Source organism: Aeribacillus pallidus, assembly GCF_050478865.1.
In the GTDB taxonomy this organism is placed as follows: domain Bacteria; phylum Bacillota; class Bacilli; order Bacillales; family JACDOC01; genus JACDOC01.
The window spans coordinates 1-53231 of the sequence record NZ_JBCNBW010000052.1; the positions used below are offsets into that span (position 1 = coordinate 1).

The following is a 53231-nucleotide window of genomic DNA, read 5'->3' on the forward strand; positions in this document are numbered from 1 at the left end:
CCACATTTAGTATAGAGCCAGTTTTTTAGAAAAAGTACACTTAGTGAATAAAATAAAAAACTACGAACGTATTTGTTCGTAGTTATAAAATCCACCAAACTTTTATTTTTTATAATTTTTCGCGTTATAAATAGCCGCTGCATAATCTGCACGTGTAGCTCGATCGGTTGCACGGAATAATTCTGTTTGATAAACAGTCGTTTGGTCAATTAATTTCAACAGCATAATATCTTTGTACGCCCAATAAGAAGAGGCAACATCTTTATAAGAAGAGCTAACGGCAATCGCATCTTCATTTAATTTAATTTTAAATGCACGTGAGACAATTGCTGCCATCTGTGCTCTAGTCATTTGTTCATTTGGTCGGAACGTACCATCTGGAAACCCATTAATAATTCCAGCATATTTTATGGCAGCGATGTCTTTTGCAAAAGTAGAGGAAGGGGATACGTCTTTAAAGCTTGTCGTCGTAGTTGTTGAGAACTTAAAAATTCGATTGATAATCGCGGCAGCTTGTCCTCTAGTCACTGGACTATCCGGGCGGAACTCATTGTTATTAAAGCCTAAAATAATTTCTTCTTTTGCTAACGAAATAATTGCCTTAAACGCAGGATGATCACTAGATACATCGATAAATGTTTGAAGTTCAGGAATTCTTTTACCCGTCACAAATTTTGGACCCCAGTACGAGTTATCAAGAGAAGCAATAGCAATCCCCTTACTAGAAGTTGCGCTAATAAACTTATTATCTCCTATGTATATTCCTGAATGAGAAATACCTGACTTGTATGTATTCTCAAAAAACACTAAATCTCCTGGAATTAATTCTTCTTTCTTAACAGGAATGCCTACCTTATATTGGTCAGCTGACGTGCGTGGTAGCTCGATATCAAACTGTTTATAAACAAAGTATAAAAAGCCCGAACAATCAAAACCTAATGGAGTACTTCCACCAAACAAATAAGGAACACCTATATACTTCTTTGCAAACTCAACTAGTTCTTCGTTTTTTTCCGCTGCTTGGGAAACATTTGTGAACGGGATGCATACGAACAAGAAACAAAATACGACACTTTTCCATAAAACTTTCATCTTGATCACCTCGTAGTACCATTTCCCGACAAAATCTACTTAAATTCTATCAAATTTATCGACGAGTTTACGTTACGTTTCTATTACAGAAACATTAAAAAAGGAGCGGGAATCCCACTCCTATCGTTTTAAAAAGAAATGATTTTCGGCTCGAGATAAAAATACGGAAAAGGCGTATCGAGTCATTGATTCATGAGGATGAAACGTACCATCCGGATACCCTCTCGTATATCCTGCTGTCGCAACTTTTAAAATCTGCTCATATCCTGTCACATTTTCTGTTACATCTGAGAAAGCTATATCCGAATGAATATCTTCTAGTAAATACGCATTTGCTAATAATATAGCCATTTCAGCTCGTGTAACTGGAGAGTCAGGACGAAACGTACCATCTGGGAAACCACTAATAATTCCATGATCAAAGGCAGATTGAATATATCCTGAAGCGAAGTAATTCCCTCCAACATCTTTGAAAACAGTTGGTCGCTTCTCTCCATTCAAGCCCAGTGCTCTTCCTAAAAGGGCTACGGCTTCCCCTCGTGTAATATAACTTCTAGGTTTTATGTAGTTACCTGGATAACCAGTTAAAATATTTCGTTGGTATAAATAAACTAGATTCGGGCTATACCAATCTTCTGGCTTTATATCCTTAAAGGCAGGAGAAGAAACTTGAACGGTTACTTGTTCGACACGTACTCCTCCATCTCGATCTGTGAAGGTAAATGTATAGTTATAAGTTCCTTTGACGGCATAATCTATGTAGTTTAACATGAACGCTCCTTGATAAATTATTTGTCCGTCTCGCTCTATTTTGAACGTATCATCGTTAGCTTCTTTGATAAACCGGAACGTAATCTTTCCATCACTGCTCACTTCCGGATAAACTTTTTGTCCTTCTATATTTTCTGGACGCTCATAAGTCCCTAATCCATACCCAAAAAACGAATCTCTACCAGGTTCTCCAAGATCTTGGGCCGTTTGCTGAATGATTGTGCGCAACTCTACATGGCTTAAATAAGGATAAGTTTCTTTATATAACGCAAGTAATCCGGTAATATACGGAGTAGCCATTGACGTGCCGGACATATATGTATACCCGTCAGGAGTTCCATCAGGATCCAACTCGGAAGGATATGTGCTATATATTCCGCCACCGAATGCTACCATTTCCATTTCAGGACCTGTAGCCGATTGTGGGATTTTTTTTAACGTATGATCAATCGCTCCTACGGCAATCACACTATCGTATTTAGCTGGATAGAGCACATTGTTACTATCGACGTCGACTCCTTTTCCTTCATTCCCCGCTGCTGCAACAATTAACACTCCTTGTGAATAAGCTTTATCAATGATCGCGTGTAGAGCGGGGTCATTAGATTTTGCTGATACACTTAAATTGATTATATCTATCCCATTTTCGATAGACCATTCAATCCCTTTCATTATACTAACAGTAGAACCATAGCCGGATGCATCGAGAGCTTTAACTGCGTATAGTTCTACACCTGGTGCCACTCCAAGGATACCAATATTGTTATCTTGAGCACTTATGATTCCTGCCACATGTGTACCGTGCCCATTATCATCTTCAAATCCGTTTGTACAATCAAAGCTTTCTAATACACACACACCACCTGCAATTCGTAGATCAGGGTGGTCGGTATCAACACCAGTATCAATAACGGCGACTTTTACTCCTTTTCCTGTAACACCTGTTTCCCTAGCCGTATTAATTTTCATCTCGTTATACCCTACTAATTTTACTTGGGTTAATTCAGCAGGTTTATCCTTTGTAATGGAAACGATGTCATCTCCTGTTTTTAATACTTGCAGTTGCTGTTCGGTAGCCGTAACCGTTACTGCTGGAATCAAAGAAAATGTATGATTAACTTCTACTTCAGCTTTTTGTAAAAGGGAATGGTCTACTTCCTTACTAAATAAAATAATATACGATTCGGATGACTGAGCTTTTCCGTAGATAGGAAAAAAAATAAGAGAAACAATGAAACTAGAAATGATAAGTATTAACTTGTTCATCATAACACCTTCCAAAAAAAGCAAGGAATCTAGAGACTCCTTGCTTTAATGTAATTTAGGAGACGGCTTTTCTTTTAATATATCATATAAATTTTGGACATCTAGTTTTTCATAATGATAATAATAATCTAAAATCCCTAAATAGATTGCTTTAGCTGCAATTTGACGCATTTCTGGGGACTTCAACTTTTCATTATCTTTTTTATTGTCAATAAACCCCAATTCTACTAACGCTGCAGGCATCGTGTTTTCACGTAGTACATGGAAGTTTCCTTTTTTCACTCCACGATCAGCTAGTTGCCAAGCATCCACCATTCGCTTTTGAATATATGTAGCTAATGCTTTACTTGCTTCTACATGAGGATTCGTTGCTGCAGCACTATAATAATAGGTCTCCGTTCCATTAGCCGATCCATTAAAGGCATTGGCGTGAATACTAACAAAAATATCTCCATTTTGTTCTTTTGCAAAAGCCACTCGATCACTAAGAGCTACTCTTTTATCCGTTTCGCGAGTATATTTAACTTGAAAAGGAGTTTGTTTAAAATAATCTTTCATTCTTAAAGCCACATCTAATACGACATCTTTTTCATATAGTCCAAACCCAATCGCACCTGGATCTGACCCCCCATGACCTGGGTCGATAATGATCGTTCGTTGATAAAGTTCGTCTGTTGAAATAGAAGTATCTTTTAAGAAATCAGTATGTACAAACCCTCGAGTATTATCTACTTTAATATACGCCCATTGACCGATATAGTAACCCACTTGAACCGGTTTTGACATTGGAATCGTGAGTATAACAGGAAAATTGGTCGAAGGTCCAGTACGTAAGTTTAGACCTGTAGCATGAACATAGAATGTTGTATCGAATGATACTTCTTCCCCTGGTAAGCGCAATTGCTCGTTTACCGCACGTGCTAAAAATACAGCAAAATCAGATCGCTTAATAGATTGCAACTCTCCAAAACTACCATCAGCAAATCCTTGGGCAATCCCTTTATCGATTAATAGCTTTGTAGCAGCTCGAATGGTTTCGGCATTCCATTGAAATGCACGACTTAATAATAAAGCCATTTCTCCCCTCGAGACAGGTTGCTCTGGCTTAAATGAACCATCGCTGTATCCGGTCACAATATTTAAATTGGCAGCCGCTTGTATGTAACCAGAGGCAAAATTATTTATTCCTACATCTTTAAATTCAGTTTCTTTTTGTGTGCCATCTAATGAAAGAACGCGACCAATCATGGCAGTGGCCTCTGCTCGTGTTACCGCTCGATCTGGTTGAAAATACCCTTTCGAATCCCCGTTTATAATTTTACCTTCAGCTAAATAGTAGATTTCTTTTTTTGCACGGTGAGAATCACCTACATCTTTAAACGTTAATCCATAAGTTAATGGGATATGGACACTTAAAGCTAAAAAACATGCCGCAAGTACAACTACGACCCTTTTCACCAAAAATCTCCTCTCGTCATTTTTTTACAATTTTATCATAAAGGAATGATGAAAAATATCGTGCGAACTATCTATTTTTGTAGAGATTTGTAGATGATAAAGGAAGTAATTTTCAACATTCGACGTTAAATTCATTGATAAGAGATTTCTATAATGGTATGTTATTGGCAGGATCTACTAAATGATAGGAGGACTATATGAAATACCAACTAAATGTTTGGAAGGCTCTTATACATCCACGAACTCATTTATATCAATTAGCCCAATCAGAAGTTATAGGCTCATTAAAAAGAAACACCTTCATTTTGTTGCTTTTATCACTCTCTGTTTTCTTTGTAAAAGGTATGCTTGGAATTGAACAGCATCCTATATCTAGGGAGTTAGTAACCCTGTCTATGGATGAATTTATAGAAAGAAAAACATATTTTTTTGTGGGACAAATACTTAACGGTGGATTATATCCTTTGCTATTTATTGTTCTACCGGCAATCTATTATTGGTCGCTAACCGATATAGAGTTTAAAAAGCTAATAGCCGTTCATATGATCGTATTTCCTATTTATTTGTTGCAATCAATTATCCAAGCTTTGTTATATGTGTTACCTGGATTACCTTGGTATTCTTCTCCTTTATCACTTGGAATTTTAGCACAAATACTGACAAACAACGAATTTTTCATCTATTTCTTTGGTTCGATTACTTGGTTCCAAGTTTGGATTTTCTACATACAATTCAAAGCATTAAAAGAGCTCACATCTATTAATAACAGTAAAAAGATTTTATTCATAACGGTATTTCATATAATTATCATCTTGATTCACTCGTTACTATCCTATATTGATTTTTATCAACTTGTTAAAGGATTGTGATCATGATGGCATTGAAGTTAAAGATTGTCACCATACTTATTGGTTTAACGATTGTTATTAACACAATGCTTCTTTTATGGAAAGAGGAACAAATAGAACGAATCAATTACATTTCATCCTGGACAACCGTTGAAACAAAAAACATAAAAACCACGATGCCAACTGATGGAGTTGTCGTTCCGGAAAAATTTCATCAAATTTATTTTAACGATCAATGGGGATCTTTTCATGAATTTTTAGTAAAAAAAGAGGATCAAATTCAAGTGGGGACGCCACTATTTGATTATACGGTCATCGACTACCATTCAAAAATCGATCAAGTAGAAGAAGCAATCAATCAATTAACATCTAAAAAAGAAAGCCTAGAAGAACAATTACTGAAACTAAAAGGTCTTGAAGTCTTGGACACTGAAGAAGAAGAATCGCCCAACGATGAATGGTTAAATCTACAAAAAGAAATTATACAAGTTGAACACCAAATTTCACTTGTCGAAAACGAACTAGCCATAAAAGAAGAAGAATTGCGTCAACTCGAGGCACAGAACAACATCGTTACTTTTTCAAGTCCGATAGAAGGAAAAATTGTAGACATCCAATACAACTTGGAAAACCCTATTATCACGATTGCATCTGATAATCGGTTAATAGAGGGCGTTGTTACGGAAGATCAAGTTTTAGATATCGAAGAAGGGATGAAAGTGGAAATCACCCACTCCTCTACTCGATGGGAAGGCACCATTCTTTCGGTGTCAGAATACCCAATCGATACGCCTTCTTCCAACCAGTCAAGTCAATATACCATCAAAGTCCAACCGGAAGAAGAAATTTCGCTTCCATATGGTGTTCATATGACATTACACATCATAAACCGAGAAGTCCCTGATGCGTTAGTACTTCCGAAGGCATATGTGTTAGAGAAAAACAATTCAACATATGTTTACCAACTATTATCAAATGGTACGTTGACAAAACAAACCATTCAAACGGGACTTGTGCAAGGTGACCTAGTGGAGACAATAGAAGGTGTACAACAAAGCAGTATTGTAGCAGCACCACCTAAAAAGGTGTTCCCAAATCATCCGTTTACGGTCCCACTTTCTCATGTAAAATGGAAAGCATTGAACTGGAAACAAGCAAAAGATCATTGGAATTATATATTACTAGGCCTACTTGAACATGAATAAAGAGAGTCGGTGAAACGACTCTCTTTATTCATTCCATTTTTTAAATGAATGGAAGTGCTTGGACTAATTAATTATGTCTTTTCTCCCAATGGAATAATATTCTAAAGGAAAGGTCTCTATTTCTTTTAATGAGTAACAGTTTCGACCATCAAAAATAACAGGATATTTCATAGCTTGAATGAAGGTATTAGGAGATAATTGCTTAAACTGATCCCAATCGGTTAATATAAACACCATTTCCGAATCTTTTAGAGCATCTTCAATAGAGTTAGCGTAATTAATCCGTTCTTTCCATACCGCTTTTGCCCGATTCATCGCTTTCGGGTCAAAAACGCGGATAACCGCTCCCTCTTGTAAAAGTCTATTAATCATAGTAATACTTGGGGCTTGACGTAAATCGTCCGTGTTTGGTTTAAAAGATAAGCCAAGTATGGTCACTTGTTTTCCTTGTAATGAACCAAATCGTTTTTTAGCCATTGTAATCATTTGATTACGTTGATATTGATTAATTTCTTCTACCGCTTCGAGTAATTTAGGTTGATAACCTTGGATATTTGCTTGATGGATCAGTGCCTGAATATCTTTTGGCAAACAGGATCCACCATAGCCAATACCTGCTTTTAAAAAATGAAGACCAATCCGATGATCGAGCCCCATACCATATGCTACCTCTTCCACATCTGCGCCTACCATTTGACAGATGTTGGCCATCTCGTTAATAAAACTAATTTTTGTAGCTAAAAATGCGTTAGACGCATATTTGATCATTTCAGCCGTTTCTAAATTCGTAATAACAAACTCGGTTTGTAGAGATTCATACAATTCCTTAACCCGTTTGGCTGCTTCTGGACTTTCTGAGCCGATGACAACCCGATCGGTATGGAACATATCGTATAATGCCTGTCCTTCCCGTAAAAATTCTGGATTAGAAACAACAGAAAAATCCTTTGGTTCACTCATGGCTTCTTGAATCCATTGGATCATTTTTCGGTTGGTTCCCACAGGTACCGTACTTTTTGTCACGACAATAAAATCGTTCGTTTGACAGTATTGACCAATTGCATAGGAAACTTGTTGAATATAAGACAAATCAGCGGCTCCTTCTGGAGTGGGAGGTGTGCCAACCCCTATAAAAAGAAATTCAGCCTTTCGATAGGCTTCTTTCTCGTCTGTCGTAAAAGACATCCGTTCTTCCTTCAGATGTTTCTCAATGGACTCTTGCATTCCTTTTTCATAAATATCGACAATTCCTTGTTTTAATTGCTGAATTTTATTTTGATCTATATCAACGACCTTTACTTGGTGTCCAAGGTCTGCCAAAAACACTCCTGTTGAAAGTCCAACATATCCCGCACCAACAACGGTTATCTTCTTCATCCTTTCCCCTCCCTCAAACAGGCAACTAATATTATTTTACCCCTGACTCCTAACTAGAAAGAACAGGAATTACCAAAAATTAATACAGCTTTTACAAATAAAAAACTTGTCCCAAACGGAACAAGTTTTTTATCGAATGGATGAACTAGGTTCATCTACTAAACTTTGTAACTCATTTTTTAACCATTCCATCAGTTTATCAATGGTCATGTCTTGTTCATGAGAAGCAGAATAAGCTTCTTTTAAAATATCTTCGAAAGCTTTTGATTCCTGTTCAATCTTCCATCCCATTACCCTTAGCACCTCAATTAGACGGATATTTGTCATATTATTTCTAATAATAACGTCAGACATCAAACGACTCAATGTTAATATTTAACAATCAACACGCTTAATAAATTGCAATGATCGTTATCTTATTCTTAATTCTTCAAATTGACCGCCTTAATTTCAAAAAAATGGTAGGTCCCTAAGATAAGGACTTTTATCCTACTTTATTCTAATTATTACCTGTATACATTATCTTAATTAACTGATATATTCTGATTTGGAAATATATATAATTGGGGGTCAATTCTATGAAAAAAGTAATTTCTTTCCTTTTTTCGTGTTTGCTGCTATTTGCTGCATTCGGTCAACCAGCAAATGCGACAACGTTTAGTGATATCCAAAATACATTTGCAAAAAATTATATTGAAACCCTTGGACAACAAGGAGTCATTTCCGGATTTCCTGATGGTACATATCGTCCGAACAATCCGATTAAACGCTCTGAATTTGCTAAAATGTTAGCACTAGCATTGGATCTTCCGTTAAATGAAGAAAGTGCTTCTTCTTTTACGGATGTACCTAACTGGGCAAAACCTTACGTTGGAGCACTTGTTGATGCAGAAATTACAAACGGTAAAAAGCCAGGTCAATTTGGATCTGATCTCCCTATTACTCGCCAAGAAATGATTATTATGTTCGTGCGCGCCATGGGATTTGAAGAGTTCGCTCATTTCTTATACTTACCATCTGAATTTGCAGATGAGGGCGAAATTTCAACAACGGCTTATCCATACGTTTCATTTGCCGAGCATATGGGCTTTGCTGAAGGAAACTTAGACAATGAATTTATGCCATTAGAAAATGGTACACGTGCGGCAGCCGCAAAATGGATTTACTTTTTTGTCAACGAATCTGATAAATATTTTTCAAACGCATTAACACTTATTGCCGTTAACACAGTAGATAACATTCAACAAGTAGAACTTATTGATGATTTTACTGTTGAAGTTACTTATATGGATCACACGACTGAAGAAGTTTCACTCTTCGACTTTATTATTGAAATGGGATTTAGACTTCAATACTTCGAACTTTCTTACTTCTATGGTTCAGACTGGAATACGTTCACAGACGATGAAAAAGATGAATTATTAGACTTTATCGTAATATACTGGACATCAGAATGGAGCGACTTTAATTTACTAGTTTCGGAAGAAGAAGCAATTAGCCAATTAAAAGACGGTTTAAATACACACTTTGCTAATGTAAAAAATGAAGATGATATTTTATTAGAACAAATTGAAACGATAGGTTTAGAAAATGGTATTATTGAATTAATTAATGAATAAAATAAAGTTGTTGCCTTTTCGGGCGACAACTTTTTTATTTTGGTCGGATCATAATCTCTTCTTGTATTAAGGCAATTGCTAATTGACGAGCAAAACAGCTTTGCTGGGCGCGCTTAAATAAAAAATAGAGAAGCGAGGCACGATGGCCTTCACTTCTCTATTTTTATTTAAAGCGATAATAGCCTACAAAATATTTGGACCAATACGGGTTATCAAGTTTAGTAATCGCAACTCCATTTGAGCTACTTGCATGAATAAATTGATTGTTTCCAATATAAATTCCCATGTGGGAAATGCCTTCTTTGTACGTGTTGGCAAAAAAGACTAGGTCTCCCACGTTCGGTTGATTAATTTTATAAGATTGGGCAAAATATCCTTCTGTCGTTGACCGTTGAATGCTTTTTCCAGCTTGGTTAAATACATAATAAATAAATCCGCTGCAATCAAAACCTGATGGAGAAGTTCCGCCCCATGCATAAGGAGTTCCAACGTGCTTTTTCGCTTCTTCTACTAAACGAGAAGAGAAGCTTTTGGTTGGTGTTGGAACAGATCCACTTTGGCTAGTGGTACTTGGCTTTGACACCGTTAACGTTTGACCTACTTTAATTAGATCGGAAGTTAACCCGTTCCACGCTTTTAACTGTTGAACAGTCACATTGTATTTTTTCGCAATATGGCTAAGTGTATCCCCTGGCTGAACGACATATTTGTTCGTTGATGGAGCACTTACTTTTAACGTTTGGCCTACATAAATAACGTCTGATGATAAATTGTTCCATGCTTTCAATTGTCCTACCGTAACACCAAAACGCTTCCCGATACCGCTTAATGTATCCCCTGGTTTCACGTGATACGTATTGGTTAGACTGTTGTTTGCGACCACTAACGTTTGGCCAACATAAATTCGATCAGAGTTTAATCGATTCCAAGTTTTTAATTGTTGGATGGTGACGCCAAACTTGTTCGCAATTTTATATAACGAATCACCTGAAACCACGGTATACGTCTTTCTTGTACTTGACGGAATATTCAAATTTTGATTCGCATAAATGACATTACTAGTTAGTCCATTCTCATCTTTTATCGCTTGAACGGTCGTTCCATAGTTTTTGGCAATTTTATATAACGTATCACCTGGCCGAACGGTATATGTCTGACCATAGGCTTTTCCTACAAAACTAGTAGAAACAATAGCAAAAGTCGTTAATGCTATAATTGTCTTCCTCAAGATGTCCATCCTTTCTGTCGTCGACGTTACATGTACCATTATACAGAAAATTTACGCAATACTAACTGGGAACTGGAGGTCCTTGAGGAAGATATTACTATCTGAAGCTATTTAACAAGCATCGGCTTCAATTCGCTTTTCAACCATTCAATCATTTTTTCGGGGGTCATATCCCGGTGATTTCCTCTTAAAAATGCTTGTTTTAAAACATGTTCTAATAAATCAATTTCTTTTTCACTCATATTACTTTGCATGATCGTACACCTCATGTCTGTATGATGGAATATACTGGATTTTACTAAAAAAGTAAATTTTACAAAACTTTTGTCCTACTATCTAACAAAAAGTTGACGAAAAATTCACTGAAAAATGATTCAATTACCTTATAAAAATAATACTTTTTTGGCGATATTAAAAGTGTCTTATTAGTTTTCAAGGAGGAATGAATGTGACTCGGTTTTTAACCCCCGAAGAAATGCACCGTAAACGGGAAATGAAAAAAAAGATCGTCTATGTTTCTATTTTTTCATTAATTGTTTTAATAAGCGCAGGTATTCCTTATATTTTACAATTTCTCTAAATGGCCTCATTTTTTTATTATAGTGTTCGTCGTATTCTGTCAGTTTTAGTCGGTATTTCTAATGAAAAGTCAGGGAAAGGAGAATCCCTGATTTTTTTCTGCTTTTATTTTACGTGTTTAACGCTCGTACGGTGACCCCATTCTTTACCAGCGCTTTATTGAGTTTATCGGCAAAAAGAACCGCCTTCTCCCCATCCCCATGAATACAAACCGTGTCCGCATGGATGGGAACGAGGGTCCCATCGACGGCACGAACGAAGCCGTGTCGAACGATGTGTAAGACTTGATCGATTACAAGTTGTTCGTTGGTGATAAGTGCGTTCGGTTCCGTTCGTGGTGTGAGCGTTCCATTTGGTTGGTACGTACGGTCGGCGAACACTTCGTGAGCGACTGGTAGGCCGAGTCGCTCTCCGGCTTTCGTTAATTCGCTGTTTGCTAATCCGTAAAGGATGAGGTTCGGGCTGATTTGATATACTGCTTTAGCAATCGCTTCCGCTATCTCTGAGTTTTGGGCAGCCATGTTATACAGTGCGCCGTGTGGCTTAACGTGATGAAGCTTTCCGCCGTTGGCTTGCACAAAGGCTTGGAGAGCGCCGATTTGGTAAAGAACCAGCTCATAGATTTCGGTTGGCAACATCATCATCTCTCGTCGACCGAAGCCTTGGCGATCCGGAAATCCAGGATGGGCCCCAATGGCGACATTGTGTTTGAGAGCGAGTTGGACGGTTTGGTTCATTGTTGAAAAATCGCCAGCATGAAAACCGCAGGCAATATTGGCTGACGAGATGTAGGGCATCATCTGTTCATCTACCCCAAACGAATAGCGTCCAAACCCTTCGCCCATGTCACAATTAAGATCAATCGTAGTCATGATTCTTCCTCCTTTACGTTGTTTCATAGGCTTGTTGAACGACTTTTTTCAACGATTGTAAATGGTGGTACCGTTTTTTCCGAAGCGCTTGGGCTTCTTCGATCGAAACAAATGAAAAACGAACCTGTTTTCCCGGCCGTTTTTGAGCAAGCTTTGGCAAATCAACGGTGATCACATTACCGATTTTCGGATAGCCCCCAGTTGGTTGCCGGTCGGCCATTAAAATAATTGGTTGTCCATCCGGTGGGATTTGGATTGTCCCGAATGCTGTCCCTTCTGTAATGAGCGAGTTGGTTTTTTGAATGGAGAGGGTTTCTCCTTGTAACCGATAGCCCATGCGGTCGGACTGGGGAGTAATCGTATAGGGATGTTGGGTGAACGTTTGCATCATTTCTTTGGTGAACCACTCATATTGTTTCCCTGGGATCACTCGAATCGTGGTGTCGTTTATATATAAAAATAATTGCGGACTGAGCTTCCAATCGGTCGGTGGAAGCTGCGTTGGTGGTTTGATCGGTAATACGTCTCCTGGTTTTAGCGGATGACCGTTTAGGCCGCCGAGTTGTGCTTTGACATACGTGCTTTTACTTTGGAGTACGGGTGGGATTTGGATTCCCCCTTGAATCGCTAAGTATGTACGAAAACCGTTTTGGGCTGCCTGTAAGCGGAGTTCGCTTCCGGCTTTGATATAATAGGGACGACCGAGTTCGAGTTTTTTTCCATGTAACGTCGCATTCATGTCCGCGCCGGTGAGACAAATGACAGCCGGTTCTTGGAATTTATAATTTGCCCCAATCATCGTCATTTCAATAACCGCTTCTTCTTCATCGTTTCCAACCGCAATGTTCGCGAGGCGCATCGCATAATCGTCCATTGCTCCGCCACATGGGACACCGAGCTTTTGATAACCAAATCTCCCGCTATCTTGGATTGTCGTCAACACCCCTGCTTTCGTGATGGTCACCGTCATTCGTCGTCCTCCTTAAATCCGTTGACAATTACATGGAATTCTTTTTCTGAAATCGGTTGAAAAATAATCCGGTCGCCAGGTCGAATGAGCGTCGGTTGTTCTTTTTCCGGAAAAAATAAAGACAGAGGCGTTCGCCCAATGATTTGCCAACCACCAGGAGACTCAACAGGATAAATGCCGGTTTGTTGCCCCGCAATACCGACAGAGCCAGCAGGAACCCGTGTTCTCGGAGTGGATTTACGAGGTGTAGCGATAGCTGGATCTAGCCCAAGTAAAAACGGAAACCCAGGAGAAAACCCGAGAAACGCAACCGTATATGTATGATTTGTGTGCCGTTCAATGACCTCTTCCGGTGGGAGGCCGTGGTAATGCGCGACCTCATCTAAATCTGGTCCGAACGTTCCTCCGTAACAAACAGGAATTTTAATCGTCCGGCCTTGAATAGGATGTTGCTCGGATAGTTGTTTCATGGCTTTTTGAATATAGTTTGAGACTTGAGCGAACGCTCGGTCGAAAACCTCTGGTCGGTAAAACACCGTTACCGTCGTATACGCAGGCACTGCTTCAATAAACCCTGGAAACGGCTGTTGTTCGAGCTTTTGTGCTAGCTTAATCGCTTGCTCGCTTACTTTTTCATTCATCTGGTCGCCTAACTCAACAATGACAGCCCCATCGCCTAGTGGAAAAATCATGGTGGCCACCTCCGTTTGATGGAGAAAAAAATATCCTTGCTTCAATATGTATAAAAACGAAAGTTTGATTTTGTCGAAAAACTGTAGTTTACTTGCCAGAATTCGGATTCTATTTACCGATAGGGGAAGATTCCTACCAAGTTTGACCTATATTTGCCGATACAACCATTAACTTTTTACTCACAACAAAAATACACCGACAAATTCGCCAAAAATGATCCGTTTTCCTCCCTACCTTTTGATCATATTTTCTAACTAACACAGGTATCTTTTCTTATGTTATGATGAATTAGGACATATTTTTATTGGACAGCAAGACGGTGTTTAGGGGAATCACAGGATGTTTATTCATATCATTAAACCTTTAATTGTTAACTACACGATTATCATTGCCTTTCTCGTTAGCACGAATCTTTTCTTTCCTTTGAAAAAAAGAAAGCAATATCCGTTTAACGAACAAGTGATCTATGCACTGGTTGGAACCTTAGCTGCGGTGTTATGTATGTTTTACCCGATCGAAGTGCTTGGGGACACGAACTTTGATTTCCGTATGGTGATTCTATTAGTTTTAACGCTATACCGAGGAAAATGGGTCGGTTTATTTTGCTTTTTCATCGTAACAATCATGCGGATCATCATTGGTGGAGAGTTCGTCGTTCCTGGGGTTGTGATTAATATTATTGCTTATTTATTAGGAATCGGGTTTCGAAAGCCTTTTCTAGAAGCTCGTCAAAAGGCACCTATATCTTTTGTCATTTTTATTTGTTTTACTGTTTTCTCATTAATTACTTTAGAGTTGTTTGTTCCCTTTTTAACATCATCTTTCTATATCATATACTTTTCACTCTTTTTTCCTACGATGTTTGGGTTAATTTTTACAATGGAAAAGTTAATGGAAATCAATCAACAAATAGAAGATACCTTATATGTAGAACATTTAAAAACGGTCAGTCATATGGCAGCCGCCTTTGCTCACGAAATTCGTAATCCATTAACAACGGTTCGTGGATTTATTCAATTTTTAATTACTAATAATCAACATCATCTGTTACCACAGTATTCTGATTTAATATTAGAAGAATTAAATCGAACAAATGAAATTATTTCAGATTACTTATCATTATCCAAACCAGGGAAAAATGGGCGTGAGACATTCGTCGTCGAAACGACGTTAAAAGCCATGGTCGAACTCATCAAACCAACGGCTCAAATGAAAAATATCACGATTGACCTCGATTTACCCAACGAACATCTTGTTCATGTGGAGAAAAAATTTCTAAAGCAAGCGCTATTAAATATTTTGAAAAACGCTGTAGAAGCCATTGAAAATAAAGGAACCACCGATGGTAAAATTACCGTTAAATCGATGAGCTTACCAATCCAAAAAGTAGCCATCATAATAGAAGACAACGGCATCGGACTAACCAAAGAAGAAGTAAAGAAAATTGGTCTACCGTATTACACAACTAAATCAAAAGGAACCGGCTTAGGTACATTAATCATACGTAAACTCATCCAAGACATGGGCGGCACAGTCCATTACTACAGTCAAAAAAATCAGTGGACGCGAGTAGAGATTGTGTTGCCGGTATATAAAAAGTAGATAAAAGGTGAAGTAGTTAGGAACGTTGTTTTGGGGCAGCGTTCCTTTTTATCTTTAAGGTTGAAATTTGGCTTCTTATAAAAAAAGCACCCCACAAATGTGAAGTGCTCTAGTATGTTTCACCATTATTTTACTAAGTCAAGTTCAACTGGGATGAATTCTTCAGTTTCTTCACCGTTTACGATTTTGATAGCAGTTTGAACTGCTTTTTCACCGATGAGAGCTGGTTTTTGGGCAACAGTTGCTGCCATACGCCCATCTTTAACCGCTTGGACAGCATCATCTGTAGCGTCGAAGCCAATGACAATGACATCTGTTAATCCTTGTGCTTCAAGTGCTTCTAATGCACCAAGAGCCATTTCGTCGTTATGAGCAAATACGGCTTGAATGTCAGATTGACCTTGTAAGATATTTTCCATTACCGCTAGTCCTTTTGCACGGTCAAAGTCTGCGGTTTGTTTTGCTACAACTTCAATATTGTCTACAGCGTCAATGACTTCATGAAACCCTTCTCCGCGTTCGCGAGCAGCAGAGGAACCAGGAATTCCTTCAAGTTCAACGATTTTACCGCCTTCAGGAAGAAGTTCAAGTAAATACTCTCCAGCCATTTTTCCACCAGCAACGTTATCTGATGCAATATGGGATACCACTTCTCCACCGTCTGCACTACGGTCTACCGTTACAACTGGAATGCCAGCTTGGTTGGCCGATTCAATAGCTGCTGTCACCGCACTTGAATCCGTTGGGTTTACTAAAATGACATCAACGTTTTGCTGAATTAAATCTTCAATATCGCTAATTTGCTTTGCAGAATCGTTTTGGGCATCGACAACAATTAACGTAATTCCTTCTTTTTCTGCTGCTTTTTCAGCGCCTTCTTTTAACGTCACAAAGAATGGGTTATTTAGTGTCGAAATTGATAAGCCCACTTTTACAGCCCCATCATCAGATGTTTCTTTATCACCCGATGAATTAGAACCGCTTTCTAAAGAGCAACCAATTAATAAAACCAAAGCAGTCATCAAGAAAAACAACCAACTAAATGTCTTTTTCATCCTTTTCCCTCTCCTTTAAAAGATTTTTTATCTATCAAACTTCTTTCCGGCGATCTAAAATCACCGCAAGAAGAATGACCGCACCTTTAATTACTTGTTGATAAAATGAAGATACATTTAATAAATTCAAGCCATTGTTTAACACACCAATAATTAGCGCACCAACAAATGTTCCAAATATCCAACCGCGACCACCTGATAAACTTGTTCCACCAAGTACGACTGCCGCAATAGCATCAAGTTCATACGCTGTACCTGCAGTTGGTTGAGCCGAATTTAATCGTGAAGTTAAAATAATACCAGCTAAAGCGGAGAGACCACCTGTTAAGGAATACACCCAAATCTTAATGCGGTCGACACGCAATCCGGATAATCGACTCGCTTCTTCATTCCCTCCAATCGCATACGTATGCCGACCAAATGTCGTTTTTCGTAGGACAAACATTAACAACCCGAAAATCACCAGCATTAACAAAACTGGAACTGGTATACCAAGAAAATATCCTCGGCCAATCATTTGGAAGGCAACGGAATCTGTAAAGCCTGTAATCGGACGCCCATCTGTGTAAACGAGCGTTGCCCCACGGAAAATTGTCATCGTTGCTAAAGTAGCGATAAATGGAGCCACTCGTCCTTTCGTAATAATGATGCCGTTTAATGCCCCCATTACTAGACCTGCCAATACACCTAGTAGCATAGCTAAAACAGGATCCGTTCCGCTGGCCATCATTCCGGCAGTCAACGCACTCGCCAAAGCTAAGACCGAACCGACCGATAAGTCGATACCTCCTGTTAAAATAACAAACGTCATCCCGAATGCGATTAATGCGTTAATGGATACTTGTCGTAAAATATTTAACCAGTTGTTCATCGTTAAAAAGTTGTCACTTAACACAGATAGCACGATACATAGTAAAAAGAAGCCAATTAATGGACCTAATTTTTTTATGTCTACTTTATTCATCCAACTCATACGCTCTCCCCTCCTGTCGCTGCGGCCATAATCGTTTCTTGATTTAGCTTTTCATCATTTTCTAAAATGGCTGTGACCTTTCCTTCGTGAACCACCATAATCCGGTCGCTCATTCCTAATACTTCAGGTAATTCGGATGAAATCATAATAATAGCCACACCTTCAGCAGCTAATTGATTCATAATTTCATAGATTTCTTTTTTCGCACCGACATCTACCCCTCGTGTTGGCTCGTCTAAAATTAATATCGATGGATTCATACCGAGCCATTTACCGAACACCACTTTCTGTTGGTTTCCTCCACTTAATGCTTTCACTTCAAGTTCCGGTGAAGACGTTTTAATTTTTAATTGTTCGATGAGTGACTGAGTAAACTCGTTTTCTTTTTTCGATTGAATAATTCCACCTTGTGATACTTTGTTTGTCGTTGGTAACGTTAAATTTTCACGAACGCTCATTTGCAGTACTAACCCTTTTTGCTTTCGGTCTTCTGTAATAAACGCCATTCCATGTTCAATTGCTTGCCATGGCGAAGAAACCGATACTAACTTTCCGTCTATGTACACGGAACCAGATTTCTTTTTTCTAACTCCAAATATCGTTTCCATAATCTCCGTACGCCCAGCTCCCATCAATCCAGCGACACCTAACACTTCTCCTGCCCGAACGGAAAACGAAACGTTTTCACACACACCAGGTGAAGATAACCCTTCCACACGTAGCCGTTCTTTACCTATTTTGACATTTCGTTTTGGGAATCGTTCACCAAGTTGTCGCCCAACCATCATATGTACAACCTCATCAAAATTCGTTTCCTGAATGGCTTTCGTTCCAATAAATTGACCATCGCGTAAAATGGAAATTCGGTCGCAGATTGTAAAAATTTCTTCCATCCGGTGCGAAATATAGACAATGGATACTCCATTTTCTTTTAACGAACGAATAACCTCAAACAACGTCTGAATTTCCCGCTCGGTTAACGCGGCGGTCGGTTCATCCATAATGAGACAGCGGGCATTGGTTGATAAAGCTTTTGCAATTTCAACAATTTGTTGTTTTCCGACCGATAAATTTCCAGCTATTTCACGAGGGGAGATGGAAATGCCTAATTGGTCTAAATACGTTCTCGCCGCTTCTTCCATCTCTTTTGAACGAATGACTCCCGTTTTACCAATCGTTTTTTCTCTTCCTAAAAAGATGTTTTCGGCAACGGATAACGTGGGAATGATATTGAGTTCTTGGTGGATAACTGAAATTCCGTCTTGTTCCGCTTCTTTAGGTGAACGATAATGTACCTCTTTTCCGTTCACTAGAACTGTTCCCTCATCACGTTCATAGATTCCAGTTAAAATTTTCATTAACGTAGACTTGCCAGCGCCGTTTTCTCCCATTAAGGCGTGAACTTCTCCAAGTCGCACTTCAAAATCCACACCATCTAAAACGACATGTTGATGAAACGACTTTTTAATGCCTTTCATTTCAATAAACGGTGTCGTCATTCATCTCCCCTCCTTTAATTAAAAATTCACCCCTGCATGAAGAATTACGTTTGCATATGGAGTTGCTTCTCCTGTACGAATCACAGCTTTTGCCGAATCCATCATTTGTTTAAATTCGTCATGTGGGACATACGTAATTGGTGTTTCAGCAAAACGGTCCTTTAGTTTTGTATGGATCGTCTTGTTCTGCTCTTTGATTTCTTCAGCGAGCGTAATAGACTCCACGACCATTTCATCAAGAATGGCATCAACAACTCGCAAAAACGGAGGCTCCCCTTTCACAAGTGACAAATCGATTCGTGGTACATCGCTTGGAATCGGAAGCCCACAATCAGCAATGACAATCGTATCCGTGTGTCCAAGCGAAGCAATGACCGTATTTAGTTCTTTATTTAACAGCCCTTGTTTTTTCATTGTTTAGCCTCCTGTTCCTGTAAAAATTGTTCTAATTGTTCCTGAGTTGGCATCCCCGTTTGTGCCCCTAATTGGGTGACGGATAGAGCTGCCGCAGCATTGGCAAATGCACAGGCTTCAGCTAAGCTCATTCCACGGCTGATGGCCACAGCAAAAGCACCATTAAACGTATCCCCAGCCCCAGTCGTATCAACAACATCAACAGAATAACCGGAAACTTGAACTTTTTTCCCTTGTTTGTAATATGAAACACCTGCTTTACCTTCTGTGACAATGAGTTTTTCTATAAAAGCTTCTTCCTGCGTATCTCCGAAAATTAACGGTCGTTCATGTTCATTTGGTGTGAGATAATCGACCTTTTCTAGTAAAAATAGAGGTAACGTCTGTGCTGGTGCAGGATTTAAAATCACTTTTATACCGTGTTTTTTGGCTATTTCTACAGCTTTTTCTACCGTTTCAAGAGGAATTTCTAATTGCAACACACACACATCCGCATTAGCAAATACACTTTCACATTGTTCAATATCGTTAGGAGTAATTAAATGGTTCGCTCCTGGTACGACAATAATGCGATTATCCCCTTCGCTAAGCGTAATCGATGCAACACCAGTAGATACAGATGTAACCGGTTTCACATTAGACACGTCAATGCCTTCATTTTTCAAATGAGCTAAAAGCTCCGTACCGAATGAGTCGGTTCCAACGGCGCCAATGATCTTTACTTGTGCTCCTAATCGAGCAGCCGCTACCGCTTGGTTCGCCCCTTTACCACCAGGAATGAGGTGAAACTTTTCACCAAGAATCGTTTCACCTTTTTCAGGTACTCGAGGAGACTCCGTCACTAAATCCATATTTATACTTCCAATCACGACAACGGTTGGCTGTTTCATCTCATTCACTCCCTCATCGTTGACTTCCGTTGAATTAACTGTACAGGTAACTTATGTTGCGACTGCTCAATTGACTGACCTTCAATCTTTTTTACTAAAAGGCGAGCCGCCATAGCTCCCATTTGGTAAATTGGTTGGGAGACTGTTGACAGTTCTGGCGTCGTCATTTCGGATAGTGGAATGTTATCGTAACCGATAATGGCGACGTCATTTGGAACGTCTAAATCTAGTTGTTGGGCAGCCTTTAAAGCCCCAACTGCCATAACATCATTTCCAGCAAAAATACCGTCAATACTTAATGTTTGAAGAGCATGCAACGTAACTTCTTTAGCCAATTTCAAATTGTAATCTCCTAAAAAAACGAGTTGTTCATCCCATAATCCTAGTTCTTTCATCTCATCGCGGTAGCCGTTGAACCGTTCGACTGCATTTACGACATGCAATGGTCCTTGAATGTGGGCAATTCGACGACAACCAATGTCGTATAAATGGCGAGTCGCCATACGTGCCCCTTCATAGTTATTAGCAATGACCGATGGTAACGAATGATCAAGCGGCCGGTCTAGCACAACGACTGGCACATCAATTTTAGACACTTCTCCAATCGTTAATTGATTCGTTGTTAGAATAATTCCATCCACATACCGTTGTTTTAAAATATCGATATATTCTTTTTCCTTTTCTCCTTTTTCGTCCGAATTACATAAGATAACGGTGTAGTCGTAAATATTCATCACATCTTCCACCGCACGGACAAGCTCCGGGAAAAAAGGGTTCGATATATCAGGTACAATAAGCCCAATGGTTCGGGACGTCTTTTTAAACAACGTCCGCGCCACTTCATTCGGCTTATAATTTAATTGTTCAATCGCTTGTTTCACTCGTTTTTCCGTTTCTTTATTTACATAGCCATTCTGGTTTAACACCCGTGACACTGTCGCCACAGACACCCCAGCCAATTTGGCTACATCACGTATAGTCGCCATTGATATTTCACCTACTGTCAAAAACAACGTAGCTTGTGTAACCGTTTTCTGTAACCGGTTACAGAAATTATAACTAAATTCTATTTCTCCTGCAACTAAATTATTTTTAACGGTACGAATTTTGGGTTTTCAAGTGAAATCGGTTTTAGTCTCCCATGTTGTTAAGGAAGTTTTCCGATTCTATTGTTTCTTTCTAGGAGACTTTTTTCTTAAAATTATAGATTTTCTATTCTATATGAAAAATCGTGGCAATAATTGATAAAGCTTTTATTTCCTCTAATAGATATTTCTATTTTCCGACCAGGTTCGAAATTTTTCGCCATTCGAAAATTGTGCGGGGAACCGGTATGGTGAAGGTACCCGGGAATCCATTGGAAGGCGCGCTTTCCAGAAGGAGTTCGAATGGAAAGCTTTGAGGCGGTGGTGAAGAAGTTTGAGCCGATGATCCACCGGATTATTCAATCGCTTCATATTTATAAGGACAAGGACGAGTATTTTCAAATTGGGTTGATTGGACTATGGGAGGCGTATGAGCGATTTGATCCTTCAAAGGGGAAGTTTTTTAGTTATGCGTACTCGTTTGTCTGGGGACGAATACTGGAGGAACTGAAAAAATCGAAGCGCCATGACGATCGAAATGTTTTGCCTGATACGGAATTTTGGTTGATGATAGACTCGGCAGACGTGTCGATTCAGGAAAAAGAACTGTTGCTTTCAATGAAAGAGGTGTTGTCCGAAAAGCAATTTGAGTTAGCTTGGCAATTCGTTTGCGGACTAAGTGTAAAAGAAGTTGCTGAAAAGGAGGGTGTGTCGGAATCGGCGATTAAAAAACGAAGAGCGATAATGAGGACACAGTTAGCGCGTTGGAAAGAGGAAATTTCATAGAATAATAGATTGTTTTTGATATGCGGCTGAACCGCTCGAATGGAGTTGGCGGTCAGCCGGTTTTTATTATGAATGGTTGGGGACAGATTTCCAGACACTTTTTGAAATTTTACGGACAGATTATTCGTATTTCTGTGATTGGTTTCCAGACAAATGGGCTTCATGTTCCGGACACATTCTCCTACATGACGGACAAATAGCGGCTCCAGACATACTTTATTAACAGAAAGAGGGTTACCCTAACCTCTTGTTGATCATGCTGTGAATGAGGTGAGGAAGATTGGAATGGATATTATTCTTAGGATCGGATAAATGGCAACATTTCATCGTATATGCAATCGCCGCTTTCGGGTTATCGATTTTCGTTTGCCTAATCCCCCCATGGCAAAATGGTATAAAGAAAATCATAGCGGTCTGGTTTGGATTAAATATCATTGGGTTACTCGAAGAATACCGTCAATTATGGATACCGATACGGACAGCCGAATGGATGGACGCGGCTGCTAATATCGTGGGAACAACTGCGGGTGTCAGTGTTCCGTTGCTTCTTTGTGTCATGTGGCGTGCGTTTCAAGACAAACCGATTTATTCGAAAAAGAGCATGCTGACGTGTTTGGCCCTGCTTATTTTTTTCATCGGTCCGTTGTTTTATGGGCTAGTTGTATGGAATGAGGACATTCCGATAACAAAAGTGGAGTGACACCTGCTGATTTTTGTAGGTGTCACCAGTTATTAAGCCATTTTTATCGTCTATACACTCAGGTTTGCAGGCTGGGAGCACTGGGCTTTCAGTTTTTCGCTGTTTGGCTTGCAATTCCTGCCGTTTGGCTTGCACTTCTACTCGTTCGGCTTACACTTCCTCTCGCGCGGCTTGCACTTTCACTCGTTTGGCTTGCACTTCCTCTCGCGCGGCTTGCACTTCCTCTCGTTTGGCTTGCACTTCTACTCGTTCGGCTTGCACTTCTACTCGTTCGGCTTGCACTTCCTCACGCTTGGCTTGCACTTCCTCTCGTTTGGCTTGCACTTCTACTCATTCGGCTTGCACTTCCTCTCGTTTGGCTTGCACTTCCTCACGTTCGGCTTGCACTTCCACTCGTTCGGCTTGCACTTCTACTCGTTCGGCTTGCACTTCCTCTCGCGCGGCTTGCACTTCTACTCGCGCGGCTTGCACTTCCTCTCGCGCGGCTTGCACTTCCTCTCGCGCGGCTTGCACTTCCGCCGCGCGGCTTGCACTTCCGCCGCGCGGCTTGCACTTCCTCACGCTCAGCTTGCACTTCTACTCGCTTGGCTTGCACTTTCTTACGCGCGGCTTGCACTTCTACTCGCGCGGCTTGCACTTCCTCACACTTGGCTTGCACTTCCGCCGCGCGGCTTGCACTTCCTCTCGCGCGGCTTGCACTTCCTCACACTTGGCTTGCACTTCCGCCGCGCGGCTTGCACTTCCTCTCGTTTGGCTTGCACTTCCTCTCGCGCGGCTTGCACTTCCTCTCGCGCGGCTTGCACTTCTACTCGCTTGGCTTGCACTTCCTCACACTTGGCTTGCACTTCTACTCGCTTGGCTTGCACTTCCTCTCACGCGGCTTGCACTTCCTCACACTTGGCTTGCACTTCCACTCGCTTGGCTTGCACTTCTACTCGTTCGGCTTGCACTTCCCGCCACTAAGTTGCTGTTATCCTGCTTTTTTATAGTTTGCGTACTTCGTTTTACCGTCGCCCCACTTATTACCGCCACAATGTTTTCTATTCATCAAGTGGTAAATTATATTTTGGATGGCTTTTTGACCCTGTGTATGGAAGGTTCATTGAACGTAATAATCTAGCCGTCGTCCACGGTGATTGGATATGAAGAAATTCTCGACATTCGCGGTTAGTAATAGTGGTGCTGATTAAAAGCGCGTAGTCCCTCAACGAATAGATATGGGCGTGAGGATGCTCTTTTTTACAATTAGGACATTTCCATTTATTCCGATTCGGATGTTTTGGAATCGGCAAAGTGGAGCAGCTTGGACAGTGGACTCCAGTCAAAATATCCTCTCTTGAAAGTTTGAAATAGGATACTATATCACTATTTAGTGGTGTATGTTCCTTATGAAATAACCTCGACATTTTATTCATTTCTTTTCTTGTTAATTTTTCGACTTGATGTTTTGCTTCAAAGGATTTGATCTTTTGAGACAAGTTAGATGCTCGGACAACCTTTTGGAAAATTTCTTTATGATAGGAGGAAGCTTTGATAATTGTTGAGGGGTCACTAATAACGATGAGCGACTCGATTGGAGGAACTGGTAGACGATGTAATTGGAGCCATGAAGATAACAGTGTTTGCTGCCGGTTTACTTGTGAAATGGGGTCGGGAAACCCATCTTCTTTTTCATCTTTGACACGAATGAGTTGGTGAAACGATTGGTCGAAATACAGTGTCCCTTTAATATTCTTAATTTCGAGGACTAGAATGTAAGAATGGGATAAAAGAATCGTATCAAATTGAGCATATTCATCCTCTACTGGTAACCGGAGATTATGAAAAATGTAATACCGCTCTTTCGAGACTCCTTTCAAATAATAGTCAATCGATTTTTCTCCTTCCAGTCCGGCTCGTCTTTTCAATACTTCCTGTTCAATAAGTTCACGCTTCGGATGGTCTTTCGGAAGGCGGCGTAGCAAAGCTTCATATTTTTGGAGAATGAGAGGAACATTGCGAGGTTTTTTAATCAAAAAATCACCACTCCTTTCTATGACCCTTACTATATTTCAACAAATATAAGAAAAATCCTCTTTCAATTGAAAAAGACTGCCCACCAAAGGCAGTCTTTTACCGATTACTTGTTCAGTGCACGTTGTAAGAATACTGCAAATTGAACACGTGTTGTTTGCTTGTGTGGATTAAATTTGCCGTTCGAACCCTTTGTAATGCCGTTTTGGAATAAAATTTCGACATTGGCTTTGTGAGAGGCAGATACGTGTCCAAGGTCGCTTAATTTCACTGGCATGTCTTTTTTCTGTAGTTTAAAGGCACGAACCAAAATAGTCGCCATTTGTTCGCGAGTTAATACTTGATCCGGACGGAAGGTGCCATCCGCATATCCGTTGAAAATGCCAGCATCTTTTACTGCAGCAATAGCTTCTGCATATGGATGCGATTCATCGACATCGGTAAACACATTCACATTTTCAGGAGCTTTTAACATTAAGGCATTGGTAAGCCATGCGGCAGCTTCTGCACGAGTGACTTTTGCTTGTGGGTAAAACTTCCCGTCTTCTAATGGCACAATATTGCGGGCCACGATTTCTTGCGCAGCTTCAAAACCAAAGTCTGTTGACTTCATATCATGGATTGATTGTAAAATACGTCCTTCAAATGTCGCTTTAACCGTACCAATCTCTTCAAGATAAGCATTAAACACTTCGTAATCTGGAACGAATAATTCTGTCATTCGACCTTCGTCTTTTGCCTTTTTGAACACTTGATAGTCATCGCCGCCATTAGCAATATAGGCGTTTGTGGCTAACACATACATGTTGTCTTTATCGATTGGTTCATAGCCGTTTTCAGTTTCGACAAGCACTTCCACAATTCGTTCACCAGCTGGTTTCGTTGCATCAAACGTAAATTTCATACCTGATACTTGTGGGAAACGTCCTGCCACTTCTTCAATTTTACTTACACCATTTTCAAGGGCTTCAATGACTTCCGCACCGCTTAATTCGAGTGTCACCAATGTGTTACCGAATGGCATCGTTGTTAGTACTTCACCAAGGGAAATTTCGCCTTTATCAATCGAAGCACGAATACCGCCGCCATTTTGTAAAGCGAGCGTTGTTTCTGGAATCGCTTTTTTCGCCGCTGCTAACATGCCGTCCGTAATTAAGTTCCCTAAGTTTGTTTCGCCCCGACGAACGAAAGTACGTTCGCCATTTAAAAAGACATCAGAAGTACCGACGATTTCGGCTTTTAATTCTTCAATCGGGCCAAGTAATTCTTCATATAGTTTTTGTGCTTCTTCATCCGATGGAATGAGATATTGACCGTTTTCATCTTTCGCGTCAATGTGGACGAGTTCTTCGTTCCAAGAAGTCAGTACCCCGTCTTTATTAAACACAACGTCTAGTTTTCCTAAATATTCGCTATATTCTTTTGCTTGCACAACAATCGTTGGTTCCGTATCTTCGTTAAAAACGACAGGTTCGTCCAACTGTGTATGACTATGACCACCAACAATAATGTCAATGCCCTCTACTTGTTTAGCAAGTTCTACATCGTATGTATATCCTAGATGCGTCAACGCAATAATTTTGTTAATGCCACGTTGTTCTAACTGTTCAACGGCTTCTTTTGCTTTTTCGATTTCATTTTCAAACACAACATTTTCCCCAGGGTTAGCCAGAAAAGCTGTTTCAGGTGTTGTTAATCCGAAGACCCCAACTTTTTCTCCACCCACTTCTAAAATAATCGCCGGATAAATCGTTCCATCCTCAGCAGGGCTACCGATTTCATCTTTAAATAAACTGTTTAATGCAGGTTCATTGCTATAATCAATATTCGCACTGACAATCGGGAATTCGGCTTGTTTAATAAACTCCGCAAACACTTCTGGCCCTTTGTCAAATTCATGGTTTCCAGGAACCATCGCATCATATCCGATCATGTTCATAAACTGTAAATCAGCTAAACCTTCATACTTGTTGAAAAAGAGCGTCCCTGAAAATACATCCCCTGCGTCGAGTAAAATGGAATTCTCCACTTCCGCACGTGCTTCTTTAATCGCTGTCACCCGACGTGCAACATTATCGAGATGAGCATGCGTATCGTTAAGATGAAGCACGCGTAACTCAAAATCACCACTATCTGCCTTTACCGTTTGACCAACAGGTGTCAGCAAGCTAATCGACATCACTGCGGCTGCAACAGTAGAAACCAAACCTCGAAAACGGAATTTCAAACCAATTCCTCCCCCTTATAAAAATTGTCTATATGTAAATTATAGTATTTTCTTGTAAAAAAAGGATTGATTTTTGGTAAATTTGTTGAAATATATAAAAGATTTTTAATTATATCGGGTTGTGAGAAAGATTTCTTCGATCGACTCTTACAGTTTGAGCCTTCTGATACCTGTTGCTAGTTTGAACCAATTTTGTTCATGAAATCAAAACACGTACGTTATTAAGCAAAAAAATTGGACGGTGAATTTTTCACCATCCTTACGTTCAATTATAAGTACATTCCAATTCCAGGTCCGAATGGAATCCCAAATACAGCAAAGACAACTAATAAAATCAACCAAATGACAAAGAAAATGATGCTATATGGAAGCATTAGTGAAATTAAAGTTCCAAGTCCTGCTTTTTTATCGTATTCTTTCATGAATGCTAAAACAATTAAGATATACGGGTTTAGTGGTGTAATAATATTAGTTGAGGAATCAGCAATACGATAAGCGGCTTGGATAAATGCTGGATGATAGTCTAATAACATCATCATTGGGATAAAAATGGGTGCCTCCAGAGCCCATTGTGCAGATCCACTAAAAATAATTAAATTTAAAATGGATGTAAGCACTGAAAAGCCAATGACAACAGGTAGCCCCGTTAGATTCATGGACGTTAAAAGTTCAGCACCATTTACCGCAACCCAAGTTCCTAAGTTCGTCCAATTAAAATAAGCAATAAATTGAGCGGCTGCGAAAATTAAAACAATATAACCTGACATATCCTTCATCGCTTCGCCCATATATTTCGGAATATCTCTTGTACTAGTAATTTTCTTTGTAGTAACACCATACGCTACACCTACTGTAATAAAGAAGAATAATGTAATCGGAATGATACCTGATAAAAATGGTGATGGAATGATGCCACCTTCTTCATTCCGTAAAGGTGAATTTGGCCAAAATAGCCCTACTACAATAACAGCAATATATACGAGACCTGCTATTAAACTATTACGTAATCCTCTTCCTTCAAGTGGGCTTTCCTCTTCAAGTGTTTTCTGAACTTTTCCTTCATACTTTCCAAGACGTGGTTCAATTAAATTCTCCGTAATCAGTGCTCCAACAATAGAAAGGATAAAAACAGATGTAATCATGAAATACCAGTTATCAACTGGTGTAACAACCATATCAGGGTCAATACTTTTAGCAGCTTCCGTTGAAATACCTGACAATAGTGCATCGGTACCAGCGATAAAAATGTTAGCTGTAAATCCAGATCCTACCCCTGCAAAACCTGCAGCTAGTCCCGCTAGCGGATGTCGACCAACCGAATAGAAAACCATAGCAGCAAGAGGAGGAATTAATACGAAAGCAGCATCAGAGGCTAAGTTTCCTAAAATCCCAATAAAAACAACCGAATACGTAATTAATGATTTTGGTGCATTTAAAATAGATTTCTTAATGGCACTTTCTAATAGCCCAACTTTTTCAGCTAACCCAATCCCGAGCATCATAGCCAATACCAGACCAAGTGGTTTAAATTCTGTAAAGTTCGTTAACATCGAAGACAAAATATATTGAAGACCTTCACCAGAAATAAGACTTTTAATTGGAAGTTCTTCACCTGTCCCTGGGTGCGTAACAGTTATCCCCATACTACCTACAACCCAAGATAACAGCATGACAAAAACGGCTAAATAAATGAAGATAAAAAATGGGTCTGGTAGCCTATTCCCAATTCGTTCAACCGTATTTAAAAATCGAGCCAGCCCCTTTGATTGTTTTGGAACGTCTCCCCCAATTTGTGGTTGCGGCAATTTACTCACTCTCCCTTTCATTGTTTATTAACGGAATTATTCCATTTTTATACCGTTATTAATTAGTATTCGTTGTTTATTTTTAAATTCCTCTAATATTATGAATTTTTAGAATAAAATAGATAATAAAATTTGAGCAAAAGAACATCTGTGGTTAACAATATCAAAGACTTGCTCTTTTGCCCATGATTAAATTCTCTGGCTATAATACAAATTCCAATACCTTTTAAAAAATAAGTTGGTAGATTTTACGTGGACGTCCACGACCGACTGACTCTTCACCAGTTACCTTGGCAAGGCCAATACGTTCCATTTCAGCTAATATCCGCCTTGCGTTTCGTTCGGTACTTTTTAACCAACGAGCCAGATCATGTGATGTGATAGCCGTTTGCCCGTAATGATGGGAAAGGGATTCAATTTTTGCTGCCAGTGACGAACTGATACCAGCGTCTTTAAATAACTTTTCCCACTCACTACCTTGTTTCCGTTGTATATAAGAAATATGTTGTTCGTCCTCAAGTAATTCAATAACTTTTTTATCCTCATTAATAATAACCACACCAGAATCCTCTTGTTTTCTGACTTGTTCAATGGCCATTCTTACATGTTCTTCTGCTTCGAGAACGGTTAATCCATAGCCAATTCCAATCCGAACAGGTAATTTACTATTCACAAATATCTCGTCTACTATTGAATAAATAGAGCATTGTTTTGTAAAACGTTCTAGTTCTCCTCTGGTCGTATATATATAATGCAAACCATCGCCAACTTGAACGATGGAACCACTTATTTCTTCTACGAAGTCAAACAATACTCGCTTAAGTTCAAGTTCTTGATGTTTCAGCTTAAAAGAAAATGGATGGCCCATACTTGCTTGAGAAGGATAAATAATTTCAATGCCAATCATAACAAGCTGGGATTTTCGATACCAACTTGTTTGGCCTCGCTCTTTAATAAAGCCTAATGACCTCTGAACGGCGAGCTCTGATTGAATCACACGGTACACAGGAATCCTTAATTTTTTTAGTGCATGGTAAACCGAACTGATACAAGTAATTGCAACGTCTATTTGGTTGTTTTCATATAAATTCTTATGAAATTGAATAATGTCCTCAGCAGGCATATAGCCAGAATACGAAATTGTATAAAAGGTTAGTTCATGAAGCGAGAACGCATTTTTAGCCTTTTCAATTTCATCTTCTTGTATCGTATCAAGACTAACACGATGAACAATTTTCCCTTCCTTCACGAACATTTCAAGAAGTGTGCTAAGCAAACTAGACCCATGTAATGGGACATAGCTACCTTCATCCTCTGTTAGAACTCCCTTTGATAAAGCATAATAATAAGGTGCTTGCCCTGAGAAAAACCATTGATCTACCCAGTCATGATTCCGTACAATGATATCTTCTGTTTCTTCTGTTCGTTCATAGATAAATGGAATTAAATCGAGCTCCTTAAAATGTTCACCTGCTTTTAAAACTTGCGTAACAGAATCCTTAGGCCCTACTACTCCCACTCGTACTTTTTTCATTTAAACCACCTGCTTCTTTTTTTAAAAAGCCTGCGATGATGTTTACACCTAATCGCATATCTTCAAGGGAGGCATGTTCAGCAGGATGATGACTTAGCCCATCTTTACAAGGTATAAAAATAAGTCCTGATGGCCATTTCTTTGCCATATTCATCACGTCATGCCCCGCTCCACTATTCATCATTAAATAAGAGGAACCCATCTCGCTAACAACTTTTTTTAACTGTTTTTGAATGCGTTCATCTAAAAAGACAGATGGATTATCAACCAGTTTTTCTATTTCGATAGAAACATGATACAAACGCTCTAGTTCATTACATTTCTCTCGAATGGATTGCTCTACGATTTTTTTTAGAGAATCTTCGACACTTCTAATATCGATTCCGACTTCGACATACCCAGGAATCACATTTATCGCATTCGGCTTTACCTCCATTGTACTAACTGTCGCTACAACAGGTGTAGAGTTTTCTTCGCTAAGCTTGGTTGCCGTTTCGGACACATAGGAGATAAGAGGTGCAACTGCTACTAACGCATCTCGACGTCCGTTCATTGGGGAAGTACCCGTATGTCCCGCTAGACCAAATACTTTGACTTTAAGACGGATCGGACATGCCACTCCATCAACAATTCCATAATCTTTTTGATTTTCTTCAAGAACGGTTCCTTGTTCGATATGTAACTCTAAAAAGCATTTCAACTCTTCCTTTTTCCGTTCAGCTTTCGAAAACTCATCCCAATTAAATCCAAGGGTTGCCACGGCTTCTCGAATCGAAATACCTGAGGAATCTTTTACACTCCCAATTTGTAAATCTAACAATCCGGCCATTGCTTTACTGCCTATTGTAGAAATACCAAATCTAGCTGATTCTTCGGAGCGAAACACAATCACCTCAATCGGATGAGTTGGCTGGTATCCTTCGTCTTTTAATTGCTTAACAGCACCAAGGGCACAAAGGACACCTGCAGTTCCGTCATATCCCCCACCCGACACCACTGTATCCAGATGGGACCCTACTGCTACTGCTGGTAAATCTTCTGACGCGCCTATCCAGCGGGCAATCACATTTCCTGCTTGGTCCCTTTTAATTTCTAGCCCTAATTCTTTGGCGATTTTTTCAAAAGCAGCTATCGATTGATTTTCTTCGTTTGAATAGCCAAGTCTTGTAAAGCCCTCTGGTTGATTCATCGTATCCACTAAATTCAATTGAAGTAAATGGTCTTCAAGCCATTTAAGCATGAACAGTTCCCTCCTTTTTAATCATCTCTAGGACTGTTCGTGATAAGGTTTCAACAGCTGTAGGAATCACCATTTCATCATAGTCAAATTGAGGATGGTGGTGTCCTGCACGTAATGGACTTGCAAAAATCATAAAAGTAGCCTTTCCACCATGTTTTTGGACATGATTCATCATATATGTCACATCCTCAGAAGCTCCAATTGGTAAGACGGGGAACACCTTTTCAATCAACGAGCTTTGTTGGCTTATTTTTTCAACAATCGGTATAAACACCTCATCACAAGTAGCATTGAGTGCTGTACCAACAAACTCGATCTCCACTTGAACATCATATAAAGCAGCACTTGCCTTAATGATTCGCAACGCTTCTTCTGTCATATATTCGTTTAGTGCAGTTGTTTCACCACGTGTTTCAATTTCCATGCGAGCATAATCTGGTACGATATTTCTGCCGCTACCTGCTTCTAATTTACCGATATTTATTCTAGTAGCCCCATCCGCATGGCGGGGAATCCCGCTTAAATGAAGACTTGCAGCAGCTGCCGCTAACAGGGCATTTTTTCCTGCGTTTGGTTCAAGACCAGCATGTGCTGACTTTCCTTTTAAAATAATGTTATATTTTGAACTCGCTAAAAATTTGTTGGTAGTTGCAGCAACGGTACCTACTGGAAGCGAATGAACGCCAATATGTCCACTAAGAAAATAATCTACATGATCAAGCCACCCACGCTCGACAATTGGCTTTGCCCCTCTTCCACCTTCTTCTGCAGGTTGAAAAATAAGTGTAAATTGACCCGTAAGTCCATCTTTGAAATGTTGAAGAAAGCGAGCAACTCCTAACCCAATCGCTGCATGTCCATCATGCCCACACGCATGCATAACGCCGTCCCTTTTTGAAGAAAAATGATATTGAGTTGGTCGATGTTCTAGTTCACGAGACTCTTGTATTGGTAACGCATCAATATCAAACCTCATTGCCACATGCTTTCCCGGACGTCCGGTTAGAAATTGGGCGATGACACCAGTGTGTCCTCCCTTCATTTTTTCAAGAAAGTCCGTTGGAACTCCCATTTTCTTGGCACGTTCTTCATTTTTTAAAAGTTCTTGCTCAGAAGGAACTCCTAACCGGGCCGAGCTTACCATCATATCTTTTCCAACCGTAAGCTTGTATCCCATTGCTTCTAATTCTTTTGCCAGCTTATATGTTGTTACATATTCCGTCCAGCCTACTTCAGGGTGTTCATGAAGCTCACGCCGTTTTTGGATTAAATAGGGTGTAATAGATTGGATAAAAGATTCATAGCTTTCACTCATGGACGACACTCTCCTTTTTATCATTTAATTTTTTCAAAATATCGATCGCTGCTTGGGCCATTAACTCAATACCATAAGGTAAAGCATCTTCATTTACCATAAATTGTGGATCGTGTAACGGCTTTTGTCCTTCTCCAATAGATGTACCAAGCCAATAAAAGACACCTGGATACTTTTGTAAAAAGCGCCCAAAATCTTCTCCACCCATACAAGGTTCAACGCGAGGAGTACTATTTTTACCAAATAAATTGGTTGCCGTTTCTTTTATTTGATCAGCCCATATAGGCGTATTTACCGTAGCTGGATAACCGTCCATGTATTGAATCTCTACTTTAGCCCCCATCGATTGAACGATACCTGTAACAACCTGATAAAATTTTTCTTTGATTAGTTGCTTTGTTTCGTTTGTAAAAGTACGAACCGTTCCTTCTAATGTGACCATATCAGCAATCACATTGTACCGATAGCCACCCTCAATTTTTCCGATAGTAATAACAGCCGAATCAACTGGATCGACATTCCGACTCACAATCGTTTGTAAGGATGTAATGACTTGATTAGCAACAATAACAGCATCAATCGCTTGGTGAGGCATACTCGCATGGCCGCCCTCCCCTTTAATCACAACTTTGAAACGATCAGAATTGGCCATTATTGGTCCTGGTTTTACACCAATGTTACCAACGGGAAGATCAGGCCACACATGCTGACCAATAATGACGTCTGGCGTATAAGTACTAAATACACCATCTTCCATCATCTTTGCTGCTCCTCCACTTGGCGCATTTTCTTCAGCAGGTTGAAAGACTAGTAGAATAGTACCTTGGAGACTATCTTTCACTTCATTAAGTAAAATACCTGCTCCTAATAACATAGCCGTGTGCGCATCATGACCACAGGCATGCATCTTCCCGTTCATTTTTGAAGAGAATGGCAAATTCGTCTGTTCTGTAATGGGAAGGGCATCAATATCTGCCCGTAAAGCAACGGTCTTTCCGGGCTTAGCACCTTTTATAATTCCCAATACTCCTGTCTTAGCAAAACCCGCTTCAAATGGAATACCGTACTTCGTTAACACTTGTTGAATTTTCTTAGAAGTTTCGTATTCCTCTCCGCTCAACTCTGGGTTTTCGTGAAGGTCTCTTCTAATATTAATCATTTGATGAATAATTTTTTTTGATTTTCCTTTCATACTGATAACCATATGATTCTCAACCTTTCTAAATTTACGGGATGCCACGAATACGATTTTGTTTTTCATACTAAACATCTTTTAAGGAAAAATTCCTTTTTATTACCGTTAATAAATATATACTACATAATTTGTTTGAATTCCTTTAATTTTTTGAAAATATAATAGCTAAATGGCCAACTGTAAGATTTGATTTAGTTATTCGACCGCTTTTTTGCAATTGTCCCAATTTGTTTTGAATTTTGTTTGAAGGTCCTATAACTTTACTTGCAGTTCCGGCAATATTACTTTCAGTTCGCACTATTTTTCTTGAAGTTCGAACTACTTTACTTTTAGTTCGTACTACTTTTCTTTACGTTCACTCTACTTTTCTTGAAGTTCAGGTAATTTTACTTTCAGTTCGTTAAAATTTACTTAAAGTTCGTTACTACTTTCTTGAAGTTCCGGCACTTTTACTTGAAGTTCACACTACTTTTCTTTCAGTTCCTGCTATTTTTCTTAACGTTCACGCTACTTTACTTTCAGTTTCCACAACGTCATAGCAGCTGTCCTTTATCTTATTTACCGAATTTCCAAACAATTTTCCACTGGCCTTTTTCCTTTACTACATACACGTCTTGCTGAATTGTGAAGGTCCCGAATTTACTATGAAAGGTTTGTTGTACCGTAACTTGGTACGCTTCCTTGAACGCTGGGCCGTCTTCGCTCATTTTCCAATTAGATCGTTTTTTAGCTTCGTCGGAAAGGGTGAAATCAAAGGTGGTCACACCGAAATGACTCATGTAAATATGAGAACGCTCTGTCACGTAGCTATTTTTTGCAAAGCGTTCTTTCATCGTGGAATGAAACAGCTCCCATGCGCTGCCAAAGTCCCCTTTTTGCTCATATGCGTAAAATTGACGTACAATGGAGGTAGGGTCAGGTTTAGAAGTAAAAATAAAATATCCCACTATACCTAGAAGTCCTGCAACTACTAAAAAAAGGATGTTCCGTAAAGCATGGGGGTTACTCATCTGATCACGCCTTTTTTCGTCTTTTAACCAATTTATATGTACGATAGGTAAAAACTTTGTCTCAAAGGAGGTTCCTTTATGAAAATCGCCTTTATTTCAGATATTCACGGCAATGCGATCGCACTGGATGCGGTGATGGCAGAGCTTCAACAAAAGAAAGTCGACCAGATCTATGTACTTGGCGACCTATGTTACCGCGGGCCGGAGCCGAAAAGAGCGCTTGAAGTGATTCGTTCGTTGGATGCGGAGGTTATTAAAGGAAATGCCGATGAGTGGGTCGTGCGTGGTGTAAAAAAAGGAGAAGTGCCAGATCACGCGTTGGAATTGATGAACCGCGAGCGGGACTGGACGGTTTCGCAGCTAGATACGGAAGACTTAGAATACTTAAAACAGTTACCAACAGAAAAGACGATTCCTGTAGAAAACGTGACGATCCATGCGTTCCATGCGACACCGGATAGTTTGTTTGATGTGGTCTTACCGCACATGGATGATAACGTAATCCAAGAAAAAATCATGTCCAAAAAAGATGCCGATATTTACGTGTATGCTCATATACATAAGCCGTACATTCGCTATATCAATGGAAAGATTGTGATGAATCTAGGCAGCGTCGGTTTGCCGTTTGACGGAATGCCGAAAGCTTCGTATGCGATGGTGGAAATCGACAATGGGAATATCCGGACCTCGATTGAACGAGTAAACGTGGACATTGAAAAAGTCGTTGAAAAATATCAAGAAGTGAACTACCCGAATGCGGAGATGATGATTGATATCGTACGAAAAGGGAGTTTGTAAGCCGTCTTTAAAAGGCGGCTTTTTTGTTTGGGTAGCCTGAAACTACAATTTTCCCAAGTCAACCGTTTTCTAATTCTTTCAAAATTCCCCTATGAACTTTATGAACAAAATGCCCAATACATACAAAATGCGGTTATTTTTCGGAATATTCACAACGAACTTGATAAAAGGTTATGATGAAAGCGATTCCAATAAACAAAGGGGGTTTTTTCATGAAACGGTTGGCATGTTTAATGGCTGCTTTCATGGTTATGATGCTAGCAGCTTGTAGTGGAAATAGTGAGACCGCATCAAATAACGGGAACAATGGGGATTTTAAACCTCAAAAACCAATTGAAGTGATTGCTCCTGCGGGTCCTGGCGGTGGTTGGGACACGACAGCACGCACGGTAGCTAAAGTTCTGCAAGAGGAAAAAATCATTGATCAACGGATGGCGGTTGTGAATAAACCAGGCGGTGGAGGTGCTGTCGGTTGGGCATATGTCCATGGTAAAAAAGGAGACAATCATACCCTATTTGTAACGTCACCACCTATTTTATTCGTTCCACTCAATGGTCAATCGGACTTAGGTCATAACGATTTTACTCCAATTGCGGGAGTCATTGCCGATTATGCAGCCTTTATCGTAAGTGCAGATTCACCATTTGATAACATGAATGATTTAGTCGAAGCGTTAAAGAAAGATCCGAAATCCGTATCCATCGTTGGAGATTCGGCTCCAGGAAGTATGGATCATTTGCAATTTGTAAAAGCCGTGAAAGCAGCAGGAGTTGACGTTAAACAATTAAAATATGTGTCTGCCCAAGATGGAAACGGAATGAGCATGCTGCTTGGCGGAAAGGTCGATGTATACTCTACCGGTTTAGCCGAAGCGACCGAACAAGCTCGAGCAGGAAAAGTGAAAGTTTTAGCGATTACAGCACCGGAACGTCTCGAAGGTGAAACGGTATCCGAATTCCCAACCCTCAAAGAACAAGGCATTGACGATGAATTTATCGTATGGCGCGGCTTTATGGGGCCACCTAATATGGACCCAGCAGCGGTAAAATATTACGAAACTGCGATTAAACAGATGATGGAAACAGATACGTGGAAAGAGCAGCGTGACAACTTCGGTTGGACAGACAACTTTATGTCTAGTGAAGAGTTTAAAGAACATCTGGATAAAGAATACGCCATTATGAAAGAGCTCATGGAAGAAATCGGTTTAGCTAAATAACCGTATACAACATTTATACAAAGGAGGATGGTTCATCTATCCTCCATTCTCCTATTTTTAAAAGAAAGAAGGTGTTGATCGTGTTCCTTCATTCAACGAACCGGAAGATATCAGTGATTTTACTTCTGTTCGCGGTATTCTATTTGTATTTGAGTTACCAATTACCAGAATTCCCTTATGCGATTGTGGATTCGGACGTCCTTCCGAAAGGATTAGGCTTTTTATTAATTGTGTTATCCATTGCATTATTTATTGAAAATAAACCAGAAACCGAAGCAGAAAAAGAAAAGAGAAATTTAAAGAAAGAAGAACTCACTATTCTTTTGACCATATTAGGGATGATTTTACTTTATATTTGGCTATTAGAATGGGTAGGGTTTGTGTTAACGACCATCGCCTTTTTGCTCGTGACTACAAGACTTTTAGGTTATCAAAACTGGAAAGTGAATAGTCTCTTAGCGGTTTTGTTTACATTCACCGTCTACTTTTCTTTTAATTACTTACTCAGCATTTATTTACCGCAAGGCATCTTGCCATTCTAAAGGAGGAAGCCTATGGACTACTTAGATAGCATTCTCTATGGTTTTAAAGTCGCATTAACCTTTCAAAATATTTTATTTGCTTTTATTGGTGTTTTTGTCGGTACCATCATTGGTATGCTGCCTGGTCTTGGCCCAATCAGTGCGATTGCCATCATGATTCCGCTTAGCTATGGAATGGAACCAGCTTCGGCGTTAATTTTAATGGCTGGTGTGTATTACGGTGCGGTGTTTGGTGGATCGACTTCTTCTATTCTATTAAATGCTCCAGGTATTTCGGGGACAGTCGCTACCGCTTTTGACGGATACCCGTTAGCGAAGCAAGGAAAAGCGGGAAAAGCATTGGCGATTGCTGCGATTGCCTCCTTTTGCGGTGGTACGATCAGCGTCGTTGCCTTAATGCTTGTCGCCCCAGTGATGGCCGATTTCGCGATTACGTTTGGACCAACGGAATATTTTGCTCTCATGCTTCTTGGACTAACGGCCATTGCTAGTTTGTCGGAAGGTTCAACCATCAAAGCGCTGATTTCAGCAACTCTCGGATTAATCGTGGCTACAATCGGAATGGATCAGCAAACAGGAACGCAGCGCTTTACGTTTGGAACTCCGAATTTACTTGAAGGCATCGATTTTCTCATCATTGCCCTCGGTTTGTTTGCGTTAGCGGAAGTTTGTTCGTTAATTCTGACGCGAAAGCAACACAACTTTGGAAAAGATTCCAATGTGGGTGAGTTAAAAATTTCGAAAAAAGAAGCAAAAGAAATTTCTGGTCCGATCGCACGGCACTCGGTTCTCGGCTTTATACTTGGCGTCCTCCCTGGTGCGGGTGCAACCATTGCTTCTTTTATGTCTTATCTAACTGAAAAACGATTAGCTAAAGATTCCTCTACTTTTGGAAAAGGAAATTTAAAAGGACTTGCAGCACCTGAAGCATCCAATAATGCCGCCACGAGCGGTGCTTTTGTTCCATTATTAACTCTCGGTATTCCAGGGTCAGGAACGACAGCCGTTTTACTAGGTGCCTTATTAGTTGTCGGCGTTCAACCAGGGCCGTTAATGTTACAAGACCACCCGGATGTGTTCTGGGGAGTCATTGCCAGTATGTATATCGGAAATATCTTTTTATTAATTTTAAATTTACCGCTCATTCCTTATATCTCTCGTATTTTATACATTCCAAAACCGATGCTTATTTCGCTCATCATTGTGTTCTGTTTAATCGGTGTGTACGCCGTAAGTTTTAACACGTTTGACTTATACTTGCTAGTCGCTTTTGGCGTGTTAGGGTATTTGATGAGAATTTTCTCGTTTCCAGCACCACCGTTTATTTTGGCGTTCATTTTAGGCGGCATGATGGAACAAGCGTTTCGTCAAGCCCTTACCATCTCCAACGGACGTTACACGATCTTTTTTGAAAGTAAAATTACAATTATCTTGTTAATTCTTGCTTTCCTATCACTAGTCATCCCGTTGATTCGTCAACGGTTAAGCAAACGAACAGAAATTCATAACCAAGGCCGAGAGAAGGAGATGTAAATGAAAGAAATTCGAATTCTCTCCCCTCAAGGAATGCTTGGATACGGCTATCCGATCGAATCTTTAGAATACGGACTAGCACAACATCCCCATGCGATTAGTGTGGATGCGGGCTCAACAGATGGTGGCCCGCACCGGTTGGGGATGGGGGTAGGAGGTGTAAGTCGTTATGCTACGAAAAAAGACTTAACGCCTCTTGTGATAGCAGCAAAAAAGCACAACATCCCCCTTCTCATCGGATCAGCTGGTGGTTCAGGCGCCAACCTTCGCGTTCAATGGACGGTGGATATATTAAAAGAAATTGCTGAAGAAGAAAATATAGAGCTAACGATTGCAGCCATTTACGCAGATGTGTCCAAGGATTGGTTAATGACCAAATGGGAACAAGGAAAAGTCACGTCGGTCGGTTCCGCTCCTCTTTTAACCGAACAGGCGATTCAGGATACAACCGCCCTAGTAGGACAAATGGGCGTAGAACCGTATTTAGAGGCCTTAAAAGAAGGAGTCGACATCATCGTAGGTGGCCGAACGTATGACCCGGTGATGACGGCTGCTCTTCCCCTTTTCCATAGAATGGACCCTGGTCTCAGCTGGCATATGGGAAAAATTTTAGAGTGCGGAGCAATCGCTGCCACACCAGGGACGGCTAAAGACGGCATGATTGGTATGATCCGCGATGACCACTTTTTAGTTCGTCCGTTACATCCGAGCCGAAAATGTACCATCCAATCCGTAGCTGCACATACGTTGTATGAAAAATCTCATCCCTACCTTCTACCAGGTCCAGGGGGTATCCTTGATTTATCACAGTGCAAATTTTCGCAAGAAGATGAGCAAACCGTTCGTGTCACAGGTAGTCAATTTATTCCTTCGTCCCAATACGAGATTAAATTAGAGGGGGTTCGACCTTCAGGTTATCGAACAGTACTCGTTGCAGGCGTTCGCGATCCTTTCTTCATCCATCAACTGGAAACCATTATTGAAAAAGTGAAAAAGGATGTCGCCGACTATTTTCCTGAAATTGAGTCCAGCGAAGCGAAACTTTATTTTAAATATTATGGACTCAATGGGGTGATGGGCCCTTGGGAGACTACATCATCCGAGCCACTGGAGGTCGGAATCGTGATCGAAGTCGTGGCACCAACGCAAGAATTAGCAGATAGTATTTGTGCCTACGCCCGGTCCGTGTTGATGCATATCGATTATGAAGGAAGAGTATCTACCGCCGGAAATTTAGCACTTCCGTTTGCACCTCCAGAATTTTCAGCAGGGCAAGTGTTTGAGTTCTCGATTTATCATACAGTTGCTGTCGATGACCCTCTCGAACTTTTTACGATTAAACGTATCACCTTGGGAAGGAGAAAGTCATGAGTAAACAACCTTTAAAAGACCTCGCTCAAGTTGTTCGTAGTAAAAATGCCGGACCGTTTGAAATAACATTTGATATGATTTTTCCAGACCAGCCCACCTACGAACGAGTAAAAACGTCAAATGTAATTACGAAAGAAACGATTGCCAACCTCTATCAAATCCATCTAGAGGACATTGTCGAACTTGTCTATTTTGACCAAGCCTATGCGATTAAATTTACGATTAAACGAACCATTTCCTCAGGAGCGCCTGGAGAACGAGATACCTATGGTGCGCAGCAGCACGCTCCACTTCTCGAACTTATGATCCCTTAAATTGTAAGGAAATATATCTTCGTTCAGGTCTGCCGACACTACCATACGTGAGGTCGGCACGTACCGCTCCTGTCGAGACGAGATATTCTAAATAACGGCGAGCGGTGGTTCGACTCACACCCACGTATTGACCTAATTCTTCCGCAGTAACTCCATCGGAAAACCGTAATAGATGCTGTTGTACTTTTTTTAACGTTAATGGATCAATCCCTTTAGGAACGACCGATTCGCTCACTTCTTCTTCCTTCATACGATGCAATAAGCGATCGACTTGATGTTGGTTGACTTCTTTCATTGTTTGGAGATTGTTTCGATATTCACGGTATTTTTCTAATGTTTGCTGGAGTCGTTTAAAAATAATCGGTTTAATTAAAAAGTCAAACACTCCGCCGCGAATCGCTGCTTCTACTCGATCCACTTCCTTCGCTGCCGTAATTAAAATCACATCAACGTCTCGGTAATGTTGTCGAATATACCATAAAAAATCGATTCCGTCCCCATCGGGAAAATACACATCAAGTAACAAGAGGTCTGGCTCAAGAATATCGATGACCTCTTTCGCTTCATCAATCGACGACGCCACTCCGCATACTTCAAATCCTTCTACTTTTTCCGTAAAGCGACGATTAATTTCTGATATTTTCATATCATCTTCCACAATGAGTACTTGGATGTTACTCATGCTCTTTCCCCCTTTTCGGAATGACGACGGTAAAAACAGCCCCTCCTTGAGGACTGTTCTCAACCGTAATGTACCCATTTAAATATTGAGCGGCTTGGTTGGCTAAATATAGCCCCATACCTCTTCCTTCTCCTTTTTTCGTGCTCACACCTTTTTGAAAAATTTGATCGAAGAACTCTTCCGGTATGCCGTTCCCGGAATCCTCGACTTCAAAAATCAAATCGTCCCCGATATCCGTCATAAATAAATGAACCGTTTTTTCTTTTTTATTTGCGGCTAACACGGCGTCAAAGGCGTTATCAAGTAAGTTTCCAATGATGGTCACAAGCTTCTCGCGATGGATATGGGGTGGGATGTCTTTCATACTGCTCTCTTCATCTATCTGCAAGTCGATTTTTAACTCGTGGGCCCGGTTATATTTTCCTAGAATAATAGCGGCAATCATCGTATCTGGAACCGCTCGCATTAACTGTTGAATGATTGTTTGATATTCTACAGTTTCTTTATGTATAAAATCGAGCGCTTCTTGATAAGAACCAAGTTGTATGAGTCCTGAGATGGTGTTTAGTTTATTCGAATATTCATGCGTTTGAGCGCGTAATGCTTCAGCGTATCGGTGAACTTGGGTTAATTCTTTCGTCAGTTGGTCAATTTCTGTTTTTTTCCGAAAACTAGATACGACTCCTATGATGTCATCGCCATTAAAAATGGGTACCCGATTGACAATGAGTTCGTTGTTTCCAATCTTGAGTTCTTCGTCAAAATGACTTTCTTTCGTTTGGAGCACTTCTACCATACGTGAGTTTGGTATTACTTCATGAATCGATTGACCAATCCAATTTTTCTTCCGGTCCATCCCGAGAATGTCATAAGCTTGTTGGTTAACCATCGTAATGTTGCCGTTGTTATTAATGGCAATAATCCCTTCACGGACAGATTCTAAAATGGCGTGTTTTTCAACAAATAGACTTGCAATCTCATGAGGTTCCAGTCCAAAAATCGCCTTTTTTAACCCTTTGGAAATGTAAAAAGAACCGATTGTTCCAATCGCGAGCACGAAAACAACAAGAAACATCACTTTGAATTGATAGTGCTTTTCGATCGTTTCAATGTCTTCTAAAAGAAAGCCAACCGATACAATCCCAATAACTTCTCCATTTTCGTCAAAAATCGGCGCTTTCCCTCGTAAAGATGGACCAAGAGAACCGACCGCTTTGGATACGTACGACTCGCCTTTTATTAGCGCACGATCGTTATCCCCACCAACCATCTTTTTCCCAATCCGCTCAGGAATCGGATGGGAATAGCGAATACTATCTTTATTTCCGACAACGACAAATTCGGCTCCGGTTTTGATGCGTACGTCTTCAGCAATCGGTTGAATCACAGAAGATGGATTCTCTAAACTAAATGCCTCGCGAATCGCTGGCATCTCAGCAACCGTTGTCGCAACATGTAACGCCCTTTTCCCTGTTTGTTCTTCCAACGTTTCAGAGATCATATGGGTAAAATAAGATCCTAAGATCCCTAACACTATTAACAAGAGCAAACAAATAAACAACGCCATTTTCGTATGAAGCTTAATTGCTTTCATGATGATCTCCTTCAGATAAATTCTGTTATTTATTATAATTGGAATTGTTATATTTTAAAATATTCGTAAAATTATGTTTGGATTGACCTTTGAAGCTACCAAACCTTTATTGTATTTTTATTTAAATGTCGATATTATTTTTTAGATACGAAATAAATAAGGAACACAGAGAAGGTGATGCATTGTTTAAGCGAAAAGCCTTAGCTGCTTTATATACATCTATTTTTCTAACAATAGGTCTTTCCGTTTTTAGCCTCATTTATTTTAAAGAAGATTATACAGATGGATTATCAGAAGTACTTCTATCTACACCTTTTGTTTTCTTTTACGCTTTGATTGGTAATTTTGTATACGGATTACCCATCTCACTCTTTTCCGAATACATAACAAAAAGTATGGAAGGAATAAAACAATTATTTTTTTCATTCTCCATTCACGTTTTCTTCGGTCTCATTACAGTATTTTTCTTAGATTGGTTATATGTATACGCTATAATCAGTTCCATCCTTTTTTTCCTGGTTGATGGAAGACTTAAAAATTACTAGTACAAATTATTAGAGTAACTCACTTATTGTTCATTTCTTGTTTTACGAGTGCATTAGTTCAACATAAGTAAAAAGGCATTGTTAAAAAACAATGCCTTTTTTGTTGCGAAAGAAGTAACATTTACCTAACGAACCGGGAACCGTTATCCTAATTAGATTTTTGTACTCTAACCCGAACCCGTTAAATGAATATCCAAGCGTTTTTTATCTTATATTTTTTATTTTTTCTCTAAATATATTTAAGTGATTCGGTAGTTCTTTTTTTCTCTTGATCTCTTATATATTAATCTTGGTCATCATCGTCCTCTTTTTTGTCTTTCCCTCTGTTCTCATTCTTTCGTTCTTCATGTTTTTCCTTATGATCTTTTTTGTCGGATTCTTTTTGTTTATGGTGGTCTACGTTTTCTTTCTGTTCTGTATGTTTATCGACATTTTTTGGTTCTGCTTTGTCATTTTCTTCTTTATGTGCTTCATTTTTCTCTAATCTTTTATTCTGTTCTTTCGCTTCTTCACGGTCTTTGTTTCTGTGCTCACGGCGTTTTTCTTCTTCACGTTGTTTATCTTCTTTATGTTGTTTATCTTTGTGTTTCGCCTCACGTTGTTTTTCTACCGCTTTTTGACTTGATTCTGCGTTCATGTTTACAGCTACTTGACGAACAGATTCTTTGTCTTCGTTTTCATTAACTTTTTCTTGATTTTGTTCGTTCTCTTTATTGCCTTTATGTTTGCCATTTGCCTTTTCGAGGACTTTTCCTACAACTTTATCTGATTCTTTTTCGAATTCCTTCCGCAGTTCTTCTTGCTCTTCAACTAACTCTTCGTTCATTTCAGCTAGTTTTTTGTCATATTCTTCTTGAGTCATCTCGCCAGATGCTAGTTTCTCTGACAGTTCTTCACGTTGTTGATCGGCTTTCCATTCTTTTTCTTGGAGCTTAGCCAATTTTTTATTGATTTTCTTCTCTAACTTCTTTTGAGCCTTTTCAATATTCTTTTGAAGAGCTTCTTTTGCTCGAGGATTTTCAACTTTTTCAAGAGCTGCCGTTAAAGCTAAGATGTTCGCAGCGAATTTTTCTTCAAGTGCTTGGCGAATGGAATCGTCGGAAGTAGGTGGTTGCTCCTCGGCCTCTTCTTCATTGGTAGTGTCGGTTTCATTTTCAGATGAAGCGTCCGTCTCCTCTTCAGAATCAGACTCAGCCTCTTCATATTTCGCTAGGGCTTGTTCTTGTTGCTCAATCGCTTTTTCTAGCACTTCTTTCGCTAATTCTTCTTCACCGTTCGCAATCAGGGCCTCGGCTTCTTGAATCCGCTCTTGGGCAAAAGAAACGAGTAATTCTGCTTCTTTCACCTCATCAAATGTTAACGCTAGTTGCACATTTTCAAGAAGGATTTTTACAAAATAGAAAAAGTCACCCGGTAAAAGGGAAGGAGTTTCGGTTCCCTCTTCTTGTTCAGTAATTGGCTCGGCTTCTGGGGCAGGTTCTTCATTAGTCATTTCACCAGTTTCTTCAGCTGCTGGCTCTTCGTTACTTCCTTCATCCTCTGGTGCTTGTTCCTCTTCGGTTGCTTCTTCTGAGGAAGACTCCGCTTCTTCCGGTGTTGATTCTACCACCGTTTCATCTGTTGTCGGTTGTTCTAATATTTGCTCTTCCTGTGTGGTTTGCGGTTCTGTCGGTTGCTCATCGCTTTCGGCTAGAGCTTGACCCGTTCCTAAATAAAAGGTAAAAGCTGTCGCAAGGACACTTGTCGTAAGGACATTCCGTACATGTTTAAACATAACAATTCCTCCAATACAAATTTTTTTGATCGGAAGAATTTTGAATCTACTCATTTCGAGTAGTTCTCCATTCTTCAGCAGTCCAGCCACCATAGTGTTACCACCGTAGGTCTGTGACTTTGCGTCTCTACCTTTCGATAGATTTGCCTTTTTCAAATGAAGAACGTGTACTCGATGAAGGCGTTCTTCATTTCGCATTATTAAATATACTTTAATTAATGAAAGAAATGATATAGATAATTTTTAGTATTTTCAAGAAATATCTGATTTTTGTTGTGTAGTTCTTTTTTCATCAAATAGAACCTTTATTTTCCACGATAAACAAAAAAAGGGGACGCCTACGTGTTCTCCTTTCGGTTCGTCATGAGCCATATACAGATCTCGAAACAATCGACGCCAACATTTGAGATTGATGCCGAACGTCCCAGCAGTAGATTAATGCCATTCGGCGGCGAGCGCTACTATAAGTCAATTTTTCTTTCTGTTTGACGTAATTACTTTCAGTTCAGCAAAATTTACTTTACGTTTGACGTAATTACTTTCCATTCCGCCAATTTATTTTACGTTTGACATAATTACTTTCAGTTCAGCAAAATTTACTTTACGTTTGATGCAATTCTTTCAGTTCCGAATATTTTTCTTTCTGTTAGACATAATTTTCTTTCCGTTCGCAATGACTCACCTTCCTTATTCAATGAGAGGCAAAACATATTTTCGATCACGGAATGTGCCTGTATATTCGAGATTCATTGCTGCCAATAGTTTCGCTGCTGACGGTACAGAAGTTAAATGCAAAAACCGCCTACACTCCCGATTGGTGATAGTAGTACCAAAAAGAAGGGCATAGTCGAGTAATGCAGCAATATGGGCATCAGGATGAATCGTATGACACTTGGGACATGTCCATCGATTGCGGTGCGGATGTTTCAAAATGGGCAGCGTAAAGCAGTTCGGGCAGTGGACACCTGTTAGGATGTCATCCTTTGATAGGTGAAAGGCCGATAAAACATCACTATTGAGCGGGGTATGTTGTTTGAGAAAAAGACGGGAGATTTTGTTCATTTCTTTTCTAGTTATTTTCTCTTCCCGGTACATTTTTTCAAAGGCTTCGATTTTGTGAGGTAAATGGGCGGCACGGATGACCATTGGGGGAATCCTTTTATGGGGAGGAGCAGTTTTGAGAATCGTAGACGGATCACTAATCACAATGAGAAACTCGATAGGAAGCATCGGTAACTGGTAAGAGGTAAGCCATGAAATTAACTTCTTCTGTTGCCGTTCCGTTTGTAAAATCGGATCCGGAAACGCTTCTTCTTCTGAATCGATGACTCGGAGCAGTTGAATATAAGGATCAAAGTAAAGGGTCCCTTTTATATTTTTCACTTCGAGAATCAGCAGGTAGGATGCGGATAGTAAAATTGTATCAAATTGAACAAAGGAATCGCCAATCGGTAGCCGTAGATCATGAAAAATGAAGTATCGATCCTTTGAAACCTCTTTTAAAAAGTAGTCGATTGACTTCTCTCCTTCATATCCTGCACGTCTTTTCGCTAGCTCTTTTTCAATCAGTTCCCGTTTCGGATGAGCTGCCGGAAGCCTTCGTAGCAAAGCTTCATATTTTTGGAGAATAAGAGGAATTTTACGTTCTTTTTTTATCAAAAGCATCACTCCCATCAAAATAGAAATATCTGTAAAAATTATCAACTATCTTTTCACCTTAGTCAACGCCTGTCGAATTTTTACCCACTCAGAAACAAATTTGATGTACTAAATCTGCAAAATCAATAAACGGGTTACGGTTTCCTTGAATGTGATAAATGGCTTGGTTGCGGTGTTTTTCATAAATGGTGATAGGGAATGCTTCATGCCATTGGATGAGTAAACGAAGATCGATTTGTTCTAAGAAGCTTTTTTTGATGGCCTTTGGGTAGCGTAAAAGAAAGTACAGCATCGCTCGAGCAGCGGCGCCTTTTCCGTGTTCAGGTTCGAAGCGTCCATCTATGACGATCCCACAATGATTGCGGATTTTTTCTGTTGGTAATTCGGGTTGATAAAAAGAAAAGTCAGCATAGGGGTAATTGGACCTTCTTGAATTGCAAGCAGGTTGACAGACAAATAAATGATGCAAATCACCTTTCATTGGTTCACGTGCATGAAACCAAGATTGGGGAACAATATGTTCTGTATTATACTTTAGTTCCCTATCAATAATTTTCATTTTTTTCAATAAGGTAGAGCCCTTCTTTTTCACTTGTTTTAAAAGGGATTGGAATTGGACATACCTTTTTTGATTCGTTAAAAAGTCTTCCTGAATGAGCTTTTGCGGATCCTCTTTTTCCCCAGAATAAATACTTTTCACCGATCCATCCGGTTGCAAATCGACCCACGTATATAAATAGCGGTCTTTACTGATGGAATAAGGTAATTGGTTTTTATGCGTTGTTTTGACTAGTTCATGAAAAAGGTGAAACAATTCCGTCGCAGATTTATTTGGATGGCTAACATCTTTATAATAGGTTTGAATGTCTTTTATATCACTTTCTTCATTATAATAATGGGTAGGATCTTGCCGAACTTTCTCTTGATTTTTTAATAAAAGAAGCGAAGTGCGAAGACGATCGTTCACTTGCCTTTCTTGTTGTTCGGAGAAAAATTTCACCACTAATTGTTGCAGTTGTCTCTCCTCATTTTCCATCAATGGAATGCCCCCTTAATTAAACAAACGTTTATTTAGATCTTGGATTAAACAAACGTTTATTTAGACCTTGTCTTAAATAATTATTTCGCCATTTAGGATTTATTTCCTTTTTATCATCGAGGATAAAAATCCCCCTGCTAATCAGCAGGGGGATTACATTAACACCAGAATCCTTATTTTGATTTAATAAATCCGTTTTGTAATAACCAGTTCTTTGCTACCTCTTCAACACTTTTCTTTTCGAAATCTACTTGATAGTTCAAATTTGTGATCGTTTCATCGTCTAATTTATCTACAATTGGTTTTAATTCTTTTTCAAGATTTGGATGTTGTTGTAATACATCTGCACGAGTTGTGACCATACCGTTATAAGCAGGAAAGAAGGTTTTATCATCTTTTAAGGCTTTTAAGTTATACGCTTTAATTCTTCCATCTGTTGAATAGGCAACTGCTACATCCACTTCACCATTGCTTAATGCTTGAATAGGTAAGCCTGTCTCCATTTTTTTCACATTCTTAGATCCAAATTTAAAACCATATTCTTTTTCAATTCCTTTTAAGCCATCAGGACGGCTCGCAAATTCAGCGTTTGTAGCAAATGTTAATTTTCCAGGATTTTGATTTACGTAAGCAGCTAAATCACTAATCGTTTCGATACCAAGTTCTTTTGCTTTTTCTTCTTTTAATAAAAGAGCGAATGTATTATTAAAAGCAGCAGGACTTAACCAAATAATGTCGTTCTTTTCTTTATCGATTTTTGCAAGTTTTTCGTATGCTTGTTTTGGATCTGAAATCGTGTCTTGCTTTAAATAAGTCACTAACGCTGTTCCGGTATAGTCCCAATAAAGATCAATTTGATCATTTTCTAGAGCCTTACGAGATAGTTGACCTCCCATTTGGCCAGCTTCTTCAATTTGATATCCTTTATCTTTTAAATATAGAGCTGTAATTTTTGATAAAATGTAAGATTCTGTATGATATTTTGTCCCTACAACAATGGTATCGTCTTTCTTGTCATCTCCTGACGCTGTTTCACTATTTTTGCATCCGGTTAAAACAAACAAAGCTAGTAAAAAAATAAAGACGAAATAAAGTAATTTTTTCATGACGAGTACCCTCCTAAAAAAATAAATTTTAATTGATTGCAGATTGTCTTAAGCGAACTCCTTTTGACGTAATGAACCTTTCTATAAGACGTAAACTAGAATCTGCAATGATTGCCATTAAAGTAACAGGAACGGCTCCTGAGAGAAGATATGTACTATCGAGCATTTCAATACCTGTAAAAATATAATCTCCTAATCCTCCACCACCGATTAAATACGCTAAGGCAGCATTTCCAATATTCAGTACAACTGCTGTCCTAATGCCACCCATCATAGTTGGTAGGGCATTTGGAATCTCAATTCGAAATAGAATTTGTGTTGGTGTTAGTCCCATACCTTTAGCTGAATCCAACAACTGGTTATCAATGGATTTAATGCCTTCTACGGTATTTCGTAAAATCGGTAAGAGGGAATACATAAATAATGCAATAACAGCAGAATACAGACCGATTCCTAAAACTAACATAATAAGTGCTAAAACAGCTATACTTGGTACAGCTTGCCCGATATTAGCAAGATTGAGAAAAGCCCATTCAAACTTTTTGAATCTTTCTCTTGTTATAAAAATGCCAACAGGAATTGAAGTGAAGATGGCAAGTGCCGATGAGAGTGTAACAAGTTTCAGATGTTCAGAAAAAAGAACTATGAATTCATCTGGATAATCAAAAATAAGCTGAAAGTTCCCACTTTGATAGGCCCAAATAAGAAAAATAAGTGAACACAATAAGCAAATAAACTTAAAAAGATTTGACAAGATTTTTTTCTTCATAGTTCACTTCCTTTCTAATCGGTTTATGAGTAAGGCTGTGTAAAAAATGTTTAATATCTTGGCTATGAACAATCCCAACAGGTTGTTGTCCATTTATAATGATCGCTTGTTCATTTGAATTAAAAAGTAATTTTGATAACGCTTCACGCAGGTTTGTGTCAATCGAGATGGTTTCAGAAATTAAATGGTTTTCTACTTGTCGAACATAGCCTTCTTTCATTAAATCGGCAATTGTATAAAGGCTAAGTTGTTTGAATGTACGATCTTTCCCAATGAAATTTGCCACGAACTCATTTTTAGGAGAGAGCAACAGACGACTTGGAGTATCATATTGTATTAATTGCCCATTATTTAAAATAGCAATATAATCACCCAGCTTTATTGCTTCATCAATATCATGACTGACAAACAAAATGGTTTTCTTTACTTGTTTTTGAATTTTTAAAAACTCATCTTGCAAGTGAGTACGTATGACAGGATCTAGTGCACTAAACGGTTCATCCATTAACATGACTGGTGGATCAGCTGCCATTGCTCGAGCAATACCAATTCGCTGCTGTTGCCCACCTGATAATTGGTGAGGATATCTTTTGCGATATTCATCGGGATCAAGTCCAATCAATTCCATTAATTCACTAAATCGTTTCTGTTTTTGTTTGCTGTTCCATCTTAATAAAGTAGGTACAATCATCACGTTTTGTTCAATCGTCATATTTGGGAATAAGCCGTGATGTTGAATCACATAACCGATTTTCCGGCGAAGTTCAATTTCATTAAAATGATGAATTTCTTTTCCGTTAATAAAAATCTCTCCTTTTGACAGAGAAACAAGCCGATTCACCATTCTGAGTAAAGTGGTTTTCCCACACCCTGATGGTCCTAGTAACACAACAATTTTTCCTCTAGGTACAGATAGGTTAATGTCTTTTAGAACTGTGACATGTTTGTTATATATTTTGGAAACATGTTTAAATTCGATCATTGTATGTACCTCCGATAACTGTTCTATTTATCTCGTAAATTCATAGGGGTAAATCGTTTTTGTAACCATCCAAGTAGGCTGTCGGCAATTAGTGATATGATACAAATCAATAAACTACCGGCAAGAATCATATCTGGATGAGTTCTGGATATTCCTTGATTAATAAGAACTCCTAATCCACCTGCTCCAACAAAGGCAGCAATTGCCCCGATTCCAATATTTAATACAACCGCTGTGCGAATACCTGCTAACATGATAGGAAGAGCGTTTGGAATTTCCACTTTTAAAAGCCGCTGTACTTTAGTCATTCCCAATCCAATAGCTGCGTCTCGAATATATGGATTCACATTTTTTATTGCAAGGTATGTATTACGAATAATAGGAAGCTGTGAATACAAAACTAATGCGATAATAGCTGGTAGAAACCCAATTCCTTGGTTAATCAAGGAGAGAATCGGCATCATTAATCCAAAAAGAGCAATGCTAGGAATGGTCATAATCATATTTGTAACTTGTAGGACTGTTTCTGCTAATTCTTCATTTGTTGTCAACATAACACCTATGGGGACACCAATTGCAATAGCAATAACTAAAGACAAACCAACAAGCTGAAAATGTTCCCAGGTTAACGAAATAATCTGTTGTTGATTAGCGAATATATAATCCCAAAATTGTATAACCCTTTCCATATAGCTCCTCCTTTAATCAAATTTATGGCTCTTGTTCTCCCTTTTGAAATCTGTTGTTAGATTCAGAGTGAAATAGTCTTTGTTAAAATAAAAAGCCTCTTTCTGGAAAATAGAAAGAGGCTGAGAATGATCCTTTACATACACAAAGAAGCATTGTCATCCTTTCCTATCTTCCAAGCGTATTGCTTGCTGGAATTGGCACAGTATTCTATACAGAATCTGTTGCCGAGGATTCATCGGGCCAGTCCCTCCACCTCTCTAGATAAGAAATTATGCTTATATATTTAGTTGGTTTTAAAAACAATCAATCTTGTTATTCACTTGAACAAATAATCAAATAAATATATGATTTTATAAATTTCGTAACAATTTGATAATATTTACAATATACATACTATTTCGTTTTTCTGTCAAGCCCATTTGGGGATCGTAACAGGTTGGATCCTCTTAATTAAACAAACGTTTATTTAAACCTCGGCTTAAACAAGTGCTAATTATTATTTCGCCTTTTATGATTTATTTCCTTTTTATCATCGAGGGTTATCGTCTTAATAAAAAATAAACCCTAGTTAGGCTTGCATAAAAACCCCCCCTGCTGTCTGATATGATCCCCTTATAGTAGACAGAAAAAAGAAAGCACATTAATCTGTCTACTATGGAGGGGATTTTTTCTATGGGGAAAATACGAAAAACATATGATGTAAAGTTTAAAAAGAAAGCTGTGGATCTATATAAAAAAGAGGGCATGGGCTACAAATCGGTGGCTAAAGAGTTAGGGATTGATCATACCATGGTACGTCGATGGGTAGAACACTATGACAAAGAAGGAATGAAAGGTCTGGAGGAAAAACGCGGGAAGGCAAAAGGTCCAGGAAAAGGAAGACCGAGAACTCGTCCAGAAGATCCTGAAACGAAAATCAAGCGTCTTGAAGCGGAAGTAGAAATGCTAAAAAAAGCTCTTAAAAATGTGAAAGGGGGAATGGAAACCGTACCAACTCATAAGAAGTTCGCCATCATTCATGAAATCGCTGGTAACCATATTTCTATTCAAGAATTATGTAAGATTGCAGGCGTGTCTCGAAGTGGATATTACAATTGGGTAAAACGGCAGAAACACCCTTCTCAAAAGCAATTAGAAGACGAGCAGTTAAAGAAAAAAATCGAGGAGTGCCATAAAAAACTGAAAGGAATCTACGGGTATCGGAGAGTCAAAGTCTGGCTTAAGAGAAAATACAAACTGAATATCAACCATAAACGCGTACAAAGGTAGATGAAAGAGATGGGAATTCGTGC

Annotated in this window: 50 protein-coding genes, 2 pseudogenes and 2 riboswitches; of the genes and pseudogenes, 16 read left to right on the top strand and 36 right to left on the bottom strand. The window is 39.4% G+C overall.

Annotated elements, in window-relative coordinates; genetic code table 11:
* Nucleotides 1–102: 102 nt before the first annotated feature.
* The 3 genes from ABES52_RS11525 to ABES52_RS11535 form a co-directional block, all read right to left on the bottom strand.
* Nucleotides 103–1092 carry a C40 family peptidase gene (locus ABES52_RS11525; protein WP_429651302.1) on the bottom strand — a complete coding sequence of 330 codons (990 nt, stop codon included), beginning with the start codon at nucleotides 1090–1092 and terminating at the stop codon, nucleotides 103–105.
* A gap of 120 nt (nucleotides 1093–1212) precedes the next feature.
* Complete coding sequence (locus tag ABES52_RS11530) at nucleotides 1213–3129, bottom strand: S8 family peptidase (RefSeq protein WP_429651303.1); 1917 nt, start codon at nucleotides 3127–3129, stop codon at nucleotides 1213–1215.
* Between the two features lie 45 nt (nucleotides 3130–3174).
* Nucleotides 3175–4587, bottom strand: a complete 1413-nt coding sequence (locus ABES52_RS11535; protein WP_429651304.1) for an N-acetylmuramoyl-L-alanine amidase — start codon at nucleotides 4585–4587, stop codon at nucleotides 3175–3177.
* Between the two features lie 197 nt (nucleotides 4588–4784).
* Here ABES52_RS11535 and ABES52_RS11540 point away from each other — a divergent pair, with 197 nt between their 5' ends.
* Nucleotides 4785–5456 (top strand): hypothetical protein, encoded by a 672-nt coding sequence (locus ABES52_RS11540; protein WP_429651305.1) that lies wholly within the window; start codon nucleotides 4785–4787, stop codon nucleotides 5454–5456.
* A 2-nt stretch (nucleotides 5457–5458) separates the two neighbouring features.
* Nucleotides 5459–6640, top strand: coding sequence for an efflux RND transporter periplasmic adaptor subunit (locus ABES52_RS11545; RefSeq protein WP_429651306.1), 1182 nt, complete (start codon nucleotides 5459–5461; stop codon nucleotides 6638–6640).
* Between the two features lie 63 nt (nucleotides 6641–6703).
* On the opposite strand, the gene ABES52_RS11550 is transcribed toward ABES52_RS11545, so the two are convergent.
* Both ABES52_RS11550 and ABES52_RS11555 read right to left on the bottom strand, forming a co-directional pair.
* A complete protein-coding gene (locus ABES52_RS11550; protein WP_429651307.1) occupies nucleotides 6704–8017 on the bottom strand; it encodes a UDP-glucose dehydrogenase family protein in 1314 nt (437 codons plus the stop codon).
* A gap of 129 nt (nucleotides 8018–8146) precedes the next feature.
* On the bottom strand, nucleotides 8147–8308 hold the full coding sequence (locus tag ABES52_RS11555) for a YwzD family small protein (protein WP_429651308.1): 162 nt from the start codon (nucleotides 8306–8308) through the stop codon (nucleotides 8147–8149).
* Between the two features lie 287 nt (nucleotides 8309–8595).
* On the opposite strand from ABES52_RS11555, the gene ABES52_RS11560 reads away from it, so the two are divergent.
* Complete coding sequence (locus ABES52_RS11560; RefSeq protein ID WP_429651309.1) at nucleotides 8596–9636, top strand: S-layer homology domain-containing protein; 1041 nt, start codon at nucleotides 8596–8598, stop codon at nucleotides 9634–9636.
* A 163-nt stretch (nucleotides 9637–9799) separates the two neighbouring features.
* Here ABES52_RS11560 and ABES52_RS11565 read toward each other — a convergent pair whose 3' ends face one another.
* A complete protein-coding gene (locus ABES52_RS11565; RefSeq protein ID WP_429651310.1) occupies nucleotides 9800–10864 on the bottom strand; it encodes a C40 family peptidase in 1065 nt (354 codons plus the stop codon).
* A 107-nt stretch (nucleotides 10865–10971) separates the two neighbouring features.
* Nucleotides 10972–11118 carry a YwzD family small protein gene (locus ABES52_RS11570; protein WP_429651311.1) on the bottom strand — a complete coding sequence of 49 codons (147 nt, stop codon included), beginning with the start codon at nucleotides 11116–11118 and terminating at the stop codon, nucleotides 10972–10974.
* Between the two features lie 194 nt (nucleotides 11119–11312).
* Between ABES52_RS11570 and ABES52_RS11575 the strand changes: the two genes are divergently transcribed.
* Nucleotides 11313–11444 (top strand): hypothetical protein, encoded by a 132-nt coding sequence (locus ABES52_RS11575; RefSeq protein ID WP_429651312.1) that lies wholly within the window; start codon nucleotides 11313–11315, stop codon nucleotides 11442–11444.
* A gap of 109 nt (nucleotides 11445–11553) precedes the next feature.
* Here ABES52_RS11575 and ABES52_RS11580 read toward each other — a convergent pair whose 3' ends face one another.
* From ABES52_RS11580 to pxpB, 3 genes are read right to left on the bottom strand one after another with little or no spacing between them, the layout of a single operon-like run.
* Nucleotides 11554–12315 (bottom strand): LamB/YcsF family protein, encoded by a 762-nt coding sequence (locus tag ABES52_RS11580; RefSeq protein ID WP_429651313.1) that lies wholly within the window; start codon nucleotides 12313–12315, stop codon nucleotides 11554–11556.
* Between the two features lie 13 nt (nucleotides 12316–12328).
* Nucleotides 12329–13285 (bottom strand): 5-oxoprolinase subunit C family protein, encoded by a 957-nt coding sequence (locus tag ABES52_RS11585; protein ID WP_429651314.1) that lies wholly within the window; start codon nucleotides 13283–13285, stop codon nucleotides 12329–12331.
* Complete coding sequence (pxpB, locus tag ABES52_RS11590; protein WP_429651315.1) at nucleotides 13282–13977, bottom strand: 5-oxoprolinase subunit PxpB; 696 nt, start codon at nucleotides 13975–13977, stop codon at nucleotides 13282–13284. The genes ABES52_RS11585 and pxpB overlap by 4 nt, the downstream gene beginning before the upstream one ends.
* 340 nt (nucleotides 13978–14317) lie before the next feature.
* On the opposite strand from pxpB, the gene ABES52_RS11595 reads away from it, so the two are divergent.
* Nucleotides 14318–15580, top strand: a complete 1263-nt coding sequence (locus ABES52_RS11595; RefSeq protein WP_429651316.1) for an ATP-binding protein — start codon at nucleotides 14318–14320, stop codon at nucleotides 15578–15580.
* Between the two features lie 125 nt (nucleotides 15581–15705).
* Here ABES52_RS11595 and rbsB read toward each other — a convergent pair whose 3' ends face one another.
* From rbsB to ABES52_RS11625, 6 genes are read right to left on the bottom strand one after another with little or no spacing between them, the layout of a single operon-like run.
* Nucleotides 15706–16635: a ribose ABC transporter substrate-binding protein RbsB gene (gene rbsB / locus ABES52_RS11600; RefSeq protein WP_429651317.1), complete on the bottom strand. Its 930-nt coding sequence runs from the start codon at nucleotides 16633–16635 to the stop codon at nucleotides 15706–15708.
* Nucleotides 16636–16669: 34 nt separating this feature from the next.
* Nucleotides 16670–17608, bottom strand: coding sequence for an ABC transporter permease (locus ABES52_RS11605; protein WP_429651318.1), 939 nt, complete (start codon nucleotides 17606–17608; stop codon nucleotides 16670–16672).
* A complete protein-coding gene (locus ABES52_RS11610) occupies nucleotides 17605–19107 on the bottom strand; it encodes a sugar ABC transporter ATP-binding protein (protein ID WP_429651319.1) in 1503 nt (500 codons plus the stop codon). Before ABES52_RS11610 ends, ABES52_RS11605 begins: the two co-directional genes overlap by 4 nt.
* An 18-nt stretch (nucleotides 19108–19125) precedes the next feature.
* Nucleotides 19126–19521 (bottom strand): D-ribose pyranase, encoded by a 396-nt coding sequence (gene rbsD, locus ABES52_RS11615; RefSeq protein ID WP_429651320.1) that lies wholly within the window; start codon nucleotides 19519–19521, stop codon nucleotides 19126–19128.
* The gene (gene rbsK, locus ABES52_RS11620) at nucleotides 19518–20411 is read right to left on the bottom strand and encodes a ribokinase (protein WP_429651321.1); all 894 of its coding nucleotides are present in this window, start codon (nucleotides 20409–20411) and stop codon (nucleotides 19518–19520) included. Before rbsK ends, rbsD begins: the two co-directional genes overlap by 4 nt.
* Nucleotides 20412–20416: 5 nt before the next feature.
* Nucleotides 20417–21397, bottom strand: coding sequence for a LacI family DNA-binding transcriptional regulator (locus ABES52_RS11625; protein ID WP_429651322.1), 981 nt, complete (start codon nucleotides 21395–21397; stop codon nucleotides 20417–20419).
* Nucleotides 21398–21799: 402 nt separating this feature from the next.
* On the opposite strand from ABES52_RS11625, the gene ABES52_RS11630 reads away from it, so the two are divergent.
* Together ABES52_RS11630 and ABES52_RS11635 are read left to right on the top strand one after the other, a co-directional pair.
* Nucleotides 21800–22282 carry a sigma-70 family RNA polymerase sigma factor gene (locus ABES52_RS11630; protein ID WP_429651323.1) on the top strand — a complete coding sequence of 161 codons (483 nt, stop codon included), beginning with the start codon at nucleotides 21800–21802 and terminating at the stop codon, nucleotides 22280–22282.
* A 280-nt stretch (nucleotides 22283–22562) separates the two neighbouring features.
* The gene (locus tag ABES52_RS11635; protein ID WP_429651324.1) at nucleotides 22563–22982 is read left to right on the top strand and encodes a VanZ family protein; all 420 of its coding nucleotides are present in this window, start codon (nucleotides 22563–22565) and stop codon (nucleotides 22980–22982) included.
* Nucleotides 22983–23132: 150 nt separating this feature from the next.
* Here the strand turns inward: ABES52_RS11635 and ABES52_RS11640 are convergent, their stop codons facing one another.
* The 11 genes from ABES52_RS11640 to ABES52_RS11690 all read right to left on the bottom strand — a co-directional run bounded on the left by ABES52_RS11640 (nucleotide 23133) and on the right by ABES52_RS11690 (nucleotide 35321).
* Nucleotides 23133–23306 (bottom strand): hypothetical protein, encoded by a 174-nt coding sequence (locus tag ABES52_RS11640; protein WP_429651325.1) that lies wholly within the window; start codon nucleotides 23304–23306, stop codon nucleotides 23133–23135.
* 6 nt (nucleotides 23307–23312) lie between these two features.
* The gene (locus ABES52_RS11645) at nucleotides 23313–23543 is read right to left on the bottom strand and encodes a hypothetical protein (protein WP_429651326.1); all 231 of its coding nucleotides are present in this window, start codon (nucleotides 23541–23543) and stop codon (nucleotides 23313–23315) included.
* A gap of 80 nt (nucleotides 23544–23623) precedes the next feature.
* Nucleotides 23624–23848 (bottom strand): hypothetical protein, encoded by a 225-nt coding sequence (locus ABES52_RS11650; RefSeq protein WP_429651327.1) that lies wholly within the window; start codon nucleotides 23846–23848, stop codon nucleotides 23624–23626.
* Nucleotides 23849–24022: 174 nt separating this feature from the next.
* Nucleotides 24023–24997, bottom strand: coding sequence for a nuclease-related domain-containing protein (locus ABES52_RS11655; protein ID WP_429651328.1), 975 nt, complete (start codon nucleotides 24995–24997; stop codon nucleotides 24023–24025).
* 104 nt (nucleotides 24998–25101) lie between these two features.
* A complete protein-coding gene (locus ABES52_RS11660) occupies nucleotides 25102–27222 on the bottom strand; it encodes a 5'-nucleotidase C-terminal domain-containing protein (RefSeq protein WP_429651329.1) in 2121 nt (706 codons plus the stop codon).
* 269 nt (nucleotides 27223–27491) lie between these two features.
* A complete protein-coding gene (locus ABES52_RS11665; protein ID WP_429651330.1) occupies nucleotides 27492–29027 on the bottom strand; it encodes an AbgT family transporter in 1536 nt (511 codons plus the stop codon).
* Nucleotides 29028–29253: 226 nt separating this feature from the next.
* Nucleotides 29254–30561 carry a helix-turn-helix domain-containing protein gene (locus ABES52_RS11670; protein ID WP_429651331.1) on the bottom strand — a complete coding sequence of 436 codons (1308 nt, stop codon included), beginning with the start codon at nucleotides 30559–30561 and terminating at the stop codon, nucleotides 29254–29256.
* A complete protein-coding gene (locus tag ABES52_RS11675) occupies nucleotides 30527–31801 on the bottom strand; it encodes a M20 family metallo-hydrolase (protein ID WP_429651332.1) in 1275 nt (424 codons plus the stop codon). The genes ABES52_RS11670 and ABES52_RS11675 overlap by 35 nt, the downstream gene beginning before the upstream one ends.
* Nucleotides 31794–33116, bottom strand: a complete 1323-nt coding sequence (locus ABES52_RS11680) for an amidohydrolase (protein WP_429651333.1) — start codon at nucleotides 33114–33116, stop codon at nucleotides 31794–31796. Before ABES52_RS11680 ends, ABES52_RS11675 begins: the two co-directional genes overlap by 8 nt.
* On the bottom strand, nucleotides 33109–34320 hold the full coding sequence (locus ABES52_RS11685) for a M20 metallopeptidase family protein (protein ID WP_429651334.1): 1212 nt from the start codon (nucleotides 34318–34320) through the stop codon (nucleotides 33109–33111). Before ABES52_RS11685 ends, ABES52_RS11680 begins: the two co-directional genes overlap by 8 nt.
* A gap of 545 nt (nucleotides 34321–34865) precedes the next feature.
* On the bottom strand, nucleotides 34866–35321 hold the full coding sequence (locus ABES52_RS11690; protein ID WP_429651335.1) for a hypothetical protein: 456 nt from the start codon (nucleotides 35319–35321) through the stop codon (nucleotides 34866–34868).
* 78 nt (nucleotides 35322–35399) lie between these two features.
* Here ABES52_RS11690 and ABES52_RS11695 point away from each other — a divergent pair, with 78 nt between their 5' ends.
* The 6 genes from ABES52_RS11695 to ABES52_RS11720 all read left to right on the top strand — a co-directional run bounded on the left by ABES52_RS11695 (nucleotide 35400) and on the right by ABES52_RS11720 (nucleotide 41099).
* Nucleotides 35400–36119, top strand: a complete 720-nt coding sequence (locus ABES52_RS11695; protein WP_429651336.1) for a metallophosphoesterase family protein — start codon at nucleotides 35400–35402, stop codon at nucleotides 36117–36119.
* A 212-nt stretch (nucleotides 36120–36331) separates the two neighbouring features.
* Nucleotides 36332–37339, top strand: coding sequence for a tripartite tricarboxylate transporter substrate binding protein (locus ABES52_RS11700; protein WP_429651337.1), 1008 nt, complete (start codon nucleotides 36332–36334; stop codon nucleotides 37337–37339).
* A gap of 80 nt (nucleotides 37340–37419) precedes the next feature.
* Complete coding sequence (locus ABES52_RS11705; protein WP_429651338.1) at nucleotides 37420–37881, top strand: tripartite tricarboxylate transporter TctB family protein; 462 nt, start codon at nucleotides 37420–37422, stop codon at nucleotides 37879–37881.
* A gap of 12 nt (nucleotides 37882–37893) precedes the next feature.
* Nucleotides 37894–39414, top strand: a complete 1521-nt coding sequence (locus tag ABES52_RS11710; protein WP_429651339.1) for a tripartite tricarboxylate transporter permease — start codon at nucleotides 37894–37896, stop codon at nucleotides 39412–39414.
* On the top strand, nucleotides 39415–40785 hold the full coding sequence (locus tag ABES52_RS11715) for an acyclic terpene utilization AtuA family protein (protein WP_429651340.1): 1371 nt from the start codon (nucleotides 39415–39417) through the stop codon (nucleotides 40783–40785).
* Nucleotides 40782–41099: a DUF4387 domain-containing protein gene (locus tag ABES52_RS11720; RefSeq protein ID WP_429651341.1), complete on the top strand. Its 318-nt coding sequence runs from the start codon at nucleotides 40782–40784 to the stop codon at nucleotides 41097–41099. Before ABES52_RS11715 ends, ABES52_RS11720 begins: the two co-directional genes overlap by 4 nt.
* Here the strand turns inward: ABES52_RS11720 and ABES52_RS11725 are convergent.
* Together ABES52_RS11725 and ABES52_RS11730 are read right to left on the bottom strand one after the other, a co-directional pair.
* The gene (locus tag ABES52_RS11725) at nucleotides 41086–41781 is read right to left on the bottom strand and encodes a response regulator (RefSeq protein ID WP_429651342.1); all 696 of its coding nucleotides are present in this window, start codon (nucleotides 41779–41781) and stop codon (nucleotides 41086–41088) included. The two genes, ABES52_RS11720 and ABES52_RS11725, sit on opposite strands and share 14 nt — an antisense overlap.
* Entirely contained in the window at nucleotides 41774–43375 is a 1602-nt protein-coding gene (locus ABES52_RS11730; RefSeq protein WP_429651343.1) for an ATP-binding protein, read from the bottom strand. The genes ABES52_RS11725 and ABES52_RS11730 overlap by 8 nt, the downstream gene beginning before the upstream one ends.
* A gap of 182 nt (nucleotides 43376–43557) precedes the next feature.
* Here ABES52_RS11730 and ABES52_RS11735 point away from each other — a divergent pair, with 182 nt between their 5' ends.
* Entirely contained in the window at nucleotides 43558–43920 is a 363-nt protein-coding gene (locus ABES52_RS11735) for a hypothetical protein (protein WP_429651344.1), read from the top strand.
* Nucleotides 43921–44203: 283 nt separating this feature from the next.
* Here ABES52_RS11735 and ABES52_RS11740 read toward each other — a convergent pair whose 3' ends face one another.
* From ABES52_RS11740 to ABES52_RS11770, 7 genes are all read right to left on the bottom strand, one after another.
* Nucleotides 44204–45694 (bottom strand): DUF5667 domain-containing protein, encoded by a 1491-nt coding sequence (locus ABES52_RS11740; RefSeq protein WP_429651345.1) that lies wholly within the window; start codon nucleotides 45692–45694, stop codon nucleotides 44204–44206.
* 73 nt (nucleotides 45695–45767) lie between these two features.
* Nucleotides 45768–45852: riboswitch (cyclic di-GMP riboswitch) on the bottom strand.
* Between the two features lie 529 nt (nucleotides 45853–46381).
* Nucleotides 46382–47353 carry a nuclease-related domain-containing protein gene (locus ABES52_RS11745; RefSeq protein WP_429651346.1) on the bottom strand — a complete coding sequence of 324 codons (972 nt, stop codon included), beginning with the start codon at nucleotides 47351–47353 and terminating at the stop codon, nucleotides 46382–46384.
* A gap of 88 nt (nucleotides 47354–47441) precedes the next feature.
* Entirely contained in the window at nucleotides 47442–48389 is a 948-nt protein-coding gene (locus tag ABES52_RS11750) for an endonuclease I family protein (RefSeq protein ID WP_429651351.1), read from the bottom strand.
* A 176-nt stretch (nucleotides 48390–48565) separates the two neighbouring features.
* Nucleotides 48566–49498: an ABC transporter substrate-binding protein gene (locus ABES52_RS11755; protein ID WP_429651347.1), complete on the bottom strand. Its 933-nt coding sequence runs from the start codon at nucleotides 49496–49498 to the stop codon at nucleotides 48566–48568.
* A gap of 28 nt (nucleotides 49499–49526) precedes the next feature.
* Nucleotides 49527–50267: an ABC transporter permease gene (locus ABES52_RS11760; RefSeq protein ID WP_429651348.1), complete on the bottom strand. Its 741-nt coding sequence runs from the start codon at nucleotides 50265–50267 to the stop codon at nucleotides 49527–49529.
* A complete protein-coding gene (locus tag ABES52_RS11765) occupies nucleotides 50236–51249 on the bottom strand; it encodes an ABC transporter ATP-binding protein (protein ID WP_429651349.1) in 1014 nt (337 codons plus the stop codon). The genes ABES52_RS11760 and ABES52_RS11765 overlap by 32 nt, the downstream gene beginning before the upstream one ends.
* A 23-nt stretch (nucleotides 51250–51272) precedes the next feature.
* Complete coding sequence (locus tag ABES52_RS11770) at nucleotides 51273–51938, bottom strand: ABC transporter permease (RefSeq protein WP_429651350.1); 666 nt, start codon at nucleotides 51936–51938, stop codon at nucleotides 51273–51275.
* A gap of 163 nt (nucleotides 51939–52101) precedes the next feature.
* Nucleotides 52102–52207, bottom strand: a riboswitch (SAM riboswitch).
* A 404-nt stretch (nucleotides 52208–52611) separates the two neighbouring features.
* Here ABES52_RS11770 and ABES52_RS11775 point away from each other — a divergent pair.
* Both ABES52_RS11775 and ABES52_RS11780 read left to right on the top strand, forming a co-directional pair.
* A pseudogene (locus ABES52_RS11775) lies at nucleotides 52612–52902 on the top strand (transposase); the annotation flags it as partial.
* Nucleotides 52903–52947: 45 nt separating this feature from the next.
* Nucleotides 52948–53208 (top strand): annotated as a pseudogene (locus ABES52_RS11780) (IS3 family transposase); the annotation flags it as partial.
* Between the last annotated feature and the right edge of the window lie 23 nt (nucleotides 53209–53231).

What these genes read in the sequence shown, in the direction of transcription:
- ABES52_RS11610 (WP_429651319.1), bottom strand. Translation starts at nt 19,107, where the DNA reads ATGACGACACCGTTTATTGAAATGAAAGGCATTAAAAAGTCGTTTCAT.
- ABES52_RS11695 (WP_429651336.1), top strand. Translation starts at nt 35,400, where the DNA reads ATGAAAATCGCCTTTATTTCAGATATTCACGGCAATGCGATCGCACTG.
- ABES52_RS11740 (WP_429651345.1), bottom strand. Translation starts at nt 45,694, where the DNA reads ATGTTTAAACATGTACGGAATGTCCTTACGACAAGTGTCCTTGCGACA.
- ABES52_RS11630 (WP_429651323.1), top strand. Translation starts at nt 21,800, where the DNA reads ATGGAAAGCTTTGAGGCGGTGGTGAAGAAGTTTGAGCCGATGATCCAC.
- ABES52_RS11525 (WP_429651302.1), bottom strand. Translation starts at nt 1,092, where the DNA reads ATGAAAGTTTTATGGAAAAGTGTCGTATTTTGTTTCTTGTTCGTATGC.
- ABES52_RS11720 (WP_429651341.1), top strand. Translation starts at nt 40,782, where the DNA reads ATGAGTAAACAACCTTTAAAAGACCTCGCTCAAGTTGTTCGTAGTAAA.
- ABES52_RS11750 (WP_429651351.1), bottom strand. Translation starts at nt 48,389, where the DNA reads ATGGAAAATGAGGAGAGACAACTGCAACAATTAGTGGTGAAATTTTTC.
- ABES52_RS11530 (WP_429651303.1), bottom strand. Translation starts at nt 3,129, where the DNA reads ATGAACAAGTTAATACTTATCATTTCTAGTTTCATTGTTTCTCTTATT.
- ABES52_RS11605 (WP_429651318.1), bottom strand. Translation starts at nt 17,608, where the DNA reads ATGAGTTGGATGAATAAAGTAGACATAAAAAAATTAGGTCCATTAATT.
- rbsB (WP_429651317.1), bottom strand. Translation starts at nt 16,635, where the DNA reads ATGAAAAAGACATTTAGTTGGTTGTTTTTCTTGATGACTGCTTTGGTT.
- ABES52_RS11585 (WP_429651314.1), bottom strand. Translation starts at nt 13,285, where the DNA reads ATGACGGTGACCATCACGAAAGCAGGGGTGTTGACGACAATCCAAGAT.
- ABES52_RS11700 (WP_429651337.1), top strand. Translation starts at nt 36,332, where the DNA reads ATGAAACGGTTGGCATGTTTAATGGCTGCTTTCATGGTTATGATGCTA.
- ABES52_RS11715 (WP_429651340.1), top strand. Translation starts at nt 39,415, where the DNA reads ATGAAAGAAATTCGAATTCTCTCCCCTCAAGGAATGCTTGGATACGGC.
- ABES52_RS11680 (WP_429651333.1), bottom strand. Translation starts at nt 33,116, where the DNA reads ATGAGTGAAAGCTATGAATCTTTTATCCAATCTATTACACCCTATTTA.
- rbsD (WP_429651320.1), bottom strand. Translation starts at nt 19,521, where the DNA reads ATGAAAAAACAAGGGCTGTTAAATAAAGAACTAAATACGGTCATTGCT.
- ABES52_RS11690 (WP_429651335.1), bottom strand. Translation starts at nt 35,321, where the DNA reads ATGAGTAACCCCCATGCTTTACGGAACATCCTTTTTTTAGTAGTTGCA.
- ABES52_RS11685 (WP_429651334.1), bottom strand. Translation starts at nt 34,320, where the DNA reads ATGGTTATCAGTATGAAAGGAAAATCAAAAAAAATTATTCATCAAATG.
- ABES52_RS11675 (WP_429651332.1), bottom strand. Translation starts at nt 31,801, where the DNA reads ATGCTTAAATGGCTTGAAGACCATTTACTTCAATTGAATTTAGTGGAT.
- ABES52_RS11555 (WP_429651308.1), bottom strand. Translation starts at nt 8,308, where the DNA reads ATGGGATGGAAGATTGAACAGGAATCAAAAGCTTTCGAAGATATTTTA.
- ABES52_RS11545 (WP_429651306.1), top strand. Translation starts at nt 5,459, where the DNA reads ATGATGGCATTGAAGTTAAAGATTGTCACCATACTTATTGGTTTAACG.
- rbsK (WP_429651321.1), bottom strand. Translation starts at nt 20,411, where the DNA reads ATGAAACAGCCAACCGTTGTCGTGATTGGAAGTATAAATATGGATTTA.
- ABES52_RS11540 (WP_429651305.1), top strand. Translation starts at nt 4,785, where the DNA reads ATGAAATACCAACTAAATGTTTGGAAGGCTCTTATACATCCACGAACT.
- ABES52_RS11760 (WP_429651348.1), bottom strand. Translation starts at nt 50,267, where the DNA reads ATGAAGAAAAAAATCTTGTCAAATCTTTTTAAGTTTATTTGCTTATTG.
- ABES52_RS11550 (WP_429651307.1), bottom strand. Translation starts at nt 8,017, where the DNA reads ATGAAGAAGATAACCGTTGTTGGTGCGGGATATGTTGGACTTTCAACA.
- ABES52_RS11625 (WP_429651322.1), bottom strand. Translation starts at nt 21,397, where the DNA reads ATGGCGACTATACGTGATGTAGCCAAATTGGCTGGGGTGTCTGTGGCG.
- pxpB (WP_429651315.1), bottom strand. Translation starts at nt 13,977, where the DNA reads ATGATTTTTCCACTAGGCGATGGGGCTGTCATTGTTGAGTTAGGCGAC.
- ABES52_RS11770 (WP_429651350.1), bottom strand. Translation starts at nt 51,938, where the DNA reads ATGGAAAGGGTTATACAATTTTGGGATTATATATTCGCTAATCAACAA.
- ABES52_RS11710 (WP_429651339.1), top strand. Translation starts at nt 37,894, where the DNA reads ATGGACTACTTAGATAGCATTCTCTATGGTTTTAAAGTCGCATTAACC.
- ABES52_RS11595 (WP_429651316.1), top strand. Translation starts at nt 14,318, where the DNA reads ATGTTTATTCATATCATTAAACCTTTAATTGTTAACTACACGATTATC.
- ABES52_RS11580 (WP_429651313.1), bottom strand. Translation starts at nt 12,315, where the DNA reads ATGACTACGATTGATCTTAATTGTGACATGGGCGAAGGGTTTGGACGC.
- ABES52_RS11670 (WP_429651331.1), bottom strand. Translation starts at nt 30,561, where the DNA reads ATGAAAAAAGTACGAGTGGGAGTAGTAGGGCCTAAGGATTCTGTTACG.
- ABES52_RS11570 (WP_429651311.1), bottom strand. Translation starts at nt 11,118, where the DNA reads ATGCAAAGTAATATGAGTGAAAAAGAAATTGATTTATTAGAACATGTT.
- ABES52_RS11725 (WP_429651342.1), bottom strand. Translation starts at nt 41,781, where the DNA reads ATGAGTAACATCCAAGTACTCATTGTGGAAGATGATATGAAAATATCA.
- ABES52_RS11765 (WP_429651349.1), bottom strand. Translation starts at nt 51,249, where the DNA reads ATGATCGAATTTAAACATGTTTCCAAAATATATAACAAACATGTCACA.
- ABES52_RS11755 (WP_429651347.1), bottom strand. Translation starts at nt 49,498, where the DNA reads ATGAAAAAATTACTTTATTTCGTCTTTATTTTTTTACTAGCTTTGTTT.
- ABES52_RS11730 (WP_429651343.1), bottom strand. Translation starts at nt 43,375, where the DNA reads ATGAAAGCAATTAAGCTTCATACGAAAATGGCGTTGTTTATTTGTTTG.
- ABES52_RS11560 (WP_429651309.1), top strand. Translation starts at nt 8,596, where the DNA reads ATGAAAAAAGTAATTTCTTTCCTTTTTTCGTGTTTGCTGCTATTTGCT.